The sequence below is a fragment of the Paenibacillus daejeonensis DSM 15491 genome, assembly GCF_000378385.1.
Lineage (GTDB): Bacteria > Bacillota > Bacilli > Paenibacillales > Paenibacillaceae > Paenibacillus_D > Paenibacillus_D daejeonensis.
In genome coordinates, this window is sequence record NZ_KB899673.1 from 53,671 (window position 1) to 111,341 (window position 57,671).

Genomic DNA, 57,671 nt, shown 5'->3' on the forward strand with positions numbered 1-57,671 from the left:
GGAATAATGGTCTTGACGCGCCCTACCTGACCGTCCTGTAGCCTTACCTTAATCCCATGCGGATGCTGCGGTGAATTTGTCAGCAGATCCTTGACGACACCTCTGGTCGTCTTGCCTGTCCGCTGGTCCTGCTTCAAGACGATGTCCACCGTGATCCCCGGTTTGACATTTGCTCTCAGCTTGCCATCCATTCCTCTCACCCTCCTCCTGCTATCTCTTGTCACGCCCAACAAACGATCTCTATTATGGCATGCCCCATGACAGAAGTATACCCTGGTCTGCCGTTCTTGGATTCGCGCTCCAATGTGGTAGAATACTAAGAGAGCACCACCTGACTAAATCATGTCATACATACGCTACAGGAGGATGATACGATGGCTAATGAGACCGGTTTGATCGTCCAGCAGTCGTTGGACGCACTATTGCAGGATACGGATTTTTTGACCCATCTGAAGGGACTGGACCGGGAGCAGGCCTTCCGCTCGCTGGGGGCAATCCTCTCCACGCCAAATCATATTCATAAGTCCTACCTGAGAATTGTCATGGATAGCGGCAATGTCGTGCGGGTTCCTGCCTTCCGGATTCAACACAATGATACGCTGGGCCCTTATAAAGGAGGCATTCGCTTCCATGAGACGGTGAACGAAGATGAGGTAACCAATCTGGCGACCTTGATGACGCTCAAAAATGCGCTCCATGAAGTTCCGTTTGGCGGTGCCAAAGGTGGCATCATTATCAATCCACGGGATTATTCCGTTCGCGAGCTGTATATGATCTGCAAAAAATACGTCCAGTACTTCAGCGATGTCTTGGGTCCTGACAAGGACATTCCCGCTCCTGATATGGGCAGCGGCGAGCGTGAGATGGACTGGATGATGGCCGAATTTAAAAATATTCATCCCGGCGAGCCTTACCGCGGCAGCTTCACAGGCAAAAGCGTCGTGAATGGCGGATCGCTGGGCCGTCGTGAAGCGACCGGCAAAGGTGTCTATTTCACACTACGCTATACGCTGTACGATTTTATGAAGCATCAGAGCCAGTGGCTCGCCGGTGAGAAAACGCAGGTTAATCCATTCCTGCAGACGGTTATCGGGCATACCGATCGTCCGCTCAAGCTGGCTGTACAGGGCTTCGGCAACGTCGGTTCGGTAGCGGCGCTGGAGGCTTATCAGTGCAAGCTGCTGCAGAACAAAGTCGTCGCCGTCAGTGACCGCAACCATACCTTATACAATGAAGACGGGCTGGATATTCCGGCGCTTGTAGACTATACCGCCAATCATGGCGGGGATCTGCCGCTATCGAAGGATCAGCTGGACGCCGCAGGCATCAAGGCCGAGCTGTTGGACCGTGAAGCCGTGTTGACACTTGACGTGGATGTCCTCATTCTGGCGGCATTGGAGGACCAGATTCATGCGGATAATGCCCATGCGGTCAAGGCCCGAATCATCGTTGAGGGCGCCAATGCGCCCGTAACCGGGGATGCCGACCGGATCTTGGGTGAACAAGGCGTTGTTATCATTCCGGATATTCTGGCCAATGCCGGCGGTGTGATCGTCTCGTACTTTGAATGGCTTCAGGGACGGGAGACGCAATTCTATACCGAAGATGAGGTGTTCAAGCAATTGGTGGACAAAATGCAGCATACCATGGAGTCGCTGCTGCCTGCTTATTTTGGCGGTGTCCATAGCCTCCGGACCCATTGTTACAACCATGCGGTGATGAAGCTTTCTGCGACTCTTTACCGCCTTGGCAAGCTGTATTAGCATGCCGGATGTTTTTTAAAATCACAATTTGATAATCCGCTTCGGATTCGGTAGGATGGGTATAGAAAGAAAGATATGTTTAACGGATGTGGAGCGTGAGAGAGCGATGAAACTTTTGATAGTAGACAACGAAGAGCGTGCCCGCAAAACGATCCACCAGCTGGTTAAGTGGGAGGAATACGGCATCGAACAGGTGCTAGAGGCCGATAACGGACTGACGGCCAAAGACATCATCATGCGCGAGCATCCTCAGCTGATTCTGATGGATATGATGATGCCGCAGATGAATGGTGTCGAGCTAATGAAATGGGTGCATGAGCACGAGCCTACGATCAAGTTCGTCGTCATCAGCGGACACGACGATTTTGATTTTGTTCGCAGCACCATGCGCTACGGCGGCATCGACTACTTGCTCAAGCCGGTCGAAGCCAAGGTGCTGAGCGCTGCCCTCAGCAAAGCGGTGACGGCTTCGCTGCGTGAGCAGCAGGAACGGCAGATTCGGGAACGCCAGCAGCCGCAAGGCAGTCGGTTCATGCCGATGTACGCAGACAAATTGCTGTCTGGCCTGGTTGACGATCCGACCCATCACGAATCGACGATGCGGATGCTCAAGGACGAATGCGGGCTGCCTGAATCGTTCGACACGGTCGCTGTCGCCCTTCTTGAAGTGGACAGCAGTGACTACAAGCTGTTTCAACGTTTTGGCAATGACGCCGACCTGCTGTACTTTGCCCTTCTCAACATTTGCAACGAATTCCTGCAACCGCGGCAGCTCGGCACGGCCTTCCGGCATCCCGGCGAAGCGGGTGAAATTACCCTGATGGTGTGGGACGCCAAGATGAGCCTGACCGTCCTGATGAACGAAATCAATGAAGGCCTGTATACCACGCTGCAGCGCCGCATGCACTTCGGGATCAGTCCGCGCGGTACCTTCCCGTCCGATGTGCCCCAGCTGTATCGGCAAGCAGTAGATGCTCTGCGGGCTCGCAATCTGCTGGAAAGCGACAGCTACATCCATCATGCCCGACCTGATGGAGAAGGTGGCAGCGGCCTCGGTGACGCCCCGGACTTTGCAGCGTCTGCCAAGGACTGGGAGCTTGCCGTTACCAGCGGCCAGCACGAGCTGATCGCCATGGCAGTCGAGGCCTGGATCGGCAAGCTCAAGAAATGCTCTACCATCACCATGGCTCAACTGGAGGCTTATGATGCGGCGATCTCCGGCTTACAAACCCGCATGCTGGAGCACACCGCAGGCGCGCAGGCGCCGGAGCTCTATGCCCAGCTGGAGCAGGAGCAACGCACGCATGCAGCATCACAGTCTGCCAGCCCCGGCTTCTCTCTGATGGCCCTGCAGGACCGCTGGCAGCGTATGCTGATCCGGCTCTCGCAAAAGCTGCTCACCCACCAGCGCCACCAGCGTTAGCTTCGTTGTCTTCGCTCTGTCCCGGCTTGCCGGGGCAGGGCTTTTTTGTGAGTGCTGGCCCGCCGGGCGGGCCGAGGATAGGACCGGCTTGGCTATTATGGCCGAGGGCGGGACGGGCAGGGAGGCTATGGCCGAGGGCAGGTGCTGTAACACACCTTTCTTCCTCTATTTGCTCGCACCTCCCCCGTTCACCCAATGCAACACACCTTTCTTCCTCTATTCGCTCGCATCTCCAGCCTCCGCCCACTGTAACACACCTTTCTTCCTCTATTCGGTCGCCACTCCACCCTCCGTCCGCTGTAACGCACCTTTCTTCCTCTATTTCCTTGCATCTCCGCCGTCCGTCCGCTGTAATACACTTTTCTTCCTCTATTCAGCCGCTCCCCCGACTACTCAACTGATCAAAACACACCTTCTCTCCCGCTCAACCGCTTGAAACTTCGCTCCGTACATGGTATCGTGGCTTTGTTTGTCCTACATATGTCTGCCTCATCCCCATAAATTAAGGAGGTCCCTCATGTGGAAGCCTGACCGTGACAGCGGGACACCATTATATGAACAAATCGCCGATCATCTGGAGCGGCGCATCTCCTACGGTGAGCTGCCACCCGGGACCCAGCTTCCGTCCGAACGCAAGCTGGCTGAGCAGCTTGGCGTGAATCGCAGCACCATTATCCAGGCTTTTGCCGAGCTGCGGGCGATGGGTATTCTGGAGAGCCGGACGGGCAGCGGCACGCGCGTCAGCCTCAGCAAGTGGGGCGCCATCCCCAAGCATACACCGAACTGGAAACGTTACGCCGAGGGCGGCAGCTTCCTTCCCAATCCGCCGTTTATGCGCCGAATCCGGGAAGTGCTCAGTCAGCAGGAACTTATTGATCTGGCGAGCGGCGAACTGGCGGCCGATTTGGCACCTACCGACGAGATTGCCACATTGATGAGTGAGCGGCGCTTTTCATCCTATCTCGGCTATGACCATCCACAAGGGTATCTGCCACTACGACAGGCGCTGGTTGGTTTTTTGGAGACCCATCGCGGGCTGCAGACGACGGAGTCGTCCATCCTCATTACCTCGGGATCCCAGCAATCCCTGTATCTCATTACTCAATGCCTGCTAGCACCAGGCGATGCCGTGGCTGTCGAGGATCCTTCATATTGTTACTCGCTCCCGATGTTTCAATCGGCTGGACTGCGGTTGTTCCGTTTGCCCGTAGATGAAGAAGGTGTACATCCGGATGATCTCCGTGAGGTGTACCGGATGCACCGCATCAAGATGGTTTTTCTCAACCCCAATTATCAAAATCCTACGGGGACCGTCATGTCCGAAGCCCGTCGCAAGGCCGTGCTGGAGGTGGCGAGCGAGCTGGCGCTGCCGATTGTGGAGGATGATCCCTTCAGTCTGACAGACTATAATGGAGCCCCTCCGCCGCCGTTCAAAACGTTAGATACTGCCGGCTCTGTATTGTATATTGGCTCGCTCTCCAAAATTGCCGCTTCCGGACTGCGCATCGGCTGGATGGTCGCTCCACGGACTGTCGTGGAACGGCTGGCTGATGCCAGGCAGCAAATGGATTTCGGGCTTAGCATTATCCCTCAAGAAATCGCTGCCCGTTTTCTGCGATCAGAAGCCCTCTTGCCACATCTTGACCGGCTGCAGGTAGAGCTGCACTACAAGCGGGATCTGCTTATTGAGGCACTGCGCCGGGAACTCCGTCCTGAACAGATTGAATTCTTCATCCCCGAGGGCGGCTTGCATTTATGGTGCAAGCTCCTGCCTCCCGTCCATGATGGACGTCTGCTGGAAGCCGCCATCAGGCGCGGAGTCGTATTTGTGCCCGGTAGCGTCTACGGCTCCGAGTCCGGTTATGTCCGTTTCACCTTTGCCAGGCCGGATGCGGCTGATATTGGTCCAGGCATCGCTGCCTTTGCCCAAGCCCTGAACGATGTGCAGGCTTCCCAAGACACCAACAACTGATCAAAAACACCAAAAAGCCGTCCCGTCGCATACGCACGGAACGGCTTTTATGGCAGAAGAGTCAATTCAAAAACCACAGAATTCCCACCACGACAAGAACACTTGCTACATAAATGGCGCTCAGACGAAGCCATTTGCGGCCGGTGTTTTTCATATAGCGTGAATCCGTTTGCTTGTTGCTGTTTGATTGCCCTATGATAATGGTCGCGACTGCGCCGAGGACAACCAACACGATTGCCGTGATATGAAGCCATTGCATACCCATCACCTGCCCAACCTACGAGTTATACATCTCTGATTATTATAGGCGCCTTGGCGCAGGAGCACACCACCCAATTGCCGGCCGCTTGGCCCAACCAATCATTGTTGATCATTTTTGCGCATGAAGGTTACCTGCTTGCGCAGGTGATCACCACTCGTCGCATGACCGTTAAACGGGTAAATCTGCATCTGCTTCGGTGCGTCCAGCCGGTTATAGAAAGCGAAGATTGTCTCCGGCATACAGATAGGATCCTTCAGGCTGACCGAGACAAAGGTGGGGACCGTCAGGCGTCTGACCAGATTAATCATATCAAAATAGCTCAAGGTCCGCAGGACCTCCTCCAACCGCTCCGGCTGCCGCGAGACAAAGCTGGCCGCTTCGATCAGCGAGCCCTGCGAATGGTAAATCCCGTAATCCATGTGGCACATATTAGGAATGTCGGCAACCACCTGGCTCGGAATGTCACTAAGCGCACCTGTAATTAATGCCAAGCCGCCGCCTTGACTGCCGCCCATGACGGTAATGCGGCTGGCGTCCACCTCCGGCTGTGCTGCAGCCCATTCTACCGCGCGGATCGCATCGACCGTGATGGCCTGGTAGTAGCTGCCTTTGGGATGGAGCAGTCCTTGTGTCATCCAACCCGACGTTTTACCATGGTGCTGAGCTAGCAAATTTCCAGTATCGCCGCTCTGACCACGAACATCAATGGCAAACACCGCATAGCCCATCAATAGCCAGGCTGCGTATTGCTCCGGATTGCCTTTACTTCCATGATAGCCGTGATACATGACCACACAAGGCAGCCCCTTGCCGCCCTCCGGCAATCCAAACTTCGGCAACACGTACCAGCCGTGAATCGGCGTATCATCGTAGCCTTCGTAAGTAACCTTGTACACTTCCATATGGTCAGACAGACTTTCCTGTGCTTCCCGGCGATCATTGAGCGGCCGGGCAGCAGCCGTCTTCAGTGTCTCTTCCCAAAACTCCCCTAAATCTTCCTGTGACGTTTGCGGGGCTGAATAGTTCTCCAATTCCGCAATCCGTTTCGCTACAAAACTCAGCGTCATCCATTCCTTTCCCTAGTCCGGCGGGCGAGCGAATTCATCGAAATATTGATGGTACGCAGTGGTGCTGCTCCCCACATCAGGTTATTTTAATCCCCACAATACCCGCTGATTCCACTTTTGTAAAGGCTTTTATGGGCGATCTTGGTTGTCAGAGTCTTTGGTGGAGGGGGCGGATGGTAGGGTTAGGCTGGACTCTGGGAGTTTGTGAATTCGTTCACAAATCGGTCACGAGCCCCATATGATTGTGAAAAAAATCACGTTAGCCTATTGCACTCCGTTTGAATTCAGTATATAGTTAACTCATCGCCACACATTGTGAATTAAATCACGTGAATTAAATCACAAGTCTTAAGCTTAACGACTACCTTGCCCCTGCTCTAACGAAACTAAGCAGCGCTAACTGAGCTTATTGGGGAGGATTTCACTTCTAAGGAAACTAGAGCACGTTATTCATTCGTTCTTGTCGTTTCAAACGAGTAATTCGCCAGAATAAGAATACTGAGTTTCGTATGGCACTGAAATCGTAAGGTTTTGTGCAAGATAACGATATGAGGTTTCATTAGATTCCGTTTACAACACACCTTTACACTAATACTCACTGATAATTACTATCTTGGCATTTATCCAAGCAATTGAATGACTTTCTAACGCAACCCAATTGACTTACTAACACTAACGCACCCCAAGTTTGTGAATTAATTCACGAAACAACACTAACCAACTATGTGAAATAAATCACGATATCCTAAGGAGGAACTTTTTATGAAGACAACTAAAATCGCCGTTATCGGCTGTACCCATGCAGGCACCGCCGCCGTCACCCAACTCGCCCAGCAGCACCCCGACGCCGAAATCACCGTGTACGAGCGGAATGACAACATCTCGTTCCTGTCGTGCGGAATCGCACTAGCCGTGGGCGGTGTGGTCAAGGATGCCGAGCAGTTGTTTTACGCCACACCGCAGCAGCTCGAAGGCATGGGCGTGAAGATGCGGATGCGCCACGAAGTACTCGGGGTAGATGCCCAGGCCAAGACTTTGACCGCTCGCAGCCTGGAGGGTGACAACATCATCACCGACACGTATGATAAGCTCGTCATGACCACTGGCTCGTGGCCCATTATTCCGAAGATGAATGGTATGGACCTCGACAATATCCTGCTCTGCAAAAACTACGGTCATGCAAAAACGATCATGGCCAAAGCCACGGACGCCGAACGCGTTACCATTGTGGGAGCCGGATACATCGGGATCGAATTGGTTGAAGCTTTTGAGGAGATGGGCAAGCAAGTAACGCTGATCGACAACATGGACCGTATTCTTTGCAAATACCTCGACCAGCCGTTCACCGACCCGCTGGAAGCTGAACTGAAGCGTCGTGGCGTGGAGTTGGCGCTGGGCCGGAGTGTGGAAGCTTTTGAAGGCGAGGATGGCCAAGTACGACGGGTGATCACGACCAATGGTACACTAGAGACTGACCTAGTTGTGCTCTGCATCGGCTTCCGTCCCAACACCGAGTTGTTGAAAGGGCAAGTCGAGATGCTGCCAAACGGCGCGATCATCGTCGACGAGTATATGCGCACCAGCAACCCGGATATCTTCGCTGCAGGCGACAGCTGTGCCGTTCATTACAACCCGACCGGTGCGATGGCCTACATCCCGCTCGCCACCAATGCAGTCCGTATGGGTACCCTGATTGCCCGCAACCTGATGCAGCCGACCATCCGTTACATGGGCACGCAAGGCACCTCGGGGCTGAAGCTGTATGACTACAACTTAGCTTCGACCGGAATGACGGTTGCAGCCGCTGCAGCCGCCGGATTGGATGTCCAGGAGCTGACGCTGCGGGACCATGACATTCCAGAGTTTATGCCGCACTACGAGCAGGTGCTGATCCGACTCGTTCATGAAACAGCTACAGGCCGCATCGTCGGTGGTCAGATCCTCTCGAAGGCAGACCTGACTCAACAAATCAACACCCTGTCGGTCTGCATCCAGAACGGCATGACCGTCGCCGAGCTCGCCTTCGTCGACTTCTTCTTCCAACCGCACTACAACAAGCCTTGGAACCTGCTCAACCAGGCTGGCTTGCAGGCGATGGCCGCAATGGATCATCGGGGGAAAGTGAAGGCTTAATGTGAGGGGATGGGGAGAAGAAGAGCGGATTTAATGCGCGATGACTAGCGGGATAAAGTACAAGTTTAATACGGTGATGTCTAATTGGAATGAGTTACAGGCAAATACGTAATGCGTAATCGGAGGAGAAAACAAGCAGATTACGCGATAGGGAATCGAGAATTATGTAGAAAGCTCGGGATCGTCGGTGGACGGTCCCGGGCTTTTTGGTTGTGTGGGGAGTTACTGTGTTGGGAGTGGTCTGGGTAGGGAGCGAATGTCGTGGATTCGAAAAACCGACCTTATTTACCCTCGATCGGGCTGCGACAGCTCAATAAGCTCGAAATTTCATATACATTTGAGTAGTTTGGTAGCAAATCGCTGAATTAAATGCGAAAAATCGTGTTATTGTTTGTGCCTACGGGTATACTATCTTCTCGCGCTATACTAACAGCTTACGGGGTTCGATAGCTTGAACGGCGGTTGGTCGAGATCATTTGTAACGGTTTATTTGCTTTTGCCGATGAATTGACTGCGGTGCACTACCGCCAGCATCCGGAAGAAATCATAACTGCCGCGCACCGGCGTCTCGATAACTCCTTGCTTAACCGCAGCATCCACCGCTCCCTGTGCCCAGGCCGGGACCGCACTATCGTGTGATTGTTCCAGCTGATGCAGCCGCTGTTCCAGCCGCTGGAGCTTCGCTTCCATCGCTTGCTTTTCGCTCAAGGTCCATTCCTCCTCTACCTCATCATAGCCCCGCAACTTCTCATCGCGAATAATTGTGATAAGTTTATGGGCATAGTTCGGATCCGTCGCATAGCCGCAGACCTGCAGCATCTCCGCTTGCGCCTCGGGTGTCATCGCCCGCCGCACCCGCTCGTAGCGCGGCAGCCGGAACAACAGATCCTGATCCATGTAAAAGTCATAAAGCGTATCATACGCCCGAAACGCAGCCTGAATATCTACCCGCTTTCCGTCGTAGACTTCCCAAGTGCCTTTGTAGACCACCCCGCCCCGCCAGTAAGCGTTGGGGGAGCCGCTGCCCACCTTAATTCCGCCAAGATTGTTCCAGGGATGCAGCACTCCGCCGGTCTCCAGGATGTTCTGCGCCAGCCGCACCGACGGAAAGATCGCCGAGCCGTCTCGCCGAGCCTTCTGCACAATGGGGGCCAGTTTTGCTACAAACGCCTTGCGACTAAGTCTGACCATCGCGTACGCCCTCCCGGCCCTGCTTCACCACTTCGTAGCCGTATACTGCGACAGCCCCACAAAGAAAGCCTTGCAGCAGCTGCAAGGCCCCGAAGCCGAGAATCCAGATTGAAAACCCGACACTAAACATCGTAACTACATAGACGATCGCCCAATTCGGTACCTTTGGCGTCTGCTTGAGGATATACCCCAACGTCCAACAGGCTACCAGTACCACAAGCAGCGCCGGGTCCAGCACCTCTTGCACCACATCCCATTCCATGGCTTGTCCCTCCTTATCGAATAAAATTAATGCCAAACACATAAGCGACAATAATAAAGATCGTGCCGCCCAGGACATACTGGAGGAAGGTCATCCAGGACTTCAGGGTGGTCTGGCGCTCCAGCGCCCCTTCCGTCTGGGCGGCTTTGATCAGCTCGGCATTATCCCGCTGCAACTGCTGCATCCAGCTAAAAAGCTTGCTCTCCAGCTTGTCGATTTTCTCGCCGAAGCGGTCGTATTGTTGTTGGAGACTACGCGAGATTTCTTTAAGCTCCCGTAGCTCTTTCTCGTGACGCGCTCCAGCCTTTTCAATTAGCTCAATTCTCGCTTGTACAGTTAGATACTCTTGAGCGGCTCTCAACATCTCAGCTTGCACAGCCTGGATATGCTCCTCGACCTTCTGCAGTCGCTCCACGGTGTCCTTGCTGATCAACTCCATGCCTTCACCTCCCTATTATCTATACAAAGTTATTAATGGTTTAAGAATAATAGAATAAATCAAATAGTATTTGTATTTTTCATTAAATGCAATGACTTTACTTTAACGCTCCCCGTATTAAATAATGAATTGGAGTGTAATGTTGAGCCATAACTCTTATCTCCACGTGAATGGTGCTTTTGAAAGGAATTGGTTTCGATCCTATTGACACTCCTTGTCCTAAGCTCACGTTAGGATATTGTAGTCTTGGTGCTAAATCGCCAATTAGTCCATAACGACTAACTGTACTTGGTGACGCAGTATTCATGCCCCAACCATTAACTCTTTGATTGTTTCCTGTAGCATAAGATAAGGCACTTTGTTCAATATAGCCAATCGGCATATGTGAAGAAGAGTTGCTATTCGGACGTAAATTTGTCGAGTAAAGCGTAACAACCCCATCAATTTTTATTCTTATCTCTCTTTCAATTGCTAATGAATGATCCGAATACATTGAATCTATAACAGCTACACTAAGTTCACCTTCTCCAGAGACTTCCCATATTGTCCTCCAAATACTTGGAGTCATATCGGAAAAGTTGTTAATAACTTCAATTGGAGAATAGTTCTCACTCCCCATGCTGAACCACCTCGTTCCATCAAAATATTCCAACTGTCCATTCTGTAGCCTCATAGGCACGCTACCCGTCAACTTATCAATCGCCTGCTTCGTCCGCTGCGGCGTCATATACGCTGTACTCGCTGTCCCCGCCTCAGCCTGCGCCTGCGTCGCAACCGCATAGTTCTGCACGCTCGCGAGGCCCACGTCCGTCTTCGTTAGAGCTACCGCACCCGTGCGCCCAGCCACACTTGTTACTGTATTGGGCTGCGCCCCAGCCGTAATCCCATCCAGCTTGCTCTTATCGCCTGAACTCATCAACCCATTCGCACCCGTCGTCGCCACCGAAGTGCCCGCCTTGGCGTTCCACGCGGCTTTCTCAGTGTCACTGACGAAGCGGTTGTTCGCGTCCTGGCTGATAATTGAAGCTGGGTGGTTTGCAGGATGCACATAGTTGTTAGCACCTGCAGCGATCCCGTCCAGCTTGCTTTTGTCACCGGAGCTCATGAGTCCGTTTGCGCTGGTTGTGGCGACGGAGGAGCCGGCTTTGGCATTCCACGCGGCTTTCTCGGCATCAGTGACAAAACGGTTGCTTGCATCCTGCGTAATAATAGAGGCCGGATGGTTGGCAGGATGGACATAGTTATTCGCACTCGCCGCGATGCCGTTGAGCTTGGCTTTGTCAGCTGCTGCCATTCGGCCGTTCACTGTGGGAGAAGCGACACGGGACACCTCAGAGTCGAGGATGTCCATGTTGTCGTTCAGGTCGTTGATATCAACGATATCCGTGCCTTCCGGTTTTTTGAGATTCAGATTGCCTGTCGTTTGCATGTTCAATTCACGCTCCTTCAAATACTTTTAAATCATTCCATGTTTTAACTCTTGCCTGGGACCACGTTAGACTCTGAAGACTCTCCCACCAGGTGTAGGTATAAACGAAATCGTAAGAGAGGTGAGCCGGCTTTATTTCCTCAATCGTTTGGATCAGTCCAGCCATGTTCGGTGGGATACCAAGCTGACCAACAAATCGGATGAGGAAATGATATGCTTCCATAGATTGCTCAACAATTACATCCCCACCCGAAAAGGTGGAGGCTATACGTTGAATCATGGCCGAAGTCGTCGTACCTGAACCTTGCATCTTTGCCTTGATGATCTCCCGCCGAGTGGCTGTTAGCTGGGAAGGGTCGGTGGTTAGCCCAAACTCTTTTTCCCATCGATCCAGTCCCCAGGTGGTCGTATCTATATAGAGCTGATCCATGATATTCTCTAAATCTTCAATCAATAATTGAAGTTCCTTACCAATCGAGTCTTGGAGAAGCTGAAAATCTAGGACCTCGGTGTAGTAAGAAGGTAAATATGACATCAAGTTAATTCCTTGTCGTGGTGGGTTATCACCTTCTTCAGAAATTGCTGTGAATAGAACCGTACCGTAAAGCTCTTTACCGTACGTCACTATGCATCACCTCTTAACTGCGCCCAAGTGAGTGCCCCTTTGTGAATGACGTTGTCCGCGTATGCCAGTATTTTCGGACTCCCCCAGCTGGTCGCCCCTTGTGTAGCCTGGTAATGTCGGATAGTCATGGTTGACTTGTCAAATACAAGAGCATTGACCAAACCGCCGGACGAGTCTGTATAAGTGTTTAGTACCAGCATGTCTTGATAGACACTGTTGCTTCCACCCGTCATGCCTCCAAGTGAAGTAAATACAGCTTCGGCATATCCTTTTACTGTGTCCACAGGTTTACGGTCGCGATCATCAATTCTTTGCAGGCGTGCATGATCATGCGCATTTGGCGCAAACGTGGCAGGCTTGCCGCTTACTCCTAACCAAGGAACTGTATCCGCCGCCTCTGCTGCGTCAATCTTACCGTTATCATTCGTGTCGTAGACAGATTTCGTCATGTCACCGTAACCTGCGCCTCCTAATTGAGACTGAGTTACGAACGTTGATGAGATCCGGTTGTCCGGGATCTTACCAACGGCATCCAGCTCAGCATACCCGTTAGCGGCACCCCGACGGCTGACATTTTCGGGTGTAAAGCCAAGTGCTGCCTGTTTTGCATTCCAAGTAGTTCGTTCAGCTGCTGTGATATGCCTGACAGCATCATTAGCGTGACTATCCACTTTTGACTGAGCCCCGGTTATCGTCTCTTTACTGTTCCAGTTCGCTTTCTCGACGTCGCTTACGAAACGATTACCTGCATCTTGTGTAATAATGGATGGCGGGTGGTTAACAGGATGTGTGTAATTGTTTGCCCCGGAAGCTACGCCGTCAAGCTTGGTCTTGTCTACTGCGCTCATGAGTCCAGATGTAGCAGATGTCACAATTGCTGTGGACGCCTTGGCATTCCAGGAATTACGCTCCGCAGAGGATAGGTGCCGAACACCGTCCTCGATGTGAATGTTGAGCTCTGATTGGGCATTATCTGCCTTATCAATAGCACTAGCCACTGCAGTAGCGACTGTATCTACCTCTGCTTTGCGGGCAATATCATCAGCTGCTGCTGGAGCTGCAACCTTAGCCCGTCCCGAGCCGTCACGCTTAAGCAGCGTCCCGGCTGTAGCCACATGAGTAGCTTCATCTAGCAAGGTTTTGATCACTTCTAACGTGATACTTGGTAGCGACCTCCAGTTGGCCCCGCCGGTGATTGCCTTCATTGCATGTGCAAGCCCCCCGAGCAGACCTGAAAGCGTCCCTGTATCAGAGATCGCCGCTGTTGTATCGCTGATGGTGCGATTACCAATTACGGCATCGGTGGCGCTGCCTGATGTTCCCGCACGAGCTGCAATACCGGCTAGCTTTGTCTGTTCCACTGTCGTATAGTCTTCTGTTGACAAGCCCTTTCCGATTACCTTATCCACCTTAGACGCTAGCTGGGTGGTCATAGTGCCAGCGAAATCAGGATCATTGTTCAATGCTTCGGCAATCTCCTGAAGCGTATCTAGCGCATCTGGAGCCGCTCCAATGACACTCTGGATCCGAGCATCCGTTTGTTCTCGGGTATAAGTCGTCGCCTTGTCGGCCTTTGTCAGCAGCTGAGAATCAACGTAAGTTTGATCGGACTTACTTCTCTCAGCCGTCTCCAGCCGTTGGCGGGTATCGCTAACTAGCGAATCATTAGAGGACTTATAGCGCTCTACCTCAATTTGTGTCGATGTAACTGCTGTTTGCAGCTCGTTTACATCGTCGGCCTCAACCGTATCACCTGGCGTTTCGTAAGTAACGTAAACCTCCGCCTCGCTGGAGAAGATGCGTATGAGTCGCCGCCAAGGTGTGTTGCTGGGGACAGAGATTGTCCAGTTTGTAATCTGCTCACCGGTCAAACGAGGACCAGTATATACACGAATGGTTTGATTATTAATATTGTCGTGACGTAGCGGTCCGTTGTAACTCCCGTCAATAACTTTTAGTTGTTCTTCAATAACGTAAGGGTTACCCGTTGGATTTTTATTAAGTCTCTCGTAGAATACATCGATTTTGTTTGGATACGCCATGTCACACCTCCAAGTCCACAATACCGATTATTGGGACCTCGTCGTCAGCCAATGCTATGTTAGCTGATGAACTTTCATTAAGTGTCAATTCGGAATAATCCAGTATACCCTCGGTCGCTAACAGCAGCGAACCAATAACCGGCAAACTAACATAAGTGGCACTAAACGAGGCCTTTTGCCGCCATTCTTCTAATTGGTTCAAAAAATTATCCGTAACCATTTGCAGACCATATCCCGGTGCCAATATTACCTTTGCCGAGAAATCAATAATTTTCCCTTTCGCAGACGCCACGGTAACATGAGCGCCGATTGGTGCTTGACCTTCACCTTTTCCTTTTTCAGGATCGATGTAATTTTGCACCTTCTCTACTAATTCTTTATTTGCAGGCGCCATATCTGCACCTACTATCAGTACCATGACTGTACCTGGCCCTTCCCAAAGAGGAGTTACTTTTACACCACCTACACCCGCCACTGAGCGAGCCCAATGTACATAATGAGCCTTGTTGCCGCTTGTTGCAGGTTGCTTGGCGTCGTCTAAATAACGTTGGCGAAGCGCATCATCTGTCTCCTGGTCTGATCCAGGTATGAGCACCTCTCCCAATCTAGCTGTTGCTAACCCGTCAATATAACCGATTGGTAACAAATCCCCAAAATATTGATTTCCCTTATTGCCCGCTTCCTCCACTTGCAGTCGATAAGCACCATCAGCAGTTTGATCCAGCACAAAAAAGTTTAGACCACCTCCAGAGAATCTCTCTCCAGGAGCCACAGGTAACAGTAGTCCAGATCTATCACGGAACTCGGCCTTACGTATAGCAGGTGTTGCAGGGTGTCGAATAATTCCTCTCTCGGAGGCACGACGAGTCAAGTATTCACCACCTGCAGTGTCAACAAAATAAAGTTCTTGATTCACATCAAGCTGTGAATACAATTGAGCCATTTCTATGCCGGCTGGTGCCATCGCATCAAAAATGATACTGCCTGGTCGCTTGTCGATACTGTCAGGTATGCGGTCCATCATACGTCGCAAGATTACTTCATAGGTTTGATTTTCATACAACTTATATCACCTCCTGAATTGGCGTTGAGCCAAATATAGTATCTACGACGAATTTCAAGACGAGGCTATCATTGCTTCTTGAGAATTCAAAATTGTAAATTCGTGTAATTCTTTCATCATATATAAGTGCCTCTGTTATTGTACGAGCAAGCTCACTCTCCATAAGATCGTTGTTGCTTACACCGATTGCATTGTGCTCCGAACCGTAACTATCAGGATAAATCATGTGAGCATAACGTGCTGTGCGAAGGGTCTTAAAAACGTATTGTTTAATGGTTTCAGACCCTTCAATTATGCCCTTAAACTTTCCGGTTCTAAAATCAATGCCGTAGGTCCTTGTAGTCTGAGGCTGACCTTCAAATATTTCAGGGTACTTAATGTCAGGTTCCATAGGTCACCACCCGATCTAAAATAAAAAATGATTGCCCGCCTTGTAAGGCAGCAACCATGATTCGATCTCCAACTTTTAATTGATTGTTGATTTGAAGTACTGCCATTTGTCCATTAATATTAAATTCATGAGAGGTTACGCCGAGATGCTCCGCCACAAGCAAAAACTCTCGCGGATAGGTTCGTTTAATATCATCACCCAGGCGGACCGACAGTTCCGGAGGAGAAGTGACCACCACTCCTTCCAGGAGTCTCAACGGCTTACTGGTACGAACAGACTCCGCAACAATTGATTTGATCGTCTCATACACCTCTTATCGCCTCCCTTAGGTGTGTCACAATGTTAGTCGCTATCGATCGGTTCTTCAGCAATATCAGGTAGATCATCTGTCTCGGTCAACGTTAGATTCATTGAATAATCGTTGCCTTCAAAGCTATGAGAATCATCATCTACGTAGTATCCTTTTTTTATGCCGAGCTTGGGGACGATAACATGAATACCAGAACCAGCCACGACATCAACGATACCCAACGACTGCAATGTGAAAGTCCTATTGATTTTTCCACGCTCACTAAGCATTTGTACCGCTCGTTGTTGTAACTGAGCCTTGTTGAGCTTATCAAATACCATCTCATTAAGCTGCAAAACGCCGAATCGCGACTGTAAAAGCTGGCTGTCGGCAACGGCGGTGATTGATTCTTCCTCATCGCCTGATCTGAGTTTCACCCTGGAAACCGTCTCCTCAATTGAAGTGGAATAATTAAAATCTGTAAGATTTACTCCTTCTTGGATAATCCACTTATGGACATTCTCAACATTCTCAATTAACTCTACCTTACCAATCCGCGATCGAAGCGTGTAGCGTTGACCTGTAGATTTAAAAGTGCTGTCTAAAGCCGATAGAACCATGTCATAAAGAGTATCATCTTCGCTGACTTGTCGCGGTTTGACATACCTTGTATCAGAAATTTTGCCTATCTGCAACTGAAAGTCGTTACATATCTGATGAAGAATTTCACTGGCCTTTTTGTTGACGAATGTATAGGTGTCTGAGTTATTAACCAAGTAATATAGGTTATCATAAGCAGTCCAAGAGAGCGATCCGTCTGAACGGAAGTCTCGAGTGAATACGATACCGCGAAATAGTTCCTGGCCCTTCCAGCGAAAGATGACAGCATTACCTTCCTCAATTACATTTGTGCGACCAGAGGTTTGCGTTATGGTCATATCAACTTGAATCGACCTAGGGGCTCTATATTTTGCGCCACGCCACTCCACTCGACTTACAGGTAAGATGTAGTTCCCATCTTGACGAGTCACCCATATCTCAATCATATTTTCTCACCTCAATTTACTACTTGGGCAGATATAACACTTTTCCGATCTGGATGGTATATGGCGCTTTTATACCATTTAGCGCGGCAATCTCTTTATACCTTGTCCCATCTCCAAGCTGACTCTGGGCAATTTTCCATAAGCTATCTCCAGCTTTTACAGTATAGCTGCTTGGAGAACTTTGATCGCCCGGCCGGTTACTGTCGTCTCCTGTTGTAAGCTCCCCATAACCAGCGTGATCTGGGCTGAGTTTTCTCGGCTTTATCATTCGATATTCTTTCAGGGTTAGACTAAAGTTCAACCCATCTTCGCCCGCTCGTTCTGAAACTGAGAAATCATCGATCGTCGCAGCGTAATTAATAGGTGTCCTGGTTATGATGAACCGAACAGGTATACCGCTCCGACGCCATCGTTCTATTGTATTCCGCACAACCCAAGGGGATGGAAGGTTTCTGTATGCACAGTAAGGCCCCCATACTTTTGGAAGGAAGCTAGAAAACTCAAAGGTCAATAACACAGGATCTTGGATGATACTGATTTCGCCTAAGCCAGCCACATTGACGCTTGTGTTTTGGCTACCTGATTCAATAGAAATCTCCTCAGGATTAACGGGAAGTTGCAACTGCTCTGCTCCATTGTTGAATTTAAACCAGAACTCCATTAGGCGTATACCCCCTTAGCAGAAGTAGACTGGCCATCACGTAATGCATTTTCTATCTTAGCCAAGACGGTGTTAGCGACACGTTCGGCGTCCTGATTATTACTATAATGATGATCTCCGCTTATTTGTACAATAATGCTTCCACTTGACGCGCCGCGACCTCCACCAGAAGCCATATTACGAATCAATTCAGCCTCCCGGCGTGGCAATACTGTCTCACCCTTGTGCAATGCAGCAGGATAATTGTCAAATGGGACATTAGATATGCCTTTTGCATGCTGATTAAGTTGAATAAATCCAGCACCACCCATCCATTTGGGAAGACCGAACTTAAAATCACCGCTCATTACTTGACTTGTTTGCTCTTTAAATACTTCGAAAGCCTCACCCATACGTCCCAGCATTCGATTGAAATCATCTAAAATATTTTTCAATCCATTTATGCGCTCACTAACAAAATTAAAATAACGATCCAACATTTCCATAATAGACTCCCAATTTTTCCATGCCTCCCATACAGCCCATACCACGGTAACAATTGTACCTATGACGGGCACTAGTCGAAGAGCGATACCAATCATCCTACCTAGAAAAGAAAATAAAGGTTTACCCCAGTTAATAAGAGCTATGAATCCTTTCGAAAGCCAACCAACAGCTGCCGTGACAGCGCTCACTGCAACTCGAACGTATTTTATTACCGTTCCCAAAGAGTTTAGTATTGGCCCAACAATTCTAACAACTCCCATAAGTAAAAATAAAGCCGATCCAACGATCTTCAAGATTGGCAATAGCCATTCCCAATTTTCAACAACCCATCGAATCCCATTGGCCAGAGTATTACCTAGGGCAACGCCAAGTTCAGTAACACTTGTTGAAAATTTGGCAATGGCCTCTTGTCCCTCTTTAGAAGACATCCAAGCATGTAGTTCCTGAAAGGCTGGAGCCACATCTTTCATAATAGCTTTACCGATATCTTCAAAAATTAAGAGTGATGCTCTCACTAAATCATTCATGACTGTGAACGGATTACTTTCACGCATTTGATTAAATTGATTGTTCAATTCTCCAGAAACCTCGGCGATGTTTGCTAACTCCCGAGCCATCTCAAGTATGGATACTTTATGTTCTTCAAAACCCGAGCCAAATAAATCCTTCCCTAATTTCTCTTGCTGCAGAGCATCCATCTTTGAAAACCCTGTAATCATTTCAGCCATAATAGCATGTTGTGGCACATTATCTGATTTAATTTGTTTTACGCGGTCCTTGCCTAATATATTCGCTAGAACCCCCGAGCTATCATCAGCGGTTGCTAAAGAACCCCACTCTTGAATAGCGTCGGCTAATAAACGATAATTATGGGCACCGGCTTTTTGACCAGCCACTAGACCGCTAGCTAATTGATCCGGTGAGATACCTAATTCAGCAAATGTGGCGGCGTACTCCGTGAGTGTCGGCATAAGATCCTTCGCCATATCACCACCGTTTTTGTGTACATACATTAGACTATCCAGTGTTTTTTCGAAATTTACTCCCATAGCATTTAAAAAGGTAGTGCCTACTTTTTCAATTTCACCATCTTTCATTGAAGGTATTAGAGAGTTAACCTTACTTGAAAGTAGTGCAGCCTCAACCAGACTGTCATCTCCTAAGTTTGTTTGCTGAGCTATAGCTGCGATAGATGAAACAACTTTTTCTCTCGAGGTCCCAGCATTATTATGATAATAAATTTCTTTCACCGAATCGCTGACAAAATCGTTGTTTAACCCTGTTATTGCCCCAGCCCTCGAATCCATTTCATAAGCTTTTGCTCCTGATTTATAGAGACTCTTGGTTGAATTAACACCAAAATCAGTTATGGCTACTGCCTTTTTATTAAGTGAGTCAAGTTCTTTACTAATTTTTTTTATAATTGGAGATGCACGATTTTTGATCCGAATTATCGGGGAAGTAACCTTAGACCTTAAGCTTTTCAGTAATTTGGAAACTGATTCGACTGTACGGGTTGCACGATCTCTTACTGATAATGTAAAAGGAGTACGGTTAAATTTTCTAACCATCGTATTAACTTGTTTAATGGAGTTAGAAAGCCGACGAAATCCCTTTAGTGGGTTTACCAACTTCCGACTAATTAAATCACTGAATTCAAAAGTAGCAGTGACTTTTGCCATACTCAAAACCTCCTAGACAACTTAAAAGAACCCCCGTAGGGGTCCAATACAGGAGTGATTGGAAGTGCCAATCTTCCGATACTCTTCTACCGCGATACTTTTGAAGCCTTCTCTTCATCAATAATGTACTTTTTAATACTAGCGTATATAAAGGCCCGGTGATGCGGGTCCATAACATAAAGATCATGCGGCAGTATCTTTAGCTTGTGGAGCGCCCAATGGGCGTACACGGCATCCCGATCACCGGACTCGATTAGTTTTTTGCGTCTTCGGTTAACTCGTCGAACTCTTCATCAAACCCATTAACACGTTGAACAGCATTGATCCATTCACCATATTCACCCGGAAGCGATAAAATCATTTTCACCACAGCTACAGGATCAGTTAAGCCATAGGATGCGAGTAATTCAGAGTCCCGAAACTCAGGGTAAATCGTTGACTCTACGCCAATACGGGCAATGAATCGTTTTTGGTCGAGCTCTCGATCAACCACTCGTCCTTTTCTTTTAATAGGCTTCGTGCATTCTTCCTGGAGCTCTTCGATTCGGTCGGTTGGGAGCGCTCGAAGGATAAAGGGAATAGGATTTCCTTCATCGTCCTTGTATCGTTTGGAGACAACTACCTCTTCATCCGGTACTGCTTTGGCTTTCCCTTTCATAAAGAAAGCCATATTTCTTTTGTCCATAGTTATTCCTCCCTCAGTATTATGGTCTAGGCGCCTTAAATGACTCCGTAATGACGACATCCTCAAACGTAAACTCCACTTCCTCCTCCAGCGTCTCCGCATCTGTGTCCAGCAGGGCCATGATGATGCTGTTCAGGTTGACGCCTTTGAGGGTGACGGATTGGCGGCCGACGCTCGACGACGGGTCCGCGTTGGTGATCATGACATCGAAGTAGGTGTCCTTGCCCGTCTTGATGTAGTCATGCATCATTTGACGGAACTTCGAGGTGACGTAGTAGACGGTCATGTTACCGGTACCGCTCCAGCCGATGGCTTTGTGCTGCACGCCGCGGCGGCCCAGTGTTTTGACCTCGGCCTTCTGCTTCTCGGCGGTCGCCTCGATTTTCTTGATGTAGAACATTTCCTCCACGACACCATTAATTGAAGCAAAAGCAGTACCTTCCTGACCGGTAATTGTATCCCGCGCTTTCAAGAATGCCATGTTACCTCACCTGCACTTTCATATAAATTTTTTCTACTGCATCGACTGGCTGCACATAAACGCTCATCACAACGGCATCGCTGTCGACGCCAGGCTCTACGATAACGTCTGTCTGAGCATCGAAATTCTGGATGGCTCCGAGCTCCAACAGATTCGTCAGATACGCATTGCACTCGTTGCGAAGCAGATTCCGACCGTCCGCCGTATTGTCCACTTTACCCAAGAAGAACGTTTCGAAGATGCGTTTAAAATCGTTGTTGATGCCATCCAGCACGCGGATGACCCGGTTTTTGCCGTAGGCCTTGCCCTTGCTTGGCGTGAAGCTGCGCAACGTGTTGATATCCTGCTCGACAACCGCACGGCCATGACTAGGCGTGAACAAAAACTCGCCATTGCGAAGCGCAGACTCGATCTGTGTATTCGTATACCGGGTATCGACGTCCACTGCGTCGTCGTAGCCCTGATAGGTGAGTGACTCATTCGGCTGTGAGCCGGCAATCGCGCCAGCTACCCAGGCTGTTGCTTCCGCTGCCGGAATGACCGATCCGTCGGACAACACGACCCCATTCTTGACGCTCACGACCCCTTCATGGTCAGCCGTCGGGTAATCCGACAGAACGACCTGAATCTTCTTGCCTTCCTGCTCACGCAGCCGGCTTGCAAAGCTGGCATAGACCGATTTGAGCTGTGGATCCGTAATGGTCACCGCCATGGTATGAAACTCCTGCAGCTCCACGGTTTCCAGATAGGCGGTGTGGTCGCTGTTCGTTACCGTGCCATTGGTGCCGCCGGCAAGCGGCAGACCAGCGATGGGCTCCAGCACGCCTTCACCACCGAAGACGATCCATTCGTTATCCAGAAGTGCTTCTGCGGATGTGACGGTCTGCGTATCGACGGCTGTACCATCCAGCAGTGTGGTCACGACAAAAGCGTCTGTTGTATCCACATCTGCTTGCACACGAACGACCAGATCATTGCCGCGTACCCCGCTGTATTTAGCAGTGAAAGTCAAATCGCCCAAATTGGCGACTGCCTTCGTCCCTTCATTCAATCGATAGAGCAGCAGGGTTTGCGCCCGCTTCAGACTCTCCCGCACCAGCTTCAGCTCCGGCGCAGCCAGTGAGTAGCCAAGCTTATGCTGAACATCCTCTCCTGCTGCGATACGCGTCAGTTTTTTAACCTCTCCCCATCCCAATACCAGCGCCATCGCAACAATGCCTCGCTCGCCTACACTGCCAAGCGGTCTTGGCTCACTTTCAAAATTGATATACACACCAGGTCTTACCTTATTTTGTGTGGTCCATGTTCCTCCAGCCATTTAGTTGGCCTCCCTTGTCATGAATTGATGAATGGCTTGCTCTGCTTCCTGCACAGTGCAGGAAGCCTGCGTCTTCAGGATGGCCTGCAGCACATCCTTGTTCCAACCGGCCATCGCTTGCGAGCGATGCAGCTGTTAGGGGCTGTAGTACGTCTCACATGTGGCCGTTGTTCGTTTCTTACGCATGCTTGATTCTTCCCTCCTGTGCCAGCTTGTCCATCGGCGTCTCTTCCCCGCGCTCCCGCATCACATGCATCTCATACTGCACGTACACATGGAGCTCGCCGTCTACCAGCTCGTGCCTCAGGCCGGTGCCCCGGCAGGGGAAGCCGTCCACCTCGATGTAGGCCAGCTCGTCCAGCAGTGCATCTGCCGTGTCGAGCAGCTCGTCCGGGGTCTCAGCTTTCAACTGGATGTCGAAGCCGAACGTTCGCCGATAACGGCGCCCGACCTCCCGCTTCTGGGTAACCGGGAACGGCTGCACATAAAAGTACGGAATCTCCGGCAGCGCGGGCAACTCGCCCTCGTAGAGGACGAAGCCCGGAAACCGTTCGCCGAGCGCGGCGAGGACGCCGTTCTTCATTTCCCTGATTGTTGCGATCTTACTCACCTCCCTGCGGCGCTTCAGAACGTTGCAACGACAACGGGCCATCCTCCTCACCTTTGAGAAGAATGACCCGCGCTTTGTTGTGTTCTTGTGTTCCGCTGAGCTCAGTATAGCATTATGCGAACATACGTTTCTATCTTTGTCTATTTTGTCCGCCGTGTCAGAAATGTCAACCGGATGCTTGATCACTCCGAATCCAGAAACTGCTTGTAAATATCCAGTGTCAGCTTGCGGATAATGGTCTGCCGGATCTCGTGCAGCCGCTGGCGGGAAACACCGATATGCTTGGCGATATCGTTCATGCGGTCGCCGGTCATTAGACAATCCAGCACTGTTCGTTCCCGCTCGTCCATGATCTTGTCGGAAGCCTGCGTGAAATCCTCCACCCGCTGCTTGAGCTCCACCAGCCGTTTGGCTGTCCGTTCGTATTGCATCTCCGAGAGTGACAGCTCGCCGACCTTGGCCCCCTTGCCCTTGGGCAGCGCCGCTTCAATACCGTACTGGGCCACCAGCCGGATATTAAGGGGGCCGATCTCTACGGCTGCCTTGGCTAGCACCTCCTCCAGCCTTTGGATTTCCCGCACGGTCCAACTGAAGTCCCGGAGCTCGGTATCTATCTTCTGCACGTATTGCATAATCGGCTCCAAATCTTGCTCTTCTGCGGCTGCTTTGTTAGCTACCGAGGCCTTCACCGAGTGGGTCAACCATTCCGGGCAGCTGTCGATCTGACCGATTGAGAGATTATGCACCCGACAAATACTCTTCTTTCCCCACACCGTGCCCGGACATTGCGAGCATACGGTATCCCGGCACTGTTCAGGCTCTATCGCCACTTCCGCCCTGTTGCCGTTCGTTATCTTGTCATGAATTGCTTTCATATACATCTACTCCTCTCTTGCCTTAAAGCAAGACTTTATTGTCTATATTCATATTCTCAACTAGACTACTTTGTCTAAGGGAAATATACCCTTTTCTTAGAATGGGTGTCAAGACTATTTTGTCTAGAAGAAAATATGATTTTGACATATTAGTCTAAATAAGATTACAATAATAGTAACGTTTAAAATCGAGCCCTTTGTATGGAGGAAGGAGGAATGAAGATGTCTTATGCGCGGCTGTTGAGTGACTACATCAAGCAGTCCGGAAAGACGCTGGAGCAGATCTCGCAGGAGTGTGCAGACCGCCAGATCACCGTACATCCAACTTATATTAGCAAGCTGCGCCTGGGCAAGCGTCCCGCGCCATCGCCTGAGATTACTCGAACATTGGCAGAGGTTGTAGATGGAGATGCAGCCTTGCTGATCGCGGAGGCCAATCTGGAGAAGCTGGATCCAGGACATAAAGAAATGTACGAGAACCAGGTCAAACAACGCATGCTAATTGATTTCACATTGGACAAAATTAGCCGTGACAAAAGTATTTTTCCGTTTGTGGCTGATGAACTGCACGCCTTACTTGAGCAATCTGCCGATCAACTGGCTTTCCTGCCGCCGGATGGCGCCTTGGAGGATAAGACAATGTTGAAGCAATACCTGGCGGATGGTCGCCACGATGCAGGGATCATTCGCAAGCTACTCGAGGAGCTCGATGACCTAGCCGGTACACCCAAGGTACTATTCGAGCGCCTCAAAGCCTCCACTTCCCGTTCAAGCATGGATTTAATGGAGGTCCTCACGCCCGGCGAACACGCCCTGGAGACCTATCCCGTCGGGCAGCCCATCAAAATTCCAATCATCGGCACGGTTACAGCCGGCCCTAACGGAACAGCGTATGAAGACTATGAGGGTGATGAGTGGACGGACGCCCAAGATGTGCGGGGCGGAGGATATTTCTATTTGCGGGTCAAGGGTGATTCTATGACTGGAGATGGCATCCTGCCCAATGATTTGGCGCTCGTCCGCGAGACGCCAGAGGTTGAATATGGAGATATTGCAGTGGTGCTCGTGGATGGTGAGGAAGGAACAATCAAGCGGGTCTACAAGCTGGACGACGGCATCATGCTGCAATCCTCCAACCCCGCTTATCCGCCGCGTATTTTTAGAGGCAATGAACTGGAGAAGGTCCGAATCGTCGGCAAGGTCAAACAGACGATCCGGCGTTACTAGTTATAATAGAGTTCAAAAAGTTCGGTTATCAGCGAACTACCTTTTGAGTGAAGGAGCTTGCCCATGAGTAGAGAAGGCCATGTTCAAAACAACGTCGACCGTTTCTCAGGTTTTCAGGATACCTATGACACCCATCGCCCTGCAGCCCCGCCTATTGTTGCCGATATCATCACCGGTTATCTGGGAGACCCTCTCGCATTGGTGGCCGATGTTGGTTGCGGCACGGGACTCTCTTCGTTTCTGTGGCAGGATCGAGCGGGACGGATTATTGGGATCGAGCCGAATGACGACATGCGCAGCATCGCTGAACAACGGGTGGCAGAGCATCAGCTGCAAAATCAATTCACCTTTACGACAGGCTATTCGCATGAGCTGCCACTAGACGCCAACTCGGCTGATGTCATCACCTGCTCACAATCGTTTCACTGGATGGAGCCGGTCAGCACGCTTCGGGAGTTCGCAAGAGTATTGCGCCCAGGCGGCGTCTTCGCTGCCTATGACTGTGACTGGCCGCCGACTGTGGAGTGGCAGATCGAAGCTGCGTATGATGAGCTCCATGCGGCTGCCGACGAGATTATCGGCAGATTGGATACGCCAGAGCGTCTCGTCAATAAATGGGATAAGTCTGGTCACCTTGCCTCTATTGAGAACAGCGGACTGTTTCGTTTCACCAAGGAAATTGTATTTCACCACATGGAGCCATTCCACGCGGACCGTCTGATCGGGCTTCTCCTCAGCCAGGGTGGGCTGCAAACCGTATTCAAACTCGGCTCCAACGAGCTGGATGAGCGACTGGCCGCCTTCTCCTCGCGTGTTCACGAGTATTTTGGCACAGCGACCAAGCCAATCATGCTCAGCTATCGAATGCGCATAGGGATCAAATAGAGGCATACCGGGTTTACTTATATGACCTTAATCTCCGCTGTCTGCTGTAGAAGGGGGATTTGAATTGGCACGATTCCAATGTAAGTGCGGTAAAATATTGTCTAATACCCAGTGTCCAAATGAAATCGAACTTCATGTTTTCTCAGACTTTCAGTATGAAGAAATAACAACTTTAAAGCCTGATGAGTATGGATATATAAATTTGCCTGAAACCCTTTTTGATGTTTGGAGATGTCCTACATGTGAAAGAATGCATATTTTTGATGGTGCAAAGCTTGTAAAGACCTACAAGATTGAGACAGAATAAGGCTCTTAGAAAACTTCGATTTAGCCTGGCCTCATTCTCCAGATGAAACAAAAAGCCGGCAGAATCTGCCGGCTTCACTGCTGCACTTACTTTTTCCAAAAAGCTTGTCCCGCTACGCTTTCTTCCCCGCCAGAGACGACCAGGTGTCTTCAAGCCACTTGTCGAAGTCATCGCCTTTATCACCCTCGTACGCATCATACACATCGAGCCGGGTACGCTTCAGCTTTTCCTTGAATTCCTCGAAGGAATGGTCACTGGGCAGACTTTTCTTGATTCGGAGCAAAATTTTGCCGACGCCCTTGAATAGTTCGCCCTTCTTCTTGGCAGGCCGCTGCACGTCCTGTCCAAGCTCCCGCAGCGTCTGGTAGGCCGCTTCCTGTACGCGGTAGACCAAGTCACCGTTCAATTTGTGCGTTAAGACCGTAATGGTCCGCGGATTGTCCCACTTGCCCAGCTCTTGTACCGCGTTCAGACGCTCCCGCCAGCTGGACGTCCGGTTTGCAGCGGCAATCAGGTCCTCCTGTGTGATCTCCTTTTCTTGCTCAAGCTCAGTGTGTTCCAATGTTATCCCGTCCTGTTCCTTTTATAGTCACATGCGCCAGAGGCAGCTAGTCCTTTTTAGGCGAACTGCCGCCTTCAGCGTTTGCCTTGTTTTTTGTACCTTTGCTTTTATAAGGCTTGGGCGCATTTTTGGCTCGGTTTGCACTGGCTTGCCAGCGGTTCCAGCCCTTTTTCCCTGTCCCTCTGCCCGTTCCGCCCTTTGCTTTACTCAGGTTCCATCCCTCCAATATGTGCCACAACCCTACCTCCACAATCGACGCAAGGCTTTATGCTACTACCAGCATCTCACATTGTCTCGCATAAGTAAAATAGGGTTTGAAAAATTATGGTTAGATGAGCTCTCTTACCCAGTGCTATTGTTGGTAGGTGCAACCTTCCCGGAGCCCATCCCGTCTAAAGGGACAGAGCCTACGCTTCCGAAGTTGTTTTCCTTCGGAGAATTTTTGGCCTATGCTTCCGAAGTGAGTTTTCCTTCGGAAAACTTTTAGGAGGGATGATTCATGATGCATCGATCAAGCACAACCTTTCGTACAGTTGTTCTGAGCGTGCTCCTGCTCACCTTGCTCCTGCAGGGTTGCGGACGCGCCGTTGACGACCCTGCCAATGACCCTGGCACTACACCCGGGAACGAGACACCCCCTGCTTCGACAGAGGAGCCCGGCGAGTCATTTGCCATCGAACAGGCGACTTTCACACCTGAGGATGCCGATCCTCAAATTACTCAGGCCCAGTTGGCCTTTGCTTTTGACTTGTTTCGTGAAACCTATGGCTCTGAACCCGAGGCCAATCGGCTGCTCTCGCCCGTCAGCATCGCCACTGCGCTTGCCATGACCGTTGGCGGAGCACAAGGCGAGACCCAAGCCGAGATGCTCAGGACGCTCCACCTGGAAGGTCTATCGGATGAAGCTCGTGATCGGGGACATCAAGTGCTGCTGGATTTGTTGACTCATAGCGGCGAGGAAGCCCAGGTGCTGATTGCCAACTCGCTCTGGGGTAATGAAGCTATCACGTTCGAGGAGTCGTTCCTGACCTCTGCCCGTGAAGCGTTCGGTGCAGACATTAACAATGTAGACATGGGCGCTCCTGAGACGCCGGACACGATCAATGCCTGGGTCCGTGAGCATACAGGGGACATAATCGAGTCCATCATAGAGCCACCCATCGATCCGGATACGGCAATGTTCCTGCTTAATGCGGTATACCTGAATGCCAATTGGGCTAGCCCATTTAATGAAGAGAATACGACCCAGCGTCCGTTTACAGATGCTACCGGCCAAAGCACGGACGTAGATATGATGCATCTGTCGAGCCAGTTGGATTATGCTGCTGGGGACGGGTTTGAAGCGATCCGGCTACCTTACAAGGATCATAAGCTGAGCATGCACGTCTTTTTGCCAGATGAATCCGTTGGATTAGCAGGACTGATGGAACAACTGGAGCCAACTGTCTGGCAGTCCTGGCTGGAAGCTTTCGAGCCAGCAATGGGCGAACTGAGATTGCCCAAATTCGTCATCGAAGATGAACTTGGACTGAATGAGCCGCTGCAGGCGCTGGGGATTAACCTTGCATTCGATGAAGCCCAGGCCGATTTCAGTGGTATGGCCAACATTCAGGAAAATATCTTCATCGAAGAAGTGAAGCACAAAGCAACGATTGAAGTGAACGAGACGGGCACAATCGCTGCCGCTGCGACCAGTGTCGAAGCTGGGATCACCTCGGCTCCGAGCGAAACCTTTGACATCGAGTTCAACCGGCCGTTCTTCTATGCCATCACGGACGAGCGCACCGGTGCCATCCTGTTCATGGGTACCGTGAATCAGATCAATTAAAGGAAAAACCCGGCTGCGCCGCTGCAGCCGGGTTATCCTTGTGCCTTACCAAGTTAGAACCTTACCTACTAATAGTAGATGTATAGAGTATCAGCCTTGCTATCGTAATTCACAGTTGCTCCCACACCCTCTGCCACGACACGAATCGGGGCAAAGACGGCATCCTTGTAGAGGACAGGAGAAGTGCTCATCGTTACCTCTTGTCCGTTTACCGTCGCCTTTTTACTATTGAGCTTCAGCTTGACGGTTTTGTTCTTCTTGGTTACGGTGATGCTGGAGGTGGCTTTATCCCAGTTCACCTGGGCGCCCAAGGCCTCTCCGATGCTGCGAATCGGCAGCAGGTTCGTACCGGCTGAGATGATCGGCTTCGGCTCGGGATGGAATCGCTTGTCATTGATATAGATGATCATGCTGGACGTTTGAATCGTGGATGCCGGTTTGGTCTGTTGTGATGAGCTGCTCTTGGAGCTTGAAGACGATCCGCTAGAACTGCTCCCGCCTGATGAACCACTACTTTTCGAACCACTACTGGAGCTGCCGCCGGAGCCGCCATTGTGATAATGATAGCCTGTGCATAACCCCTTCGCTTTGGATTTCTCCGAGCAGTTATGCCCGCCCCGTGAGTCCGTTCTGCCAGAATGTGCTGCTGCGCTTGCACTGAAGATCAGCATACAGACCAGGCCAAGCAAAATAATCTTTTTCATGATGTACCCCTACCTGTCTAGTTTGTTTCCAGATGTCACTGGATCATCCTTTATTCGACTAATCCCCTTCCATATCCTGCTGCAACTTGCTGCGACTTCCTGACGTCTATAAGTTTAAGTTGAAGGGGGCTGATAGAGAGATGAACCATCCAAACAAGCGATTAAATATGTGGATCACCGGAGGATTATGTACTTGCCTGCTGCTCAGCGGCTGCGGGACAGGCAGTGGAAACAGTAAGGAATATGCCGTGGACAAGATGGATTCGTCCGTAGAGCAGGCAACCTACCAGCCTAGCGACCTTGATCCAGACTTCGCTGAGGACCAGTTGGCCTTTGCCTTTGAGTTGTACCAAACCATGCAAACCCACAAGCCAAGCCCTCCGGACAATGACACGATCTCACCTGTGAGTATCGCCACCGCCTTGTCCATGACGATGAATGGCGCGGCCGGAGTGACGCTGACGCAAATGGAGGAAGCGCTGCATAGTGCTGGGCGGGATGCGGAAGCTCGCAACCAAGGCTATGCGGTACTGGCCGACCTGTTGTCACACAGTGGCGAGCATGTGAAGGTTTCCCTCGCCAATTCCCTATGGGGACGGGAGCCACTGCAATTTAAGACAAATTTCATCGAGACCAACCAGACGTCTTACAATGCCGCCATCGAGGCGCTGGATTTCACCCAGGACGACGCCGCTGATCGAATCAACGCATGGGTACGCGAGCAGACAGCAGGCAAGATCGATAAAATGATTGAGCCTCCCATCAGCGGCGATCTGATCCTCTATCTGCTGAACACCGTCTACTTTAAAGGAGCCTGGCAGAGTGAGTTCAAAGCAGAGGCTACCTCTCCGGACACGTTCACCAATGCATCAGGGCAAGCTGAGCAGGTACCGATGATGAATAACCATGGCTATTACCCCTATGTTCAGCAAGACGGCTTTCAAGCGATCCGCCTGCCCTACAAGCAAAGCGGCCTTGGCATGGTGATTCTGATGCCCGATGAGGAGCAATCGCTGGAGGCACTGATAGAGCAAATGAATCCTGGCACGTGGCAGGGCATGCTGGAAGCGATGGAGGCTCAACAAGGCCATATTCGTCTGCCGAAATTCAAATTAGAGTTTAACATGACGCTGAAAGATACGCTGCAAGCCATGGGCATATCCGATGCCTTCCATGTGGAGCGGGCCGACTTCACCCCCATGATTGAACTGGAGGACAATGTCTTTATCGGTGAAGCGACCCACAAGACCTTTATCGAGGTGGATGAAAAAGGAACCGAAGCAGCAGCAGCCACAGTTATCGGCATGGAAGCTGGCAGCGCTCCGCCCAAGGATCCATTCGAAATGATCGTGAATCGGCCGTTTTTCTTCGCCATTGAGGATGAGCGGACCTCGGCTATCCTCTTCATGGGTTCGGTCCACAACATTCTAGAGTAAAGAATGACTACCAATACTTAGCCTGTTGAAGAATGGCCTTAGAGGCACGGAATCGAATCTGGAGAAGCGAAGCGTTCGCCTTTGTCCCCGGATTTCACCCCTAAAAGGGTAAAAATCAAAGAAATCTGGGGACAACAGCGATTGGAAGATCGATCCGCGACTGTAGGCTTTTCTTTTTCAACAGCCTGGAATACAGGAGTGATGAAATGAACATGACGACCAAGCCTCTACGCCACTACGCCTTCATCAGTCTTTCACTATTGCTTTTGTTGACCGGTTGCGCGCAAAACGCAGTTGAACCTGGCAACAACGAGCCATCACCATCACCATCACCATCACCATCGCCGTCGTCAGCAACGCATACAGAGCCGCCAGCTTCTTCCACTTCTCCAGACAACGCATCCTTTGACACTGACGATGTCGATCCGGAGATTGCTGCAGCGCACACGGCTTTTGCACTGGATCTGTTCCAAGATATAGACCAAGAACGTTCAGATGAGAATCTGCTGCTCTCTCCCGTCAGTATTGCCACAGCACTCGCGATGACAGCCAATGGTGCCGATGGTGATACCCGGGAGGCGATGCTAGACACGCTGCATATGCAAACCATGGAAGATGAAGCACGTAATCGGGGACACGAGGTGATGCTCGATCTGCTCCGATACAGCGGCGAGGATACGCAGGTGCTGATTGCCAACTCCTTGTGGGCCGATGAAGGCTACCCGTTCAAGCCCACTTTTATGGATGCCAATCGCCAAGCGTTCAATGCCGAAATAGCTACCCTAGATCTGCAAGATCCAGGCGCTACGGATCGAATCAATCATTGGGTAAGCGAGCACACAGACGGCAAAATAGAGGACATGGTTGAAGGGCCGATTGACGAGGACACGATTTTATTTCTCCTGAACGCCGTCTACTTCAAAGCGAATTGGACCTACAAATTCAATGAAGAGCTTACGACACCACGCCCCTTCACCAATGCGGACGGCTCAATGAACGAAGTAGACATGATGCACAAAAATGACAAATACGATTATCTGCAAGACGACGAGGTGCAAGTCGTCAGACTGCCTTATCAGGATCGCTCTCACAGTATGCTTGTCTTCCTGCCTGAGGAAACGCTTGGCTTGGACGCTTGGCTAGAGCAGCTGACACCGGAGCGGTGGAATAGCTACCTCGGCGGCTTTACTGAAGCGATGGGGGATTTTCGGATGCCTCGCTTTGCCATAGAGGACGAGATTCGACTGAACGATCCGCTGAAGCGCCTCGGTATGGAGGAGGCATTTGACCCAGATCGGGCTAACTTCAGTCAGATGACGGAACTCGAGCATAATCGAATCTATCTTCACGAGGCCAAGCACAAGTCGACCATCGAGGTTGGTGAGTATGGGACGGTTGCCACCGCATCCACAAGTGTAGAAATGCGAGAGGAGTCCGGCTCAAGTCTAACTATAGACATGGAGGTCAACCGACCATTCTTCTTCGCCATCCATGACGCACGAACCTCATCCATTCTGTTCATGGGAGCGGTGCGTGACATCGACTAACGAACTGCAACTGAACGTGCCAGATCCCCGACTCGAGTCGCGTTGTGCACATCCTGCGGAGCGATTATAATGAAGAGACAATCAATAACGTCTCAGGGAGAGTGGAGCGTATGACATTCTTGAAAAATCTCGGTCAACTGACCGGCCAAGTGACTGGCCGTGTCGTGGGCGGCAGTGTGCGTGTCGTCGGGGAACTCGCGGGCAGTGGTTTTGTCAAGGAAATTGGAGACAGCGTAGAGCGGGCATCCGTGAAAGTGGGCACGACGGCAGGCGAATTCGCCAGCGGAGCCTATGATGCTGCGGCAGGCACGATCTCCGGCGACAAAGGACGGCAGCAGATCGGCATGGATGACATGGGGCATGCCGCGCGGGATACGGCCAACGGGGTCGTCAATTCCGCCAAATATGCCTATTCCAGTGGCAAACAAGTCGTCGAAGGCATTCAAGAGGACGACCGTGCCAAGCTCCGCTCCGGCGCCAAAGGCGTCGTGCTTGCCGCAGCAGCAGCTGCCCTTGTCTTCGGAGTTGCAGATATCGCGGATGGACCCGACGGCGGCGATCTGGGGGACGTATAGCCAGCTAGCTTATTTCTCGCGGCTCAGGAGTGCCGAGAACATCTGAACATGTCGCGGCACTTATTGACTTCAGATAGGCTGCGCGGGCGTGGTGGTAATCATGGTGTGAGAGAGATAACTTCCAAAGAAGCTGGTCACGTGTTCTGCTTTACTCATAGAAGGAGCGCCCTGTATGCAGGGCGCTCCTTCCTTGCGTTGGCAGCTGACAGAATGGGTAAACTTAACCTAGAGTACATACAAGACCCCTTAGGGTAAGGAGGTATGAAGGATGCGTTTATTGCAAACAACCGTCCCGCGGGCGATCGGCCTGATCTTGTTCGCAGGACTTTTCGTGGCTGCTTGCCTCTACCATTTTCGCGAGGCTGAGGGCTTCGCTGCCATGCTGCCGGACTTCGTTCCGCTGCGGCTGGAATTGGTCTATGCGACAGGGATCCTAGAGCTAATCTTGGCAATCCTCCTGTTAATCCCTGCCACACGCCGCCGCGCGGGCAATTGGACAGCCATCTATTTGGTGTTGATTTTCCCGGCCAATATTTACGCTGCCTTCTATGGCATCCCGGCTCCTGGCCAGACAGAGACCAGCCAGACGGCACTCTGGATCCGGCTGTTGTTCCAGCCCCTGCTCATCTGGTGGGTCATCTGGGCTTCTCGTCCAGCACCCGGACAGCGCAGCTAGGGCTAGCTCATGCTGTTGGACACTTATCAAGCTTGGCGCCTCCCTCGACCGGCCAATTCATTAGCTGGGTGGGGGGCCCAACTAGCTACCGTGAGGTCTGCAGCGTCTCACCATCCAAGTAACCTTTTTCCCCTTATTCCACCCATTCGCCCACTCCCGGGCAATTCAAGTAACCTTTTGCCCCTGGGGCGCTCCCATCTTCGATTCCGCAATCTAAAAGCCGCCCTGCACCACCCGGCTACCCGGATGCGCAGAGCGGCTCTCTTATATTATCTCTCCTACCGAGTCCCATCACTATTTAAATATACTCCGTCATCCCCTTCTCCTTCAGCAGCTCGACCATGTCCTTGACGGCCTGGGCATCGTCCTTGGGACAGATCATCAGCGCATCGTCCGTGTCGGCGATGATGAGGCCATCAATTCCGATGGTGGTAATCAGCCGGCAATTGCTGTAGATGATGGAATTGCGCGTATCAATGCCGACGTGATTGCACTTGACGATGTTGCCTTGTTCGTCCGGCGGGAAGATGGCGCCCAGGGCATCCCAGGTACCGATGTCATTCCACCCGAACTCAGCCGGGACGACCAGCACCTCATCGGAGCGCTCCAGAATCCCATAGTCAATCGAGATATTCTGCAGTTGCGGATACACTGTCTCCAGTACCTCATTGGCTTGATCAGTGCCCAGACTGTCCTGCACCGGCTTCATCATCTTGTAGAGCCGGGGCAGATACCGGCGGAAATTCTCAATGATGACAGAGGTCGTCCAGACGAAGATCCCGCTATTCCACAGATAGGAGCCTGCCTGTACATATTGCTGCGCCTTCTGGTAATTGGGCTTCTCCACAAACTCCGAGACCTCGTGGGAACGGCTGCCATTACCCGCCTGCGGGTCGTAGGCAATATAGCCGTACCCTGTGGACGGGAATGTCGGCTTGATACCGATCGTCACGATTTTCTCGGACTCTGCTGCGACCTCACAGGCCTGCTCCAGGGTCCGGCGAAACGGCTCCAAGTCCGTAATATAGTGGTCTGAGGGCAGAACAACCATGACGGAATCACCCGCGTGGTGATGGATGTGCATGGCCGCGTAGAGAATGCTTGCCGCCGTATTGCGGGCGACGGGCTCGCACAGAATATGCTCCTTCTTCACACTATCATGCATCATCTCTTCGAGCTTGGGGGCCTGGGCCTGATTGGTCACAATGACCGTCTGACCCGGCGGAATGACGTCCCCAAACCGTTCGATGGTGTCATTAAGCATAATGTCGTTGCCGCTAATATTAAGCAGCTGCTTGGGCATGGATTGGCGGGACAATGGCCAGAATCGCGTCCCCCCGCCGCCCGCGAGAATCGTAGCGAACTTATTCACTCTGCATCACCGACCTTGCGATCGAGTAAGAGATGATACTCTCCGATCCTTGATTGAGATTGAGTCCGCTCGGGTGTATCCCGTCATAGCAGGCTCCGGTCTGCACATCAATGAGCGAGACGCCGAGCGAATTCCGTCCGAGATACCATTCGTAGCATGCGGCGGCTTGCCTCTTATAGCTCTTCTCCCCAGTCAGGTGATAGGCCTCCAGGAGCGCAAGCATGGTCTCGCAGGCTTCGATCGGCTGCTCGTCATAGAGCGCCTTCTCGCCGCCTCGCTTGAACCAGCCGCTGCTGCCAATCGGGCGGAAGTACCCTTCGGAGGCAAAGGTATGCTCCGTCAGGAAGGACAGACTCTCCCGCCCAGTCGCCTGCAGATCGGTGCGGCCGGTCAGCGCCGCCGCCTTCAGCATGGCCCACGGCAGCATAGCATTGCCGTAAGTCATACTGTCCTCGAACCAGTGCCAATCCTCCTGGCGATAATGATGATACTGCTCACGCAGCCGCTGGGCCCAGTCCTCGATCAAGGCAGAGATCGCCTCATGCGAGAGGATGCTCTCGCCCTCTTCCTCCTGCGGATAGGGGAAGTCGTAATCCAGCGCACCCGGCGTCTCCAGCAGCAGGCTGAGCCCTACCGTCGCATACCCCATAGCCCGCGGCGAGCGGAGCTCGGCGAGCTGAGGGAGCGATTCGCGGATCAGGTATCGGCACGTGTTGCGCAGATTGGCAGGTACGGACGGCTCGGATAACGCAAATCCCAAGGCCCAGACCGTACGGCCCTGGCAGTCCTCCGACCCCTCCTCCTCTAGGAAATTACGGTTATAGTCCATAAAATTGCGGAAGTTGCCGTGTTCGTTCTGCGCATGATGAACAAATGATAAGTACGTATGAATCAAATCCAGCGAAACCGTGTCCCGACGCTGCTTGTAGATCAGTACCGCAGCGATCAGCGCCCGCGCATTGTCATCGGTCGTATAACCCTTGGAACGATCCGGCACACCAAACTTGGTATGCTGGAAAATTCCCGTATCGTCCGTCAACCGCCGTAGATAATCGTCTTGCAGAGTGTCAACAAGCTGAACGGCCATCAGATCACACTCCTGTTCGCGAGCTTGAAGTGTTTGATGCCGTCCCGAATCAGGCCAGCATATTGCTTGGCAATCTCGCTCCACATCATGGTGTCGCCGAGCGCCCGTGTATTAGCCTCCATTTGCGCAGTCCGCTGTGGATGCTCCAGCAGCTCCAGAATATTCTCCTTCAACGCCTCAGCACTGCGGAAATCAGCCAGCAGCCCCCGTCCATCAGCAAGCATCTCGGTTGCATACCGATAGGGCGTGGAGATAATGACGCGTCCGTAGCCGACCGCATAGGCCAACGTTCCGCTGACCGCCTGGTCCTTGCCCAGATAAGGCGTCATATAGATATCCGACATAACCAGGGACTGGATAACCTCCTCCTGTGTCAACAGCTTGTCGACGAACAGTATGTTATTCTCCAGCTCATACTGCCGGACCAAGTCCTTCAAGCTGTTGCGATACACTTCTCCCACTTCGCGTTTGACAACAGGATGCGTCTTGCCCCATATAATGTAGAGGGCTTCCGGATGATGGTCGGCAACGCCGCGCATCGCTTCAATGGCATACTCAATCCCCTTGCCAGGACTGAGGAAACCGAAGGTTGAAATGACTTTGCGGTCCTCGAAGCCATAAGTCGCCTTAAGCTCATCCCGCGTGCCTGTAGCAACATAAGGTACGCCATGATGCACCACCTGGATTCGCGTCGGATCCACTTCATAAATCGTCTTAAGCTGCTCCACCGTGTTTTGTGCCATTGTAATGACCCGCATGCTGCCTTGCGCAAGTTGCTTCATAATATATCGCTGCTTGGCCGAGGGCTCCGTGAGCACCGTATGGAACACCACAATATACGGAATCGTCAGAGATTCCGTAAGGCCAAGCAGATATTCTCCACTCTCGCCGCCATATATGCCGAATTCGTGCTGGATAACCAGCAGATCTGCGCCAGAGTTGTTAAGCCTGTCTGCAGCAGCCACGTAGTCCGTTCGCTTGTGCTGATCGATCTCCATAATCACCTGGTCGCTATAATCATAGGACTCATTGTTGTTCACGGCCACGACCCGGGGCGTATTAAAATCCTGGATCTGAGCAAACTGATCTACTAAGTCCTGTGTGAACGTGGCGATGCCGCATTCCCGCGGCAGGCTGGTTCCAAGGAATACTACGTTGCATTTCCCGTTTTTCTCTAGCATCTGTAAATCCCTCCTACTGCGAATGAGTTGTTACTATGCCAGCAGTAACCGGCATCTCCTCCCGCTTCCGTAAGAAGCTGGCGCGACGACAGCACTGCAGGGACAATCGACAGAACGGAAAAACAGGACCGTGACTTGGTGCAGTCAAAGCGCAGGCTGGCATTGTCCTGCAAGGACGATCCTTGGCTAGCTATGTCGGACGAACAGGAATAAAAGGTAATGTTATCCATATAGACGGTGAAAAAAAGAAAATAAAGTCCGCCTTTATTTTCTAAGGGTAAACCTGCTTATAGTATTATTAAACCGCCTATAATTCTTTCAACCGTTCACGCCGAAAAAAAGCTGCGCTATGAATAATGAAGCTTGATTGAATCATTCACAGCGGGAAGGAATCTCGGGGACGCCAGCTATCGTTCATTATATGAGCCAGCTTGCTGCGGTAGTACCCGCCCCAGGGCAATAGGCAACAATTGACTATGAATAGACGTCAGTATATAGTATGTGGGAGGCGAGCGGGCTGCCCGTCCAGCCTTCTTATTCTTACCCAGTCAGGAGAATGCGTCCTATGATGAGCCTTAACTCAACACCGCAGACCTGCCAAGAAATGTTGGAAGAATTCTATGACAATCCCCGTGAAACGACGGTACGCGAGATGATTTTCGCAGGCGTCGGGAAGCGGGATGTGTACAATATTACCTCGCCATTTATCGAGGGGGGTCGGGAGATCGTTATCGGCCGGGTGGAGGCGCGCGACAGCGAGTTCTCCCAAGTGTTCTTCTTCCAGCGTGATCAGAACATATGGCATCCCCGGGAGCATACGCATACGTACCCGCTGCAGGATCCGTGTATCGCCAGGATTGAAGATGAATACGTATTCGGCGGCGTCGAGGTGATCCCGTCCCTGGACGATCCGGACAAGATCGTATCGTGGGTGACCCAATTTTACCGCGGCAAGACGATTGATTCACTCTGCCATTTCGCAAGCGGTCCCGACAAGATGAAGGACATTCGTCTTGTGACCCTCGCCGACGGACGAATCGGCGTCCTCACCCGGCCGCAAGGCAAGATCGGCGGTCGCGGACAGATCGGCTTCACCATTATCGACAAGCTGGATGAACTCACCGTCGAGAAGGTAGAATCGGCTTATATTATGCATGACCAGTTCATCCCCGAGGAGTGGGGCGGCGCCAATGAAGCACATCTGCTCAGCAACGGCTGGGTAGGCGTACTGGGCCATATTGCTTGCTTTGATCAGAATCAGAACAAGCATTATTACTCTATAGTATTCGCATTGAACCCCGAGACGATGGAGAAGTCACCGATGAAAATCATCGCTGTACGTGCCGATTTTCCGCCCGGCCCCGAAAAAAGGCCGGATCTGGAGGATGTGATCTTCAGCGGCGGGTTAATCCGCAGCGAGGATGGTCGTGCACTGCTGTCCGTTGGCGTCAGCGACGCCGAGGCTTACCAGATCGATATCCCCGACCCGTTTCTGGAATACGAGCAGGCGGTGCTCCCTACAGCGCAGGAAGCCTGATGGGTGCAGGATGCGAGTCTTCATCGTCATCGCTAGACCTTTAATAGGAACATCGTACAAAAAGCACCCTGGCCACTAGGCCGGGGTGCTGTTTTGTACTGTGTGTTTTTTTGCTGTCTGTTGATTCGTGCCGTTTAGTTAACCTAATTACTGGCCTACGACCAGGCTGCCGCGCAGATCATTGGCATTGAAGGAAGGATCAGCCTCGATAGTCGTCGAGCCATCAGAACGGACGGCTTCCAGCGCTTGGTTGTAACGGGTGTTCAGATCATTAATCGTCGCATCCAGGTCGCCACCCGTCAGGATGTAGCGAATCAGAGCGTCTGTAGCTTTGAGGCCTTCGAGACGGGACTCCGTAATTGCTGCCGGACTTGCTGGATAGATCGCATCGTTCTCGGTTGGCAAGAATCCGGAGATTCCGTTCAGCTCAGGCTCATTGGCAGCTTCATTGACATAAGGCAGTACCGAGATGCCGTAGCCTTCCTCTTGGTACTCCGCGCGAAGCTCTGTGCCATACAGGTATTCCATGAACTTGAATGCTGCTTCCTTGTGCGGGGTTTTCTCACTGATGGCCAGGTAGTTACCTGCATTAACCCATAGCGCGCCTTGCGGGTTGCCGTCAATGCTAGGGACTACAGCTGCTTCCCAGTTTACGTCAGTCGGGAATTGGTCCGTATAGACTGCTGGCTCACTGGAGTGGTTGATATACATCCCGATCTTGCCTTGGGCAAACTGCGCTCTCAGCGGATCGATATCCAGCGTCTCAACGCCCGGCATCATGCTGCCGTCTTCTTTCATTTGGTGCAGAGCTTCAGCGACTTCACGATATACGTTGAAATCGAACTCGCCTTTGTTGATGTTGTAGCCTTCCAGCCCTTCACCTTTACTCAGTGTCGCGATCGCCCAAGCAGGACGCGTGAAGCCGGAACCATTCTTGAAGTTGCTCGCGAAGCCGTAAGCGCCATCAGCCTTGCCGACTTCTGTAATTTTCTTGGCGGCTTCGACCATCTCGTCCAATGTCTTCGGAGCTTCGGTCAGGCCAGCCTGTTCGAAGAGATCTTTGTTATAAATCAGTCTCCAGTATTGTCCGGTGTTGGGTAGCGAGTAGATCTTTCCGTCCAGCATGTTCACGTTCTCGGCGAGTACGCTTTCGAACTGGGCTTTGAACTCATCGCTCATCAGATCGTCAAGAGGGGTCATATAACCTTTTTTCACGCCTGTGACGAAATCGTAGACTTTAAAAATATCCGGGGCCTGGTTACTGGAGAACGCCACTTCCAGCGCCTGGTTATAGTTATCTGCCATCACCGTCATTTCTACTTCAATATTGTCGGTGTTGGAGCTGTTGAATGCATCGACTTTCTCTTGCATGAACTCCATGTCATGACGGTCCATCGTCCAGAAATTCAGCTTGACGGCTTCACCGTTTGTACCGCTTTCATTATTGCTTGGCGCAGAATTGTTGGAGCCGCCACTGTTGTTGGCATTGCCCGAGGAACAAGCTGCGAGGCTGATAGCCATAAGTGCAATCGTACTAACTTTTGCCCACTTTTTCATCATGTTGAGTGAACCTCCCTTTTGTATGCTCCGTTGCTGCCGCCGCTCTTGGCGGCTCCGGAATGATTTTAGTCTACCACTGAACTTGTCCGGAGCAGGAAGGACAAATCTACGATCTGGGGAGGGGAAAATAACTATGTTCCGCTTTCCCCCGTTTCTTCGTACTTCTGTCTAAATTCCGTGGGCGTCATGCCTGTATGCTTTTTGAACAGCTCGCTGAAATAGGGCCGGTCTTTGTAGCCTAGCGCATACGTAATCTCCTGAACCTGCACACCCTCCAGCAGCATCGCTTTGGCGCGCTCCATACGGGCTGCCGTCACGTAAGGCATGAAGGTCATGCCGGTTTCTTTCTTGAACAAGTTCGAAAAATAACTTGGACTCAAATGGACAATGCTTGCGCATTCGTGGATGCTGAGCTCTGTGCCCAGATTGGCCTTGATATGATCGATGGCCAGATGAATCAACTGCTTGCTGTCACTGCGCTGCTGCTGCTGCATCCACTCACAGCTCAGCTGGCAGATTTCGCGGAGTGCTTCACGCAGTTCAGTCAAGGATGCCGTCTTGCCGTTCTTCATTGCCGCCAGCTTGCCTTCCAGAACAGAGAGCTTGTCCCCCTCCACCTTCTCTGCTACCACCCGGAAGATCGCAAAGCCCAGTCCATATAGCAGGTGAATAATTAAATCGGGATTGGGCGGGACGGGATAACGCGACAGCTCCCCGAAGATTTCGTCCAGCTGTCCTAGCACACCCTCCGTATTGCCGGAGCGCAGACAATAGATCAGCTCAACCTCTTTCTCGGCTGCATAGCGCGGACGCCTGGTTCCCTGCGGTTCCATGTCCCGAAAATGAAGCACACTGTTGCCGCCGGAATAGAACTGATAGCTCATGGCCGTCTTGGCCTGCTCGTAGGATAGATGGATTTCCTCCATCCGTTTCACACCCGTACCCAGACCGATCGTCACTGTTTTTTTCGTATACTGCTCCACATGCTGGCGGCACGACTCCGCTACCTGACGCATATCGATATGGTCAGGAATGTTCACAATGGCTACGAGCCGGTGCAGATTTTCCCGAACGACAATCCCCTTCGTGTGCTTATGGATGGTTTCTTCGAGAATATTGTGCACGGCAAACCGAATCAGCTCCACCTCTCCTGCAGGCGAACGCTGGATATCTTGCTCCAGATCGTCAATCTGCACAATAAAGACGAGAAAGCCCGTATCGTTCATATCAATCTGCAGAAACTCGCCCTTCTTGCGCATCGTCTCCGGGTTGCCTACACACTGCAGCAGCAGCCGGAAATACTCTTCTCGCAGGTAGGGCATGCTCTGTCTGACCTTTTGCTGCAGCTCCATCAGATTGTTAATCTCCAACTGCTCGGATTCCAGCTCCCGCTTGGCCCGCAGCACCACATCGGCTATCTGCTTGGGCGTGAATGGCTTCAGCACATAATCGAAGGCTCCGAGCCGGATAGACTCCTGCGCATATTCGAAGTCCGAGTAGCCGCTCAGAAAGATGACTTTGGCATGCTCCGCCCCTGCTTCTCGGATCATCTCCAGGCCGCTTTGCTTGGGCATGCGAATATCCGTGAGAATAATCTGGGGCTTGTGTTCACGGATGAGGCGCAGCCCCTCTTCCCCGTTAGCCGCAGTAAAGACAATTTCGATCTGATGCTTGGCCCAGTCAATCTTGGTCTTAATGCCTTCCACCACGGTCTGGACATCATCGATGATACATAAGGTAACCGGTTTGACGTTCATTGATGCAACCCCCGTTCCATTACGATAAATCTCTTATGCTGCCTAGTATCCTGCGTCCAATGGAATGCGAAGCGTGACGGTAGTAGCCATATTCGGCTCGCTCTCCAGCTCCATGGAGGCCTGATCGCCATAGTATAACGCCAGCCGGCTCTCCACATTAGAGAGCGCATAGCTATCCTTGGCCCGGCCCGTCATGGCCATCCGGCGGCGCACATCCTCCACATCCATTCCGGTACCATTGTCGGTGACACGGATGATCAGCAGCTCTTCTGTGGCCTCCATACGAATGACGATCAGCCCGCGCCCGCTCATCTCCTGAAAGCCGTGATTGATTGCATTCTCGACGAGCGGCTGCAGAATAATCTTAAGGATAGGCAGCTGACGCAGTCCTTCGTCTGCCAGTTGAATGTCGTAGACGAATAAGCCCTGATAGCTTTTCTGCTGCAGATTCATGTACTGCTCTACATGCTCCAGCTCCTGGCCAATCGTCGTAATTTCATTGCCATTGTTCAAGCCCAGACGGAACAGCATGGAGAGGGAAACGATCATCTCCTTGACCGTTTCATGCTCGCCCATTTCACTTTTCCAGAAAATCGTATTCAGCGTGTTGTATAGAAAATGCGGATCGATCTGAGCCTGCAGGGCCTTGATCTCGGATTTGCGCTTCTCCGTCTCCGAGAGCTTTACCTCATCAATCAGCGTGCCAATCTGCTCGAGCATCCGATTGAACTTGTAACCGACCTGGGTTACTTCATCGTCATAGTTGCTTTCAAAGCGAACATCCAAGTTATTTTGCTCAACTCTCAGCATCAGGCTTCGGAGCTTGTAGAGCGGCTGCAGCAGCAAGCCGGAGAGCAGATTGGAGAACACAAACGCAAGCACGATACAGCCGCCCATGATCATTAGAATGAACCAGAGGATATTTTTCATCGGAGCCAGCAATTCCGCCTTGTCCTGGAAACTGACGAGCTTCCAGACGGGGTGCATGGACAAGGTCGCATAGTTAGAAAGTATGGCGTGACCTGACGAGTCGGTATATTCAAAGTTGCCGCGGTCCTTGACGCTTAGCTCCTGCAAGTCTTTCTCACCCAGGCGGTAGACCGAGGCCTCCTGACCGAGGAGAACAGGCTCCCCGCTACCTGTCATCAGCACTTGTTCGATCTGTTGGTTGTCCAGATTGTCCGTCAGCAGCCCACGGATCGCATCCTCCCGGATGTTAACAACAATGTAGACATCAGGCAGCATGACATCGAATAACGGCTTCATGACGAGCGTAATCACGGGATGGCTGCGGCTGAAGAGCTCTTCCTGATGTCCGGCAATCCACAACGTATTCCATGGCTCCTCAGCAGCCATCGCCTCCTGAAGCACCCTGCTCTCCGCCACAGATACCGGACGGCGCGCCCGGTCCGTCGGATAGAAATCGCCGATCGGCGTATGGATCAGCATGGAATCAATAGAGAGTTCATTCAGCTTCATCTGGGAAAATGGCGTCTGGAGCGCAGACAAGTGGTTGAAATAACTGCCACCGTGTCCCGCCAGCACATCAATCATGGCGCGCTGGAACGCATCGCCCATCATGAAGGTGGATGTAGCCACAATAACGTTCCTTAACCGCTCATCAAGTACCTGAGCGGTTTTGTTAAGGGTATCCTGGCTCATTTGAAGCGAGTTGCGCTCCATGACCCGCGCCGCAAAATAATAGGCGAACAGGCCAGTGACCGTGATACAGATTATAGTTAACATGACGAAGGCCATCCAGGTCCTTCGTTTGAGGGAAAGACGCATAAAGAACGATTTCATTGGCGGTTCCTCCAGCCGGAATAGCTAGCCTTTTACCGCACCCACATTTACCTGCATAAAGGAACGGTTAGCTAAGATGTAGACAATGAGCATCGGCAGGATCGAAATACAGGCCCCAGCAAGCAGGTACTGATTCTCCGAAGCAGCGCCGAAGCCGTAACGGAGATTCGCCAGACCGACCGGCAGGGTCTGCAGATCCGGACGCGACATCGAGAAGACCAGCGGCAAGATATACTCATTCCAAGCGCCGCGGAAGGTGAAGAGCGCAGTAACGCCAAGTGCTGGCTTCAAGAGCGGCAGAATGATTCGCCAGAAGATCGAATAGAAGTTGCAGCCGTCAATAAGCGCCGCTTCATCGAGATCACGAGGGATCCCTTTGAAGAAGCCGATCATCATGAAGAATGCCGTTGCATGCGCACTGATCAGAATAATAATGACACCCCACAGCGAGGTTTGCAAGCCCAAGGCAACCATCAGGTCGAATTGCGGCTTCAGGACAACCGCCCCAATAGAGATGAAGAGAGTCATGGATTGAAGGACAATGTAGAACCGCTTCCCTCTAAAGTCTACCCGATCGACTGCATATGCAGCCATCGCCGTAATCAACAGCGTACCAATCGTGACGAAGACACTTGTAAATACACTGTTCCAGGTAAACTGGGCAAAGTTCGCTTGCGTCCAGGCGTGGGCGTAGTTCTGGAACTGCCAGCTGGAGGGCAGCAGCGTCGCGCCTGTGGTGACCTCCAGATTGGTCTTGAATGAACCAAACACTGCAATAATGATCGGGAACAGCATGAGAGCGGCCGTGAGGAGCAGAAATGCCCACAGCACCGTACGTGAGATCAAACGGGAAACATTCATGGACACAGCCTCCTTAGTAAGTATTACTCAGTTTTTTGGAGATTTTGAAGTAAATCAACGTAATTACACCTACGATAACGGCCGATGTAAAGCCTACCGCACTACCGTAACCGATATTCTGCACGCTGCCGCTGTCAGATACGAGCGGGAAGAACAGCTTGTACAGGTAGAGGAACATAACTTCCGTCTTGCCGAACGGTCCGCCTTCCGTCAAGACCATGATACTCTCGTAGCCTTTGAGCGAGGTGGTAATTGCCAGCATGATAATCATCTGCATAACCGGTCCCAGCATTGGCATGGTAATGTACCACAGCCGCTGAGCGGGATTGACACCGTCAAGCGAAGCCGCTTCATAGACATCATCCGGAATGTTCTGCAAGCCAGCCAGGAACAGCAGCATATAGTTACCTACCGCGCCCCATACGGCAATCAGAATAACCGTCAGCATGGCGTACTTGGCACCCAGCCAGTCCAGCGAGCCGAAGCCCATTTTGATCAGGAACTGATTCACAACACCGTTATAGGAATTGAAAATGATATAGAATACAATCGACATAACCGAGGCACTGAAGATCGTCGGCAGGAAATAGACCGAACGCAGCAGCTGGCGTCCCCGGATCGCCCGGTTCAGAATAACCGCCAGAATGAGCGACATGGGCAAGGTCAGGATCAACTTGCCGCCAGTATAGATAAACGTGTTCCATACGGATTGCCAGAACTGCGTGTCTCGACCGACCCGTGCGAAGTTCTCCAGTCCGATGAAACGCGGCTCACCAAAGCCTTGATAATCAAAGAACATATAACGCAGCGCCCAGAAGATTGGATATACACCGAGCGTCAGTGTCAAGAAGATGCTTGGAAATGTAAAAATGTAGGCGTGGATTTTTTTGCGCATCGGAATCTCTCCCCCGTCTGTTTCTAACTTGTGCCCTCATTATAAGGGAATCGTACGGGGGTGCAGGATAGGGAAACCGACTTGCGAGAGGGGACAAAATCACTTTTTGGCGGGGGAGAGATTATTCTATTAGAAGGGAGGGATGCCCTATGACAGTGTTCGAAGCTCTCATGATTATGCTAACTTTTGGGTTGCTTATTATATGTCTAAACACAAATAGACCGCCCTGTAGGAAAGGTATGCGGTCTTATTTGTATATCCCTATGAAGCCTACCGCCCTTAAAAGCGGCTATTGCCCGAGAGCCGTGCCCCACACGGCTCTCTTCGCAATGAGGTTTTGTTACCCCGATTATAACACGTATTATATGCTTACGTCACATAGAAACATACAACTAACTACAATCCCTCCACCCAGACAATCTTCTCCTCTACAGGCCCACGGCGGCCCGCTGGCGGCTCAATGTCCGGATAGCCCAGGTAGATCAGCGCAACGATCTCGTCATCCAGCTCCAGTTGAAATTTCTCTTTCATTATAGGATGATACATCGGTTCACCTGAGCGCCAGATCGCGGCCAGACCCTTAGCATGTGCAGCCAGCAGCAGGTTTTGCGTTGCCGCATGGGCCGCAGCCAGCTCCTCGATCCGGATAACCTTGTCCAGTTTCGAAGGCTTGCAGACCAGGGCAATGACGACCGGCGCCCGGAAGGCCTTGGCGTGTGCTGTGGCTGCCTTCGCCTCAAGCTGGTCCGTGTCCGTGTCCGACAGCTCGCTCTCCGCACGAACGATCGCCGCATAACCCTCCCCCAGCTTCCCGCGTCCCTCGCCAGTCATAACAATAAAGGACCAAGGCTCCGTCGCATGATGACTGGGTGCCCAATTCGCTGCCTCCAATAGCTCCAGAATCGTCTCTCGTTCCACCGGATCCTGCTTCACACGCCCCATGCTGCGCCGCTCACGAATGGCTTCCATCAGTTCCATCTCTATTCATCTCCTTTCACCCAAATGTATCATATTGTCAGAATGCCTGTCGACCGGATCAGGAGCAGCGGGGTACCAGAAAAACTTAGGTCTGTTGCACATTCTCTCGACAAGGTATGATGATTACCATAGCAATGTAAAATCTACCAGAGGATGTGATAGCCATGGCTACACGGAACAAAAACCAAGAACGTCCGGTTTATATTACAGCAATTGGTTCTTTTCTGCCCGGCGAACCCGTCGGCAACGAAGAGATGGAGGACTACCTCGGTCGCATCGGTGGCAAACCTTCGCGGACCAAGGCTAGAATTCTGAAGGAAAATGGCATTCGGACCCGCTATTATGCAATAGATAAAGAGCAAAACACAGTGTACAGTAATACAGACATGGCGGCCCGCGCCATTGCAGATACGATCGACCGTTCATCCGTTCAACATGCCGATATTGACTATCTCGCGACTGCCACAACTCACAGTGAGCTGATTATTCCGGGGTTTGCCAGCATGGTGCAGGCCAGTGCCAGACTGCCAGTGATGGAGATCGCGAATCTGCATGGGGTGTGCGGCAGCGGGGTGGCTGCCATTCGCTCGGCCTATCTGCAGGTGAAGGCGGGCGGCAAGCACCATGCACTGGCATGTGCGAGCGAATTCCCCAGCCGCATCTTCAAGAGCAGCCGCTATGAGGATCAGCAGATCTGGAAGGATACCGGCAAGATTCCGTTCGATACCGATTTCCTGCGTTTTATGCTCTCCGACGGCGCCGGTGCCATGCTCATGCAGCGCAAGCCGGCAAGACGAGGTCTGTCCCTGCGCGTAGAATGGGTTGACATTCGCTCGTATGCCAGCGATTATGATACGTGTATGTACGCTGGAGCCAACAAAACCCACGATGGGCATCTGGACAAGAGCTGGCTCGACTACCCCACTTACCGGGAAGCGGCTGACGCCGGTGCTATTAATATGAAGCAAGACATCCGGCTGGTGAACGAAATGCCGAAGCTGGGCGTCCGTGATTTCTTTTCGCTCATTGATGAGGGCAAGCTCGATCCATCCGATATCAGCTGGATGGCCTGCCACTATTCCTCCCACTTCTTCCGCAGCGAAGTATTTCGCCTGCTGGAGCTTGGTGGAGCTCCCATTCCGGAGGAGAAATGGTTCACCAATCTGTATACCAAAGGCAACACCGGCTCCGCATCAATCTTCATCATGCTTGAAGAAATGCTCAATAGCGGCAAGCTCTCCAAGGGTGAGCGTATTCTCTGTATGGTGCCAGAGAGCGGTCGCTTCCTGACGACCTTCATGTATCTGACGGTTGTGGATGCCAATGATCATACAGAGCTGGAGGATGAGGAAGAAACGCAGACCCGTGAATCGACGCCTACCTCCTCCAGCTCGCCAGCTGCAGCCGCTGCGGAATCTATAAGCGGGTCGCGGATTCACGACACCTACGAAACGCCGCTTATCCGCGAGCCGGCAGCACCGGATCTTAGTTACGACGAGAGCAATCAGCTGCAGCATTGGCTGGTACGACAACTGGTGCAGGTATGGATCGATTTTGAGAAGTCGATCAATCAAGTACCGATTATCGACAAGCTGAACCGGGGCCGCTTTACGATGGAGGATTATCTACGGCTTCTCTATAATATCCGTCAGCAGGTTATCGACGGCTCGCAGTGGATTGCCCGGGCAGCCTCCAACATCTCCATTGACCGGATCGACCTGCGATCCGCCTTCATCTCCCATGCCAGCGACGAGCACAAGGATTATCAGATTCTGGAGCGGAATTACCTGGCGGTGGGCGGATCAGCGGAGCAGATCAATTCGGGCGAGAAGAACATTGGCAGCGAAGCGCTCTCCGCTTATATGTTCCATCGGGCCAGTCGCGAGAATCCATTCGATCTGCTTGGAGCGATGTGGATTATCGAAGGACTCGGTTGCCGGATGGCGCGGTACTGGGGCGAGCAGATTCAGGAGCAGCTGCAACTGCCAGACGAGCATGTGTCGTTCCTGCTCTATCACAGCGAGAGCGACGTGAATCATTTTGAACGACTCGAGAAAGGGATCCAGTCTGACATGCTTACCGAAGAAATCGCACGGCGCATTGTCAAAACGGCCAAAGTGACCGCGAGGCTCTACGTGCTGCAGCTTGAAGAACTGGACAACGATTAGTATGATGGGAGGGAAACCTTATGCCTACACCAGACTACTTTTATGACATGGAGCATAATCCGAAAGACCCCAATCCGTTTTTGGCCGTCTTTCTGGACCGCAGTATTCCGTTTAATGAAGAAGCCAAGGCCGCCTTTCTGAAGGATTCTTCGCGCAAATCGAGGCAGTTTTTGCTGCCTCTGCTGCGCCCGTTCGCCAGGCTATCTATTATTTTCATCAAATTGTTCCGGACGGTGCTCCCGAACTCCTTCACGTCTTCCAAGGTTCTTCACCGCATCCTGCACTGGGGACTGAAGACGTTCGTGACGCCGGAAGCCAACACGATGATTCTAAGGCACTTCATTCTGGGTAGTGAAATATTACAGTTTATCCGCGACAATGTGCCTGGCGCAGATGTCAAGCTCAATCCACTCAAGCCTTATAAGCTGGAGGACGTCAAGGATGATCTGTTTCTCACGCATGACCTCAACATTTACAACTTCATTATCAATCTCAACAAAGAGCTCAAGACCAAAAATCTGGAGATCACCCATCAGAGTAACCTGAACATGGATGCTATCGCTTTGGAGCCCTATCCAATTGAGCCGCTGCCCCGGCGCTGGACGAACTTCATCGATTTGGTGACCGCCATTGAGTTCTTCACGCCGATCTATCAGCTGTTTCTTAGCGACAATGATTTCTGGCGGGCCTCGAATTCGCTGCAGCTCGATGAAATTATCGGCATCTATGCGGCCACAATTGTTAACGAACCGCAACGCCTGGCTCTGGTTAACAACAAGCACCCCATGGTGCCGCTCATTACGCTGCAAGCCGGCTATCGGCTTGTGCTGCACGGACTCGCAACGGAACAGCTGCATGCCATGCTGGTGGAGAAGAAGAAACAATTGCTGCTGCAGTCCTCTCCGACCCATACTGTATAATGGAACCTTAACAAGGAGCTGATCGATCACATGACAATGATCCCGGAAACCAAAACACTGGCGGTTGTCGGTTCCTATGCCGATGCCGCTGACCCCGGCTTGTACTTGTGCGAATATGATTCGGACAAGGGCAGTCTGAAGATTGTACAGGAAGTGAGCGGACTTCAAAATCCGACCTTCGCAACAATCGATGGCGACAAGCTTACGGTCTATGCCATCTCCGAGGAGACCGATGAGGCTGGCCAACGAAAGGGCTATGCCTCGGCTTTCAAGCTGGACCCCGTCGCCTTGCAATTGACATTAATCAACAAAGAAGAGACCGTGCCTGCCCCCACCTGCCACATCGAGCTGGATCATTCGGGCAGCAGTGTGCTCGTTTCGAGCTATCACGGCGGGCTGCTGGGGCTCTCGCCTGTATTGGAGGATGGCGCTCTGGGACTGAACGCCGATCTTCACCAGCATGAAGGGTCAAGCATTCGGCCAGCGCAGAGCCAAGCCCGGGTACACTCGGTTTTCGTTGACCGTTCCAACCGGTGGGCGATTGCTTCTGATCTGGGACTGGATAAAGTGTTTGTCTATCAGCTCGACCTGGAGAATTACCGCGTGATTCCTCATCAAGAGGTATCCGTTACCCCGGGCTCGGGTCCGCGGCATTTTGTCTTCCACCCGTCGCTGCCCTATGGCTATGTCATTCACGAATTGAATGGTACCATTTCTGCCTTCTCCTTTGATGAGGATCAGGGTAAACTGGAGGAAGTTCAGACCCTATCGACCCTCCCCGAAGATTTCGAAGGGGAAAACGGCTGCGCCGACATTCATATTTCTCCGGATGGCCGGTTCTTGTACGGCTCTAATCGCGGACACGACAGCTTGGCCGTGTTTGCCATCGATGAGGAGAGCGGCAAGCTGACACTAGTCGAAATTACATCTACGCTGGGCGGGCATCCGCGTAACTTCGCGATCTCACCCGACGGCCGATTTATACTGGTGGCGAACCGGGACGGCAACCATATCGTGACCTTCCATCGCGATGAGGAATCCGGCAAGTTGACGCCCGCTGGTCTTGAGCTATCAGTGTCCAAGCCTGTCTGTATCAAATTCGTCTCCGTTATGGAAGCTCACTAATAAGACACTAAGTCCTTAGTTTCACATAAATCCGTATCCTCTCTGGCTCGGCCTGGAGGATACGGTTTTTTATCGTGTACACTTTTCTCTGGAAAGCCTTTTACATCCTGTGTAAAATGGTTAATGACAGGTATCCGCCTATCTTCAGTGCGGCTCTTTACATTTGATATTCACCTAAGGAGGCGCAGTTGATGATTAATCTGCCTCGACAAGCGTCGATCTACGAACAGATGTACAATTATGCCCCGATTGGCATTTCACTCGTTACTATTGAAGATGGCTGTTGGCAAAGCGCTAACCGTTATCTTTGTGATATGCTCGGCTACGAGGAGCAGGAGTTAATTCGCCTTACTTGCGAGGAGATTACTCATCCCGATGATGTCGGTAAACTGGACTGTCCTGAGATCTATCAATATTTGCTGCACTCCTCCGACCCCATGCCTGTCTATGAACTGGAGCTCCGCCTCCGGCACAAGAAGGGCCATATGGTCTGGACCTCCCTGCACGTCTCTCTAATCCGTTGTCCGGATGAGGAGTTCAAGGATTGTCTCATGGTCCAGTATGTCAATGTGACCCAGCAGAAAGCGAATGAGAAGAAGCTTCTGGAGAATCAGAATCTGTACAAGCTGATCACTCGCCATACGAACGATTTGCTCTCGATTAGTCGTCCCGATGGTACGCTGGAGTTCATCTCGCCATCGGTCACGACCTTGCTGGGTTATACCGAGGAGGAGATGCTTAGCAATAATCGTACGTCCTTCTACCATCCCGATGATGCTCGCGAGATGCGGGAGCCGACCAAGCTTTTTTCTGAGACGGATACGTTTACCCGACGGATTCGCCATAAGGATGGGTACTATCTATGGTTCGAGACTTCCTTCCAAATCTTGAGAGACGATAATGGACAGATTGAAAAAGTGATATCCATTGGCCGAAACGTCACCGAACTTAAAAAAAATGACCTTACGATGGCCGAAGCGCAGCGGATTGCCCGAATAGGTGCATGGGACTATGATCTGGCGAACAAGAAACTAACGATCTCCGAGGAAACGCGTCATATCTTTGGCGGCCGAATCGGAGGCAGCAAGGAAGATATTCAATATCTGAAGGATTGCCTCCATCCTGAAGATGCGGACCGTATCACTAGCGCGCTCTGTTCATCCATTCAGTCCGGCAACAGCCATTCGATGACGTTTCGGATCATCCATGAGGATCAGTCTATTGCTCATATCCACTCCCGTTGGGAAATATTCCATAACGATCAGGGGCAACCCATGCAGATAATTGGTGTGGTGCAGGATATTACCCAACAGCGCCTGATGGACATTAAGCTCAAGGAAAGCGAGCAGCGCTATAAATCTTTATTTGAGTATAACCCCGCCAGTGTCTACTCCATGGATATGGAAGGCAATTATTTGACGGCCAACGCCAGCATGGAGTCTTTGACGGGCTATACCATTGAAGAGCTCACAGGCATGTATTTTGGTCCGATCGTACCCGAACAGGATATTGCCAAGACGCTGTATCACTTCAATCTCGCCCGGGAAGGCTATCCACAGAATTATGAGATCTCAATTATTCATAAAGAGGGTCATCTGGTCGATATTAGCGTGGCCAACATTCCAATAATCGTGAATGACCGAATCGTTGGAGTGTTCGGTATTTCAAGTGACATCACGCAACGGAAACGGTATGTGGAGCAGATTGAGAAACTGAGCTATGAACACACACTCATTCTAAATTCCGTTTCCGAAGGAATCTTCGGTGTCGATGCCGAGGGACAGCCGATGTTTATCAATCCGGCTGGCGCTGCCATGCTGGGCTATACCTCCCGCCAGTGGCTGAGCAACCCTCGCTTTGAACAGTTGTTTCAAACCATCGACGGCCAGGAACGGCCGGCTGATCAGTCACCGATCCAAGAGACGTTGCTTCATGGTCGCAGCAGAGGTCGTGCGGAAGGCGTATTCTGGCGGGCGGACGGCACGAGTCTGCTGGTAGAATACCAGATTACACCCATCTACGATAAAGGCGAACGCAAAGGTGCGGTCGTGGTGTTCCGTGACAAGACCGGCGAGCATGAGATCATCCGTGCCAAGGAATCGGCAGAACGGGCTGACCAGGCGAAGTCGGAATTTCTCGCCATTATCAGTCATGAGCTTCGTACGCCGATGAATGGCATTGTAGGGATGGCCGGCTTGCTCGGTGAGACGTCTCTCGATGAGGAACAGGCACACTATACGAGGGTCATTCAGGAAGGCAGCGAAGCGCTGCTGCGGATCTTGAACGAGATTCTCGATTTCAGCAAAATGGAAGCTGGCAAGATGAAACTGGAGATGGAGCCCGTCAGCATTCGGGATGTGATTCGCAGCTCTATGCAGTTATTTGAAGCCAAGGCAAGGGAAAAAGGACTGACTTTGACCATCTCCATTCCTTCGACCATTCCAAGCGTGATCATGAGTGACAGTGCCCGATTGCGCCAGTTGCTAATCAATTTGATTGGCAATGCCGTCAAATTTACAGATCAAGGTACAATATCGGTATTTGCTGACATTGAGCCTTTCGCTGATGAAGAGCATGCCGCTTTGACGTTAACGATTCAAGATTCCGGGATTGGGATTCCAGCCGAGAAGCTGGACCAATTATTCATCTCGTTTTCCCAGCTTCATCCGGCAATTAATCGATTGTATGGCGGGACAGGGCTCGGTCTGGCAATCTGCAAAAAAATTGTTGAGCTGATGGGCGGCATGATTAGCGTCGAAAGTATAGAGCATGAAGGCTCGACCTTCACCCTCACGCTACCCGTCCGGTTGAACTAATGTTCTGGAGGGATAGCATGTCAAAAAGCGTTGATCCTGTGCTTACACACAAGGGATCAACGCTTTTTGGCTTGTTGCTTCCGTTAATTCTCTTTTTGCTGAAGCGGCTGCGATACCTCCTGCCAGCTGGACTTGCGCTGCAAAAACATCGACAACCCGGCAACTACCATAATTAAACCTGTCGTCACAAATATCCAGTGAATATCCAGGAAGAAGCCCAATCCACCGCCAATCAGCGGACCAATCATCGCCCCCATTTGGTTGGCGCTGGTCGTCAAACCAAAGGAACGCCCACGGAACGACTCACTGGTATGCTGGACTACCAGCGTGTTGATGTTGGGTACGATGCCGGCCATGAACAGACCGAAGACAAACTGCACTAACGTGAACAACCACAGATCCTGGACAAAATACTGCGTTGCCACAACCCCTCCTGAAACGATAAAACAGAAGGTCAGCACCAACGCGAATCCTCGTTGCTCGCCTACTCTTCCCCAGAACGGGGAAGCGATGATGCCGGCAATACCGATCAATGCAAAAACAAAACCGGACGTTAAGACCGCCCCGCTCAAGTCCCCTTGCAGATTAGCGATATGCAGCGTCAGCAGTGGCTGAATCATGTTGAGTGACAGCTGAAAAACCAGCAGCAGGATCAACATCCGGGTTAATGCCCCGTCCTGCAGCGCCTCCTTCAGATCACGCCAAAACTTGCTTTCTTTAGGAGCCGACGGGGCCGCGCCTTCTTTGACCCAGATAATGACCGCAATTGTGGCCAGCAGGATGAGCACCGCTGCCACGACGAAGGACGCCCGCTGACCGAACCAAACCGCCAGCAAGCCGCCCATTAACGGCCCCAGAATTCCGCCTGTCATCGTCCCTGCCTGCATCATGCCCAGACTCCAGCCCAGCTTCACACCAGGCGCTGAGGAAGCCACAATCGCCATCGAGGCGGGCACGAAGCCGCCAACCAACCCGTGCAGCATCCGCACGATGATGAGCTGCCACGGGGTCTGGACAAATGCAATCAGGCCATAAATGAAGGCAAGCGAGATTCCGGCGCGAATGACCATTTTGCGCTTGCCGTACTTGTCGGCGAGCGAGCCCCACAACGGAGCCATCACTGCGCCCACCAGAAAGGCAGAGGAATGCACCGCCCCTGCCCACAAATTGACTTCGCTCTCCTCTACGCCCAGATCAAACAGAAAGAGCGGAAGAAAAGGGACAGCCATCGTATAGCTGGCACTGCACAGCAGCACCCCGCCCCACAAAATCCAGAGCGTACGTTTCCATTGTTCCAATTCCGGCGACACCTATCCTTCCCTGGAACGTATCCATATGCTTACTATTATAGCTAACCTGCAACCGCTCGCGCGAACACCGGAGGGGCCAGCATATGGACGGAATTTAGAGCTGTGAAGCAAGATCACCGTGAAACTTACACCTTGTGTGACGGGCTCGCGTTATCCAGGTTCAGGATCGACTACACGGCATTTGCCCTTGTGGAGAGATAGCAGCAGCCTCAGAAATTAACCCCTTTATCGCTGCGTAGCCATCATTTGCGCCCGGATTCTTGCTTCGGACAACAAGTAGCGGGCTAACGTGGTAACGATCGGCTCGACCGCATGGCGGTCAAATCCTTCAAACATCGGGCTCGGATTGCATTCGATCAGGACGTAGGAGCCATCTGGCCGGCGTTTGAGATCGACCCCGCTGAACAGCAGATTCAGACGGCTGCAGGCAGCCACGCACATGCTGGCGATTTCATCAGGGATGGATATCGCTCTGATGCCTTGCCCGCCCAGACGATAATCGACCTCATCGCTTTCCAGTTCAAAGGCTGCGATGGCTTTGCCATCCAGGACGAATACCCTTACGTCACGCCCCTGAATATACTCCTGGAAGATTGCGGGTGCATGTCGCAGCGTGTCCAACCGTTCCGGGACAAGATCCTCGGGCTCAAGCAGCCTGCAATGCGCGCCGCCTGCCACGGGCTTGTATACGACCTGACGGGATTGTGCAAACGCAAGGACCCTGTCCCTGCTGCTGGTTACCAGTGTTTCCGGCACAGGAATGCCTGCCTGACGCAGTGCTTCAATCTGATACGGCTTGGCAAAATGGATCAACAGCGTGTCCACAGGATTGACCAGCAGCTTGCCGTGCAGGGGAAGGCACTTGAGAAAAGACAGCCAAGCGGCGTATCGCTCTCGCTGTGCAGCATACGCAATGTACCCCTCTTCCTGGATTTGCTCCTCGATCGGTGTAGCATCAAAAGCTGGTGTCGGCAGGAACAACGCCCGCAGGTAGTAGACGCGGGTGTCCTCCAGCTCCTGATCGCGGTATCCAGAACCGTACTGTTGCCCAGCCGAGCTTAAGGATAATGGGAATGCCTCTTGGTTGATGGTGTCCAGGATCATGGCCTGTCCGCCCTGTCGCTCGATTTCCTCCGCGAGATAAAGACAGTGCCGCTCTCGCTCTGCACCAATTATACCGATGGATAACTTGCTGTTCATCGTCCATTCCCTCCTCTATCGTAAAATGCCCCGATGACCATTGCGGTTCTCGGGGCACATACCAATATAAAGCGTATACATCACTGCTGAGGAATGCTCGTTGTTACCAGGTTACTGAGGATCTAACAGCCGCCTTCTTCCCCAACGGCCATGGTCGTATAGATATCTCCGCCCTCTTCGCCAACCGCATACGTGGTGACGTCCAGAAAACCCTTCTTCTCTTCCTCACTGAACAATACCCGATTGGACTGCCTTGTCTCAAGCTCGCTGATGAACAGATTTGTGCGTTTCATGATTCTCAGCCTCCTAATCTCAAAATATGGTTGTATTCAGGTTACTCCTAAATTATACCATGTCCTTGAACCAATAGGATTAGAAAGCTCTTATCAAAATCAGCTTAAAACGATTCGATCTTAGAATGCTCTCATTTAATGGTATTTTAATTTCGTTTTAAGTTTATTTTCAGATTACGGAGGTAAATTTATGGCAAGAGAAGGGAGGGCAGAGAAACGATACGTACTGTACACACCCTAAGAACAACATAAAAAAAGTGGGACGATTTAAAAAACAAACAAACAAAAATGGAGGTCTTTACTCATGTCTAAAACAAAAACTGGTCTTTTTATTCTTGCTTTGTCCGTTATGCTGGTAGGTGCTGGTTGTGGTAACAATGCTAATGATCCTGCGAACACAACGCCGCCAGCTGATACAAACATCGAAACGCCGGCGAATGATCCAGCTACAAACGATCCAGCAAACGATCCGCTCACTGAAGATCCTGCAGATAACGCAGATGATGATGCAGTAATTGAGCCAGACGGCGATGTTGTTGATCCTGATGCTCCAGCTGAAGGCGAAACAACAACACCTTAAGGATTACACACATTAAGATAGTCTGCATGCACACATGTCGGTAATGCTTCCCAAGCATGCCTGGACACTCGTCCTGGCCCGACTGTAGCCACAGTCCTTCGTCAGGATAGGCAGGCTTCATATAGATTAAGCTGATAGTAAAGAAAACGCTGCAGTACCGGACCACCGGGCTGCAGCGTTTTTCATTTGTTCTACATTCGTTTTAAATGCTCTGCTGGCCTACAGAGCTGCGGCTGCCGCTTCTCCTTCTTCCATGCCAAACCGTTTGCGGTAGCCGCATTTGCGG

At 51.5% G+C, this 57,671-nt stretch carries 56 protein-coding genes and 1 pseudogene (2 of these 57 only partly in view); 20 read left to right on the forward strand and 37 right to left on the reverse strand.

What is annotated here, in order from left to right:
* Positions 1–191, reverse strand: partial view of a YwbE family protein gene (locus F556_RS0127580; RefSeq protein ID WP_020620242.1) — the 5' portion only. It extends 7 nt beyond the left edge of the window; the window shows 191 of its 198 coding nt (coding positions 1–191); its start codon is at positions 189–191; its stop codon lies off the left edge, out of view.
* 183 nt (positions 192–374) lie between these two features.
* Here F556_RS0127580 and F556_RS0127585 point away from each other — a divergent pair, with 183 nt between their 5' ends.
* The 4 genes from F556_RS0127585 (at position 375) to pdxR (ending at position 5,158) form a co-directional block, all read left to right on the forward strand.
* On the forward strand, positions 375–1,763 hold the full coding sequence (locus F556_RS0127585) for a Glu/Leu/Phe/Val family dehydrogenase (RefSeq protein WP_020620243.1): 1,389 nt from the start codon (positions 375–377) through the stop codon (positions 1,761–1,763).
* Between the two features lie 106 nt (positions 1,764–1,869).
* Positions 1,870–3,186: a response regulator gene (locus tag F556_RS35400; protein WP_020620244.1), complete on the forward strand. Its 1,317-nt coding sequence runs from the start codon at positions 1,870–1,872 to the stop codon at positions 3,184–3,186.
* A gap of 88 nt (positions 3,187–3,274) precedes the next feature.
* Positions 3,275–3,622 carry a hypothetical protein gene (locus F556_RS38650; protein WP_157272985.1) on the forward strand — a complete coding sequence of 116 codons (348 nt, stop codon included), beginning with the start codon at positions 3,275–3,277 and terminating at the stop codon, positions 3,620–3,622.
* 81 nt (positions 3,623–3,703) lie between these two features.
* Positions 3,704–5,158: a MocR-like pyridoxine biosynthesis transcription factor PdxR gene (gene pdxR / locus F556_RS0127595; RefSeq protein WP_020620245.1), complete on the forward strand. Its 1,455-nt coding sequence runs from the start codon at positions 3,704–3,706 to the stop codon at positions 5,156–5,158.
* Positions 5,159–5,219: 61 nt separating this feature from the next.
* Here the strand turns inward: pdxR and F556_RS0127600 are convergent, their stop codons facing one another.
* The gene (locus F556_RS0127600; RefSeq protein WP_026297531.1) at positions 5,220–5,417 is read right to left on the reverse strand and encodes a hypothetical protein; all 198 of its coding nucleotides are present in this window, start codon (positions 5,415–5,417) and stop codon (positions 5,220–5,222) included.
* Between the two features lie 101 nt (positions 5,418–5,518).
* Entirely contained in the window at positions 5,519–6,481 is a 963-nt protein-coding gene (locus tag F556_RS0127605) for an acetylxylan esterase (RefSeq protein WP_026297532.1), read from the reverse strand.
* A gap of 768 nt (positions 6,482–7,249) precedes the next feature.
* Between F556_RS0127605 and F556_RS0127610 the strand changes: the two genes are divergently transcribed.
* Complete coding sequence (locus F556_RS0127610; protein WP_020620248.1) at positions 7,250–8,620, forward strand: FAD-dependent oxidoreductase; 1,371 nt, start codon at positions 7,250–7,252, stop codon at positions 8,618–8,620.
* Positions 8,621–9,106: 486 nt separating this feature from the next.
* Here F556_RS0127610 and F556_RS0127615 read toward each other — a convergent pair whose 3' ends face one another.
* From F556_RS0127615 to F556_RS35410, 18 genes are all read right to left on the reverse strand, one after another.
* Positions 9,107–9,811 carry a glycoside hydrolase family 73 protein gene (locus F556_RS0127615; protein WP_020620249.1) on the reverse strand — a complete coding sequence of 235 codons (705 nt, stop codon included), beginning with the start codon at positions 9,809–9,811 and terminating at the stop codon, positions 9,107–9,109.
* On the reverse strand, positions 9,798–10,073 hold the full coding sequence (locus tag F556_RS0127620; protein WP_020620250.1) for a phage holin family protein: 276 nt from the start codon (positions 10,071–10,073) through the stop codon (positions 9,798–9,800). Before F556_RS0127620 ends, F556_RS0127615 begins: the two co-directional genes overlap by 14 nt.
* Positions 10,074–10,086: 13 nt before the next feature.
* Positions 10,087–10,512 (reverse strand): hypothetical protein, encoded by a 426-nt coding sequence (locus tag F556_RS0127625; protein WP_020620251.1) that lies wholly within the window; start codon positions 10,510–10,512, stop codon positions 10,087–10,089.
* 97 nt (positions 10,513–10,609) lie between these two features.
* The gene (locus tag F556_RS0127630; protein WP_020620252.1) at positions 10,610–11,941 is read right to left on the reverse strand and encodes a hypothetical protein; all 1,332 of its coding nucleotides are present in this window, start codon (positions 11,939–11,941) and stop codon (positions 10,610–10,612) included.
* 7 nt (positions 11,942–11,948) lie between these two features.
* Positions 11,949–12,566, reverse strand: coding sequence for a YmfQ family protein (locus F556_RS0127635; RefSeq protein ID WP_020620253.1), 618 nt, complete (start codon positions 12,564–12,566; stop codon positions 11,949–11,951).
* Positions 12,566–14,608 (reverse strand): hypothetical protein, encoded by a 2,043-nt coding sequence (locus F556_RS38655; protein WP_020620254.1) that lies wholly within the window; start codon positions 14,606–14,608, stop codon positions 12,566–12,568. The genes F556_RS0127635 and F556_RS38655 overlap by 1 nt, the downstream gene beginning before the upstream one ends.
* Before the next feature lies 1 nt (position 14,609).
* Positions 14,610–15,671: a baseplate J/gp47 family protein gene (locus tag F556_RS0127645; protein ID WP_020620255.1), complete on the reverse strand. Its 1,062-nt coding sequence runs from the start codon at positions 15,669–15,671 to the stop codon at positions 14,610–14,612.
* 1 nt (position 15,672) lies between these two features.
* Positions 15,673–16,062, reverse strand: a complete 390-nt coding sequence (locus F556_RS0127650) for a DUF2634 domain-containing protein (protein ID WP_020620256.1) — start codon at positions 16,060–16,062, stop codon at positions 15,673–15,675.
* Positions 16,052–16,372, reverse strand: a complete 321-nt coding sequence (locus F556_RS0127655) for a DUF2577 family protein (protein ID WP_020620257.1) — start codon at positions 16,370–16,372, stop codon at positions 16,052–16,054. Before F556_RS0127655 ends, F556_RS0127650 begins: the two co-directional genes overlap by 11 nt.
* A 32-nt stretch (positions 16,373–16,404) precedes the next feature.
* Positions 16,405–17,397 carry an XkdQ/YqbQ family protein gene (locus F556_RS0127660; protein ID WP_020620258.1) on the reverse strand — a complete coding sequence of 331 codons (993 nt, stop codon included), beginning with the start codon at positions 17,395–17,397 and terminating at the stop codon, positions 16,405–16,407.
* A 19-nt stretch (positions 17,398–17,416) separates the two neighbouring features.
* Positions 17,417–18,058 (reverse strand): LysM peptidoglycan-binding domain-containing protein, encoded by a 642-nt coding sequence (locus tag F556_RS0127665; RefSeq protein ID WP_020620259.1) that lies wholly within the window; start codon positions 18,056–18,058, stop codon positions 17,417–17,419.
* Positions 18,058–20,226 (reverse strand): phage tail tape measure protein, encoded by a 2,169-nt coding sequence (locus F556_RS0127670; protein WP_020620260.1) that lies wholly within the window; start codon positions 20,224–20,226, stop codon positions 18,058–18,060. Before F556_RS0127670 ends, F556_RS0127665 begins: the two co-directional genes overlap by 1 nt.
* A 253-nt stretch (positions 20,227–20,479) precedes the next feature.
* Positions 20,480–20,911, reverse strand: a complete 432-nt coding sequence (locus tag F556_RS0127675) for a phage tail assembly chaperone (RefSeq protein ID WP_020620261.1) — start codon at positions 20,909–20,911, stop codon at positions 20,480–20,482.
* Between the two features lie 19 nt (positions 20,912–20,930).
* A complete protein-coding gene (locus F556_RS0127680; RefSeq protein ID WP_020620262.1) occupies positions 20,931–21,392 on the reverse strand; it encodes a phage tail tube protein in 462 nt (153 codons plus the stop codon).
* Between the two features lies 1 nt (position 21,393).
* Complete coding sequence (locus tag F556_RS0127685; protein WP_020620263.1) at positions 21,394–22,710, reverse strand: phage tail sheath family protein; 1,317 nt, start codon at positions 22,708–22,710, stop codon at positions 21,394–21,396.
* Positions 22,711–22,824, reverse strand: a complete 114-nt coding sequence (locus F556_RS39340; protein ID WP_483823570.1) for a YqzN/YkzM domain-containing protein — start codon at positions 22,822–22,824, stop codon at positions 22,711–22,713.
* A gap of 64 nt (positions 22,825–22,888) precedes the next feature.
* Positions 22,889–23,293, reverse strand: coding sequence for a phage tail terminator family protein (locus F556_RS0127695; RefSeq protein ID WP_020620265.1), 405 nt, complete (start codon positions 23,291–23,293; stop codon positions 22,889–22,891).
* Positions 23,294–23,502: 209 nt separating this feature from the next.
* Positions 23,503–24,195, reverse strand: coding sequence for a sigma-70 family RNA polymerase sigma factor (locus tag F556_RS35410; protein WP_020620266.1), 693 nt, complete (start codon positions 24,193–24,195; stop codon positions 23,503–23,505).
* A 216-nt stretch (positions 24,196–24,411) separates the two neighbouring features.
* Here F556_RS35410 and F556_RS36695 point away from each other — a divergent pair, with 216 nt between their 5' ends.
* The 3 genes from F556_RS36695 (at position 24,412) to F556_RS37395 (ending at position 26,614) form a co-directional block, all read left to right on the forward strand.
* On the forward strand, positions 24,412–25,422 hold the full coding sequence (locus F556_RS36695) for a LexA family protein (RefSeq protein WP_169447651.1): 1,011 nt from the start codon (positions 24,412–24,414) through the stop codon (positions 25,420–25,422).
* Positions 25,423–25,485: 63 nt separating this feature from the next.
* Complete coding sequence (locus F556_RS0127710) at positions 25,486–26,307, forward strand: class I SAM-dependent methyltransferase (RefSeq protein ID WP_020620268.1); 822 nt, start codon at positions 25,486–25,488, stop codon at positions 26,305–26,307.
* Positions 26,308–26,371: 64 nt separating this feature from the next.
* Entirely contained in the window at positions 26,372–26,614 is a 243-nt protein-coding gene (locus F556_RS37395) for a hypothetical protein (protein ID WP_083938152.1), read from the forward strand.
* A gap of 112 nt (positions 26,615–26,726) precedes the next feature.
* Here F556_RS37395 and F556_RS0127715 read toward each other — a convergent pair whose 3' ends face one another.
* Together F556_RS0127715 and F556_RS0127720 are read right to left on the reverse strand one after the other, a co-directional pair.
* Positions 26,727–27,176 (reverse strand): HEAT repeat domain-containing protein, encoded by a 450-nt coding sequence (locus F556_RS0127715; protein WP_020620269.1) that lies wholly within the window; start codon positions 27,174–27,176, stop codon positions 26,727–26,729.
* Positions 27,177–27,222: 46 nt separating this feature from the next.
* Positions 27,223–27,414: a DUF3934 family protein gene (locus F556_RS0127720; protein ID WP_020620270.1), complete on the reverse strand. Its 192-nt coding sequence runs from the start codon at positions 27,412–27,414 to the stop codon at positions 27,223–27,225.
* A 261-nt stretch (positions 27,415–27,675) separates the two neighbouring features.
* Between F556_RS0127720 and F556_RS35420 the strand changes: the two genes are divergently transcribed.
* Entirely contained in the window at positions 27,676–29,004 is a 1,329-nt protein-coding gene (locus F556_RS35420; protein ID WP_020620271.1) for a serpin family protein, read from the forward strand.
* 68 nt (positions 29,005–29,072) lie between these two features.
* Here the strand turns inward: F556_RS35420 and F556_RS35425 are convergent, their stop codons facing one another.
* The gene (locus F556_RS35425) at positions 29,073–29,708 is read right to left on the reverse strand and encodes a copper amine oxidase N-terminal domain-containing protein (RefSeq protein ID WP_020620272.1); all 636 of its coding nucleotides are present in this window, start codon (positions 29,706–29,708) and stop codon (positions 29,073–29,075) included.
* Between the two features lie 140 nt (positions 29,709–29,848).
* Between F556_RS35425 and F556_RS35430 the strand changes: the two genes are divergently transcribed.
* From F556_RS35430 to F556_RS0127750, 4 genes are all read left to right on the forward strand, one after another.
* Positions 29,849–31,144 (forward strand): serpin family protein, encoded by a 1,296-nt coding sequence (locus F556_RS35430; protein ID WP_020620273.1) that lies wholly within the window; start codon positions 29,849–29,851, stop codon positions 31,142–31,144.
* Between the two features lie 206 nt (positions 31,145–31,350).
* Positions 31,351–32,691 carry a serpin family protein gene (locus tag F556_RS35435; protein WP_020620274.1) on the forward strand — a complete coding sequence of 447 codons (1,341 nt, stop codon included), beginning with the start codon at positions 31,351–31,353 and terminating at the stop codon, positions 32,689–32,691.
* A gap of 110 nt (positions 32,692–32,801) precedes the next feature.
* Complete coding sequence (locus F556_RS0127745) at positions 32,802–33,266, forward strand: hypothetical protein (RefSeq protein ID WP_020620275.1); 465 nt, start codon at positions 32,802–32,804, stop codon at positions 33,264–33,266.
* Positions 33,267–33,534: 268 nt separating this feature from the next.
* Positions 33,535–33,942, forward strand: coding sequence for a DoxX family protein (locus tag F556_RS0127750; protein WP_020620276.1), 408 nt, complete (start codon positions 33,535–33,537; stop codon positions 33,940–33,942).
* A gap of 298 nt (positions 33,943–34,240) precedes the next feature.
* Here F556_RS0127750 and F556_RS0127755 read toward each other — a convergent pair whose 3' ends face one another.
* Genes F556_RS0127755 through F556_RS0127765 form a run of 3 tightly spaced genes read right to left on the reverse strand, consistent with a single transcriptional unit; the run spans position 34,241 to position 37,582 of the window.
* The gene (locus F556_RS0127755) at positions 34,241–35,314 is read right to left on the reverse strand and encodes a mannose-1-phosphate guanylyltransferase (RefSeq protein WP_026297535.1); all 1,074 of its coding nucleotides are present in this window, start codon (positions 35,312–35,314) and stop codon (positions 34,241–34,243) included.
* Positions 35,307–36,401 (reverse strand): AGE family epimerase/isomerase, encoded by a 1,095-nt coding sequence (locus tag F556_RS0127760; RefSeq protein ID WP_020620278.1) that lies wholly within the window; start codon positions 36,399–36,401, stop codon positions 35,307–35,309. Before F556_RS0127760 ends, F556_RS0127755 begins: the two co-directional genes overlap by 8 nt.
* A complete protein-coding gene (locus tag F556_RS0127765) occupies positions 36,401–37,582 on the reverse strand; it encodes a glycosyltransferase family 4 protein (RefSeq protein ID WP_020620279.1) in 1,182 nt (393 codons plus the stop codon). Before F556_RS0127765 ends, F556_RS0127760 begins: the two co-directional genes overlap by 1 nt.
* A 565-nt stretch (positions 37,583–38,147) precedes the next feature.
* On the opposite strand from F556_RS0127765, the gene F556_RS0127770 reads away from it, so the two are divergent.
* Entirely contained in the window at positions 38,148–39,119 is a 972-nt protein-coding gene (locus tag F556_RS0127770) for a DUF1861 family protein (RefSeq protein WP_020620280.1), read from the forward strand.
* A gap of 147 nt (positions 39,120–39,266) precedes the next feature.
* On the opposite strand, the gene F556_RS0127775 is transcribed toward F556_RS0127770, so the two are convergent.
* From F556_RS0127775 to F556_RS0127795, 5 genes are all read right to left on the reverse strand, one after another.
* The gene (locus tag F556_RS0127775; RefSeq protein ID WP_020620281.1) at positions 39,267–40,679 is read right to left on the reverse strand and encodes an ABC transporter substrate-binding protein; all 1,413 of its coding nucleotides are present in this window, start codon (positions 40,677–40,679) and stop codon (positions 39,267–39,269) included.
* Between the two features lie 131 nt (positions 40,680–40,810).
* Positions 40,811–42,436, reverse strand: a complete 1,626-nt coding sequence (locus F556_RS0127780) for a helix-turn-helix domain-containing protein (protein ID WP_020620282.1) — start codon at positions 42,434–42,436, stop codon at positions 40,811–40,813.
* A gap of 42 nt (positions 42,437–42,478) precedes the next feature.
* Positions 42,479–44,182, reverse strand: coding sequence for a sensor histidine kinase (locus F556_RS0127785; protein WP_245583148.1), 1,704 nt, complete (start codon positions 44,180–44,182; stop codon positions 42,479–42,481).
* A gap of 81 nt (positions 44,183–44,263) precedes the next feature.
* Positions 44,264–45,100, reverse strand: coding sequence for a carbohydrate ABC transporter permease (locus tag F556_RS0127790; RefSeq protein ID WP_020620284.1), 837 nt, complete (start codon positions 45,098–45,100; stop codon positions 44,264–44,266).
* A gap of 13 nt (positions 45,101–45,113) precedes the next feature.
* Positions 45,114–45,995 (reverse strand): carbohydrate ABC transporter permease, encoded by an 882-nt coding sequence (locus tag F556_RS0127795; RefSeq protein ID WP_020620285.1) that lies wholly within the window; start codon positions 45,993–45,995, stop codon positions 45,114–45,116.
* 149 nt (positions 45,996–46,144) lie between these two features.
* Between F556_RS0127795 and F556_RS39300 the strand changes: the two are divergent.
* Positions 46,145–46,204, forward strand: a pseudogene (locus tag F556_RS39300) (putative holin-like toxin); the annotation flags it as partial.
* 187 nt (positions 46,205–46,391) lie between these two features.
* On the opposite strand, the gene F556_RS0127800 reads toward F556_RS39300, so the two are convergent.
* Complete coding sequence (locus F556_RS0127800; protein WP_020620286.1) at positions 46,392–46,973, reverse strand: nitroreductase family protein; 582 nt, start codon at positions 46,971–46,973, stop codon at positions 46,392–46,394.
* Between the two features lie 164 nt (positions 46,974–47,137).
* On the opposite strand from F556_RS0127800, the gene F556_RS0127805 reads away from it, so the two are divergent.
* The 4 genes from F556_RS0127805 to F556_RS35445 all read left to right on the forward strand — a co-directional run bounded on the left by F556_RS0127805 (position 47,138) and on the right by F556_RS35445 (position 54,002).
* Entirely contained in the window at positions 47,138–49,141 is a 2,004-nt protein-coding gene (locus F556_RS0127805) for a StlD/DarB family beta-ketosynthase (protein ID WP_020620287.1), read from the forward strand.
* Between the two features lie 20 nt (positions 49,142–49,161).
* Entirely contained in the window at positions 49,162–50,061 is a 900-nt protein-coding gene (locus F556_RS35440) for a DUF6999 family protein (protein WP_020620288.1), read from the forward strand.
* A 30-nt stretch (positions 50,062–50,091) separates the two neighbouring features.
* Positions 50,092–51,186, forward strand: coding sequence for a lactonase family protein (locus tag F556_RS0127815; protein WP_020620289.1), 1,095 nt, complete (start codon positions 50,092–50,094; stop codon positions 51,184–51,186).
* Positions 51,187–51,377: 191 nt separating this feature from the next.
* Positions 51,378–54,002 carry a PAS domain S-box protein gene (locus tag F556_RS35445; protein WP_020620290.1) on the forward strand — a complete coding sequence of 875 codons (2,625 nt, stop codon included), beginning with the start codon at positions 51,378–51,380 and terminating at the stop codon, positions 54,000–54,002.
* A gap of 83 nt (positions 54,003–54,085) precedes the next feature.
* Here the strand turns inward: F556_RS35445 and F556_RS0127825 are convergent, their stop codons facing one another.
* The 3 genes from F556_RS0127825 to F556_RS38140 all read right to left on the reverse strand — a co-directional run bounded on the left by F556_RS0127825 (position 54,086) and on the right by F556_RS38140 (position 56,805).
* On the reverse strand, positions 54,086–55,300 hold the full coding sequence (locus F556_RS0127825; RefSeq protein WP_026297537.1) for an MFS transporter: 1,215 nt from the start codon (positions 55,298–55,300) through the stop codon (positions 54,086–54,088).
* 237 nt (positions 55,301–55,537) lie between these two features.
* Positions 55,538–56,512 carry an ATP-grasp domain-containing protein gene (locus F556_RS0127830; protein ID WP_020620292.1) on the reverse strand — a complete coding sequence of 325 codons (975 nt, stop codon included), beginning with the start codon at positions 56,510–56,512 and terminating at the stop codon, positions 55,538–55,540.
* Positions 56,513–56,634: 122 nt separating this feature from the next.
* Positions 56,635–56,805 (reverse strand): hypothetical protein, encoded by a 171-nt coding sequence (locus tag F556_RS38140; protein WP_020620293.1) that lies wholly within the window; start codon positions 56,803–56,805, stop codon positions 56,635–56,637.
* Positions 56,806–57,109: 304 nt separating this feature from the next.
* On the opposite strand from F556_RS38140, the gene F556_RS0127840 reads away from it, so the two are divergent.
* Complete coding sequence (locus F556_RS0127840; protein ID WP_020620294.1) at positions 57,110–57,385, forward strand: hypothetical protein; 276 nt, start codon at positions 57,110–57,112, stop codon at positions 57,383–57,385.
* A 219-nt stretch (positions 57,386–57,604) separates the two neighbouring features.
* Here F556_RS0127840 and F556_RS0127845 read toward each other — a convergent pair whose 3' ends face one another.
* Positions 57,605–57,671, reverse strand: the 3' portion of a protein-coding gene (locus F556_RS0127845) for a radical SAM/SPASM domain-containing protein (protein WP_020620295.1). 842 nt of this gene lie beyond the right edge of the window; 67 of the gene's 909 nt are visible here — the last part of the coding sequence; the start codon falls outside the window, past its right edge — the gene reads right to left on this strand; its stop codon occupies positions 57,605–57,607.

Excerpts from the sequence above, each read along its gene's own strand:
- F556_RS0127840 (WP_020620294.1), top strand. The coding sequence starts at position 57,110 with ATGTCTAAAACAAAAACTGGTCTTTTTATTCTTGCTTTGTCCGTTATG.
- F556_RS38655 (WP_020620254.1), bottom strand. The coding sequence starts at position 14,608 with ATGGCGTATCCAAACAAAATCGATGTATTCTACGAGAGACTTAATAAA.
- F556_RS0127615 (WP_020620249.1), bottom strand. The coding sequence starts at position 9,811 with ATGGTCAGACTTAGTCGCAAGGCGTTTGTAGCAAAACTGGCCCCCATT.
- F556_RS35435 (WP_020620274.1), top strand. The coding sequence starts at position 31,351 with ATGAACATGACGACCAAGCCTCTACGCCACTACGCCTTCATCAGTCTT.
- F556_RS0127695 (WP_020620265.1), bottom strand. The coding sequence starts at position 23,293 with ATGAAGAACGGCGTCCTCGCCGCGCTCGGCGAACGGTTTCCGGGCTTC.
- F556_RS0127665 (WP_020620259.1), bottom strand. The coding sequence starts at position 18,058 with ATGGAGTTCTGGTTTAAATTCAACAATGGAGCAGAGCAGTTGCAACTT.
- F556_RS36695 (WP_169447651.1), top strand. The coding sequence starts at position 24,412 with ATGAAGATGTCTTATGCGCGGCTGTTGAGTGACTACATCAAGCAGTCC.
- F556_RS0127630 (WP_020620252.1), bottom strand. The coding sequence starts at position 11,941 with ATGCAAACGACAGGCAATCTGAATCTCAAAAAACCGGAAGGCACGGAT.
- F556_RS35430 (WP_020620273.1), top strand. The coding sequence starts at position 29,849 with ATGAACCATCCAAACAAGCGATTAAATATGTGGATCACCGGAGGATTA.
- F556_RS0127745 (WP_020620275.1), top strand. The coding sequence starts at position 32,802 with ATGACATTCTTGAAAAATCTCGGTCAACTGACCGGCCAAGTGACTGGC.
- F556_RS0127815 (WP_020620289.1), top strand. The coding sequence starts at position 50,092 with ATGACAATGATCCCGGAAACCAAAACACTGGCGGTTGTCGGTTCCTAT.
- F556_RS0127770 (WP_020620280.1), top strand. The coding sequence starts at position 38,148 with ATGATGAGCCTTAACTCAACACCGCAGACCTGCCAAGAAATGTTGGAA.
- F556_RS0127585 (WP_020620243.1), top strand. The coding sequence starts at position 375 with ATGGCTAATGAGACCGGTTTGATCGTCCAGCAGTCGTTGGACGCACTA.
- F556_RS0127600 (WP_026297531.1), bottom strand. The coding sequence starts at position 5,417 with ATGCAATGGCTTCATATCACGGCAATCGTGTTGGTTGTCCTCGGCGCA.
- F556_RS38140 (WP_020620293.1), bottom strand. The coding sequence starts at position 56,805 with ATGAAACGCACAAATCTGTTCATCAGCGAGCTTGAGACAAGGCAGTCC.
- F556_RS0127750 (WP_020620276.1), top strand. The coding sequence starts at position 33,535 with ATGCGTTTATTGCAAACAACCGTCCCGCGGGCGATCGGCCTGATCTTG.
- F556_RS35420 (WP_020620271.1), top strand. The coding sequence starts at position 27,676 with ATGATGCATCGATCAAGCACAACCTTTCGTACAGTTGTTCTGAGCGTG.
- F556_RS0127785 (WP_245583148.1), bottom strand. The coding sequence starts at position 44,182 with ATGTTAACTATAATCTGTATCACGGTCACTGGCCTGTTCGCCTATTAT.
- F556_RS0127675 (WP_020620261.1), bottom strand. The coding sequence starts at position 20,911 with ATGGACAAAAGAAATATGGCTTTCTTTATGAAAGGGAAAGCCAAAGCA.
- F556_RS0127800 (WP_020620286.1), bottom strand. The coding sequence starts at position 46,973 with ATGGAACTGATGGAAGCCATTCGTGAGCGGCGCAGCATGGGGCGTGTG.
- F556_RS0127670 (WP_020620260.1), bottom strand. The coding sequence starts at position 20,226 with ATGGCAAAAGTCACTGCTACTTTTGAATTCAGTGATTTAATTAGTCGG.
- F556_RS0127680 (WP_020620262.1), bottom strand. The coding sequence starts at position 21,392 with ATGGCATTCTTGAAAGCGCGGGATACAATTACCGGTCAGGAAGGTACT.
- F556_RS0127625 (WP_020620251.1), bottom strand. The coding sequence starts at position 10,512 with ATGGAGTTGATCAGCAAGGACACCGTGGAGCGACTGCAGAAGGTCGAG.
- F556_RS0127795 (WP_020620285.1), bottom strand. The coding sequence starts at position 45,995 with ATGCGCAAAAAAATCCACGCCTACATTTTTACATTTCCAAGCATCTTC.
- F556_RS0127710 (WP_020620268.1), top strand. The coding sequence starts at position 25,486 with ATGAGTAGAGAAGGCCATGTTCAAAACAACGTCGACCGTTTCTCAGGT.
- F556_RS0127650 (WP_020620256.1), bottom strand. The coding sequence starts at position 16,062 with ATGGAACCTGACATTAAGTACCCTGAAATATTTGAAGGTCAGCCTCAG.
- F556_RS39340 (WP_483823570.1), bottom strand. The coding sequence starts at position 22,824 with ATGGCCGGTTGGAACAAGGATGTGCTGCAGGCCATCCTGAAGACGCAG.
- F556_RS0127685 (WP_020620263.1), bottom strand. The coding sequence starts at position 22,710 with ATGGCTGGAGGAACATGGACCACACAAAATAAGGTAAGACCTGGTGTG.
- F556_RS0127660 (WP_020620258.1), bottom strand. The coding sequence starts at position 17,397 with ATGATTGAGATATGGGTGACTCGTCAAGATGGGAACTACATCTTACCT.
- F556_RS35410 (WP_020620266.1), bottom strand. The coding sequence starts at position 24,195 with ATGAAAGCAATTCATGACAAGATAACGAACGGCAACAGGGCGGAAGTG.
- F556_RS35440 (WP_020620288.1), top strand. The coding sequence starts at position 49,162 with ATGCCTACACCAGACTACTTTTATGACATGGAGCATAATCCGAAAGAC.
- F556_RS0127760 (WP_020620278.1), bottom strand. The coding sequence starts at position 36,401 with ATGGCCGTTCAGCTTGTTGACACTCTGCAAGACGATTATCTACGGCGG.
- F556_RS0127830 (WP_020620292.1), bottom strand. The coding sequence starts at position 56,512 with ATGAACAGCAAGTTATCCATCGGTATAATTGGTGCAGAGCGAGAGCGG.
- F556_RS35425 (WP_020620272.1), bottom strand. The coding sequence starts at position 29,708 with ATGAAAAAGATTATTTTGCTTGGCCTGGTCTGTATGCTGATCTTCAGT.
- F556_RS0127805 (WP_020620287.1), top strand. The coding sequence starts at position 47,138 with ATGGCTACACGGAACAAAAACCAAGAACGTCCGGTTTATATTACAGCA.
- F556_RS0127765 (WP_020620279.1), bottom strand. The coding sequence starts at position 37,582 with ATGCTAGAGAAAAACGGGAAATGCAACGTAGTATTCCTTGGAACCAGC.
- F556_RS0127775 (WP_020620281.1), bottom strand. The coding sequence starts at position 40,679 with ATGATGAAAAAGTGGGCAAAAGTTAGTACGATTGCACTTATGGCTATC.
- F556_RS0127620 (WP_020620250.1), bottom strand. The coding sequence starts at position 10,073 with ATGGAATGGGATGTGGTGCAAGAGGTGCTGGACCCGGCGCTGCTTGTG.
- F556_RS35400 (WP_020620244.1), top strand. The coding sequence starts at position 1,870 with ATGAAACTTTTGATAGTAGACAACGAAGAGCGTGCCCGCAAAACGATC.
- F556_RS0127790 (WP_020620284.1), bottom strand. The coding sequence starts at position 45,100 with ATGAATGTTTCCCGTTTGATCTCACGTACGGTGCTGTGGGCATTTCTG.
- F556_RS0127780 (WP_020620282.1), bottom strand. The coding sequence starts at position 42,436 with ATGAACGTCAAACCGGTTACCTTATGTATCATCGATGATGTCCAGACC.
- pdxR (WP_020620245.1), top strand. The coding sequence starts at position 3,704 with ATGTGGAAGCCTGACCGTGACAGCGGGACACCATTATATGAACAAATC.
- F556_RS0127610 (WP_020620248.1), top strand. The coding sequence starts at position 7,250 with ATGAAGACAACTAAAATCGCCGTTATCGGCTGTACCCATGCAGGCACC.
- F556_RS35445 (WP_020620290.1), top strand. The coding sequence starts at position 51,378 with ATGATTAATCTGCCTCGACAAGCGTCGATCTACGAACAGATGTACAAT.